This is a genomic window from Pseudomonas parasichuanensis (assembly GCF_021601385.1).
GTDB classification, from domain to species: domain Bacteria; phylum Pseudomonadota; class Gammaproteobacteria; order Pseudomonadales; family Pseudomonadaceae; genus Aquipseudomonas; species Aquipseudomonas parasichuanensis.
In genome coordinates this window covers 1-40,487 of record NZ_BQHO01000043.1, presented here as the reverse complement: position 1 = coordinate 40,487, position 40,487 = coordinate 1, and the positions used below count along the sequence as shown (strand labels likewise).

The window sequence follows — 40,487 nt, the reverse complement described above, 5'->3', positions numbered from 1 at the left end:
TCTGATGCGCTACAACCTCAAGCGGCTCCATAGCTACAACGGCTATGAAACGCCGGTAGCCATGGAGGCAAAGCTCAAAGCGGCGGCATAAACCTTAATCGGTGTCCAAAATTACTTGACCAGATCAGTTCACCCGCGAATGCGTCGGCGGCCTCACCACCGTATTCGCGGGTAAACCCGCTCCCACAGGGTCTTTTGATTGCGCTATGGGTAGCACAGCAAAAAAGGGCACCCGAAGGTGCCCTTTCGTTCATCCCGCCAGCACTCAGTTCAGCGCAGGCTTGTCGCCATTGATCGGGATGCGCTTGGCCTTGGCTTCTTCCGGCACCACGCGCAGCAGCTCGATGCTGAGCAAGCCGTTGGCCAGGCCGGCGCCCTTGACCTCGATGTGGTCGGCCAGGCGGAACGACAGCTTGAAGGCGCGCTGGGCGATGCCCTGATGCAGGAAGGTGACGCCTTCGTTGCCGTTATCGCGTTTGCCACCGGACACGGTCAGGACGCCTTTTTCGACCTGCAGGTCGAGGTCCTGTTCCTGGAAACCGGCGGCGGCAACCACGATGCGATAGTGGTCTTCACCATGCTTTTCCACGTTGTAGGGCGGGTAGCTGCTACCGGCCTCATTGCGTGCTGCAGCTTCGAACAGGTCGTTGAAACGGTCGAAACCGACAGAGTTGCGGAAAAGAGGTGCGAGAGAGAAAGCGGTGGTCATGGTCATAAACTCCTGAGATTCAGCAAGTAAGTCACTACGCGACCCGACTTCGGCATCGCGTACTCAAGAGATAGGGTCGGGCAAAACGCTTTCAAGGGGCCGACAAAAAATTTGCTTGCCATTCATCGCCGGCAAGCCGGCCCCCACAGGCCTTTGGCGTGACGCGGCCCCTGTGGGAGCCGGCTTGCCGGCGATAGGGCCCGATCAGGCGACGCATTCTTCGAACACTTGCGACTCCACGCCCAGCAACCTGCTGATCCGCTGGCAATCATCTTCCCGGCGCAGTTCGGCGAACAACGTCACCGCCTCGGGATAACCCCGGGTCAGCATCGCCAGCCACTGCTTCATGCGCCCCGGCGCATAACGCGGCGACAGCTTGGCCTGGGCCTGACGCCAGAACTCGCGCAACAACGGCAGCAGCTCGTCCCAGCTCATCGGCTGGTAATCACGGCCATCGCGAGCAGCTGCGATCTGCAAGGCCAGGTCCGGGCGCGACACCAGGCCGCGACCGAGCATGATGTCCTCGGCGCCACTCACCTCGCGGCAGCGGCGCCAGTCGTCGACGGTCCAGATCTCACCATTGGCGAACACCGGTACCTTGACCACGTCCTGCACCCGCGCCACCCACTCCCAGTGGGCCGGCGGCTTGTAGCCCTCGACCTTGGTCCGTGCATGCACCACCAGGTGCGCCGAGCCGCCTTCGGCCAATGCCGTGGCGCACTCCAGCGCGCCATCCGGGCTGTCGAAGCCCAGGCGCATCTTCGAGGTCACCGGAATATGCGCCGGTACGGCGCGGCGCACCTCACGCACGATGGCATGCAGCAACTCCGGCTCCTTGAGCAGCACCGCCCCGCCACGCGACTTGTTGACGGTCTTGGCCGGGCAGCCGAAGTTCAGGTCGATCACCGGCGCCCCCAGTTCACAAGCCAGCGCCGCGTTCTCGGCCAGGCACACCGGGTCCGAACCGAGCAGCTGCACACGCATCGGCACGCCGGCCGCGGTGCGCGCTCCCTGGCGCAGCTCTGGGGCCAGTTTGTCGAACGAGGATTCCGGCAACAGGCGGTCGCAGACGCGGATGAACTCGGTGACGCACCAATCGATGCCACCCACCCGGGTCAGGACGTCGCGCAGGATGTTGTCGACCAGCCCCTCCATCGGGGCCAGGGCAATTTGCATGTGAGGGTCTCGGGGCGCAAAAGGCGGCAGTCTAGCAAAAAACCGCCGCGTTTCAGTTGCCGATCAGCGCCGCGCCATAGCCGTCGAGGAACTCCGCCGGCATGCGCCGGGGTTTGCCGCTGGACAGCTCGATGCAGGCGAAGGTGGTGTGTGCACGCAACAGGGTGACGCCGTCGCTCGGGCGCTTGAGCTGGAAACGCCGGGTCATGCGCAGGCGCTGGTCCCAGTCGACGATCCAGGTGGCCAGTTGCAGCTCGTCATCCTCGTAGGCGGCAGCGAGGTAGTCGATCTCGTGGCGCACCACGGCCATGGCCCGGTCCAGGCGACGGTACTCGGCCAGGTCCAGCCCCAGGCGCTGGGAGTGGCGCCAGGCGCAGCGCTCGAGCCAGGTGACGTAGACCGCATTGTTGGCGTGGCCGAGGCCGTCGATGTCTTCATGGCCGACGCGAAGGTCGATGGTGAATGGTGCCGCCAGATCCCAGCTCATGCCCGCTCCTGGTTGTTCGTGAACGGGCAGAGTGTAACGGATGCTCAGGCGCTTTGTCGGGCCCGCTCATTGGTGCGGGCCAGCAGTTCGAGCACCGCCTCGCCCAGCCGCGGGTCGGCCAGCACGCGCACATGGCCGCCCTCTTCGAGCAAAAGCAGGCGGCTGTCGAACCAGGCCTTGTGAATGACCTGCGATTCACCAGCCGGCACCAACAGGTCATCACTGGCATGCACCACCAGGCCCGGCAGTTCCAGTTGATAACCGGTGACATCCAGCCGTGCAATCTGCACGCCGATATCACGCTCGACCTGGCGAATGAAGGCCGCCCTGGCCCGCGCCGGCAAGCCCAGATGCCGGGCGAAACCGCGCATCACCCCCAATAACTGTGCGGGTGCAGCAATGCTCACAGCCGCTTCGGCACGCAACCCCCACTGCAGCGCCAGCATCACGCTGGCGCCACCCATGGAGTGGCCAATCACCGCGCGCAGCGGCGGCAACTCGGCAGCGGCTTCCAGCAATGCGCGGGCGAACAGCACCACATGGGCCTGATGCCCTGGCGAGCGCCCATGGCCCGGCCCCTCCAGCGACACCACGGTGTGACCGGCAGCGACCAGGGTTTCGATCAGTGCGGCGAACTGGGTTGGCCGCCCTTCCCAACCGTGCATCAGCAACACGGTCGGCCCTTGCCCCCAACGCAGCGCCGACAACCCGAAGCGCAGGGTGATGCGCTCGGCGCGAGCCAGCAGCGGCAACTCCCACTCCTTGGGTGGCAGGGTGCGTGGGCTCATGAAGGCGCGGCGCATCTTGCCGGCAACGTGTTCGGGGGCCAGGTGGCCGAGGGTGCCGTTGACGCCACGAATCCAGCTCAGGGTACTCATCGCCATGCTCCAGGAATGAATGTGCTCAGATCACCGCCGATTTGGCGGCACGCAGGACGCGATCGGACAGCTCGCCAGTGCCCAAGGCCCTCGCCACAGCCAGGCCACCCACCATCAGGGCGAAGTCGGCCAGGGCCTTGTCCATGTCCTCGGGGCGGTCAACCATCTGCGCGGTCATCAGCTCGATGTGCTCGACCAGTACTTCACGAAAAGCCTCAGGCAGGCGCTGCATTTCGCTGAGTGCATTGGGCAGCGGGCAAGCCGCCACTTCGGCGTCACGGTGCTTGCGCGAAAGATAGAAAGCGGCGACCAGTGCACGACGGCCAGCGCCGTCCAGGCTCGGATCGACCCCGGCGAGCAATGCCCGGCGCTCGGCCAGCAACTGGCTGAAGGCTTCCAGCATGAGTTCGTCCTTGCTGTCGAAATGGGCGTAGAAGCCGCCCACCGTCAACCCGGCAGCACCCATGACCTGGCTCACGCTGGGCTCGGCCGGCCCGTGCTGGATCAACGCGCCACGCGCCGCTTCGAGGATGCGTTCGCGCGTCTTGCTCTTCTTGTCGCTCATGGCTCACCTCAAAATATTATGATCGACATATTATGCTTATCATATTTTTAGGCAAGCAGAATCTGCGGCGAGTGATGAGCCGGCGGAAAATTCTCAGGGAGCAGAAAAAACAAAAGGCCCATTCAATAATCGAATGAGCCTTATAAGTCCCGCAAAACGCGGGTAAAAAATGGCGTCCCCTAGGGGACTCGAACCCCTGTTACCGCCGTGAAAGGGCGGTGTCCTAGGCCACTAGACGAAGGGGACGTAACCTTCGTGCCGGTCCGTTTTCACGAACCGCGGCGAATTGGTGGAGCTAAGCGGGATCGAACCGCTGACCTCCTGCATGCCATGCAGGCGCTCTCCCAGCTGAGCTATAGCCCCGAGTAAAACAAAAGGCTCATCCATCTGATGATGAGCCTTTCAACTCCCGCAAAACGCGGGTAAAAGTGGCGTCCCCTAGGGGACTCGAACCCCTGTTACCGCCGTGAAAGGGCGGTGTCCTAGGCCACTAGACGAAGGGGACGGAACCTTCGTGCCGATCCGTTTTCACGAACCGCGGCAAAATTGGTGGAGCTAAGCGGGATCGAACCGCTGACCTCCTGCATGCCATGCAGGCGCTCTCCCAGCTGAGCTATAGCCCCGGATTTCTAGCCTCTCGGCCCAGCGACATGGTTACACATCGCTTGTGCAAAACTGGCGTCCCCTAGGGGACTCGAACCCCTGTTACCGCCGTGAAAGGGCGGTGTCCTAGGCCACTAGACGAAGGGGACGAACCTTCTTACCTTCAAGACCCGGTTGCTGGACCCGGTCTTGCTTACCGGCAATGCCGTTAAGCGGAATTTGGTGGAGCTAAGCGGGATCGAACCGCTGACCTCCTGCATGCCATGCAGGCGCTCTCCCAGCTGAGCTATAGCCCCACAATGTCGCTTTGAACCGAAGCGCTGGCTGGGTGCCTGGCGTCTCGTTTTCGTTCATCGCTGTGGACGGGGCGCATATTAAGTTCCGATTGCAGGGCTGTCAAACGAATTTTTGAAATTAATCAAAAATTTTTTCACAGATAACAATCACTTACCGCCCTGCCCTGCTGATTCTTGGTGTTGCGGCCTTGTAGGAGCGGCCTTGTGTCGCGAAAGGGCCGCAAAGCGGCCCCAGCGATTTTGCGTCGAGGCGCAAATTGTGGGACCGCGTTGCGGTCCTTTCGCGGCACGAGGCCGCTCCTACAGGGGGCAGGAAAAGCTATCAGGCGATGTTCGCCAGCAGCTTCTCCCACTCCTTGTTTTCCTTCTTCGACACACCACCCAGCAGGTCGATGGCCTGGCGCAGACGGTAACGGGTCAGGTCAGGGCCGAGGATCTCCATGGCATCGAGCACCGACACCGAGCTGGCCTGGCCAGTGATGGCGGCGAACATCAGTGGCATGGCATCGCGCAACTTAAGCTCCAGCGACTCGACCACGGCCTGGATGCAGCCGGTGATGCGGTCCTTCTCCCACTGGCGCAGGCTTTCCAGCTTCCACAGGATCAGCTGCATCACCTGGCGCACCTGGTCGGCCGACAGTTTCTTGCTCTCGAACAGCTTGGCGTCGAGCTTCAGCGCGCCTTCGAAGAAGAACCCACCCAACGGAGCAACCTGGCTGAAGGTTTCCACCCGGCCCTGCACGTGCGGGGCAATCTTCATCATGTAGTCGCTGTTGAAGGCCCACTTCTGCACGCGCGCGGCAAACTCCTCCACCGGCAGTTCACGCAGCCACTGGCCGTTGAGCCAGGACAGCTTCTCGATGTCGAAGATCGGGCCGCCCAGGGAGATGCGCGACAGGTCGAAGTGCTCGACCATCTCGGCCAGCGAGAACTTCTCGCGCTCGTCCGGCATCGACCAGCCCATGCGGCCCAGGTAGTTGAGCATCGCCTCGGGCATGAAGCCCATGCGCTCGTAGAAGGTGACCGAGGTCGGGTTCTTGCGCTTGGACAGCTTGGACTTGTCCGGGTTGCGCAACAGCGGCATGTAGCACAGCTTGGGCTGCTCCCAGCCGAAGTACTCGTACAGCTTGATCAGCTTGGGCGCCGAGGGCAGCCACTCTTCGCCGCGCAGCACATGGGTGATGCCCATCAGGTGGTCGTCGACCACGTTGGCCAGGAAGTACGTCGGCAGGCCGTCGTTCTTCATCAGCACCTGCATGTCCATGCGGTCCCACGGGATCTCGACATCGCCACGCAGCATGTCCGGCACCACGCAGATGCCTTCGCTCGGTACCTTCATGCGGATCACGTGCGGCTCGCCGGCCGCCAGGCGGCGCTGCACTTCTTCATCGCTCAGCAGCAGGGCGCGGCCGTCGTAGCGCGGGGTCTCGCCGCGGGCCATCTGCTCGGCGCGCATCTGCTCCAGCTCTTCGGCGGTGCAGAAGCAGTAGAAGGCGTGGCCTGCGTCGACCAGCTCCTTGGCATATTTGGCGTAGATCTCGCCACGCTCGCTCTGCCGGTACGGGCCGTGCGGGCCACCGACGTCCGGGCCTTCATTCCATTCGATGCCGAGCCAGCGCAGGGCGTCGAAGATCTGCTGTTCCGACTCGCGGGTGGAGCGCAGTTGGTCGGTGTCTTCGATACGCAGGATGAACTCACCGCCGTGCTGCTTGGCAAAGCAGTAGTTGAACAGGGCGATGTAGGCAGTGCCAACATGGGGGTCGCCAGTGGGCGATGGCGCGATACGCGTGCGAACGGTGGTCATGGAGAGTCTCGAACGAAGATTCAAACAAAGGCGGGATGTTAGCAGGGAGCGGGCACTGGGCTCCAGCAATGGCGCTATCGTCACTTGTGACGGTACCGGTTGCAGCTGTTAAATTTGCTTACACTTCTGGAACCATAGTCCTCATGCCCGCCCAACTCAAACGCCGCTTGCTGATCTTCATCACCCTGGTCGCGCTGATCGCCCTCGCCTTCCTCGCCCACTGGTATTTCAAGGGGCGCTTCTTCGAGAGCACCGACAACGCCTATGTACAGGGCGAGATCACCCGCGTTTCCAGCCAGCTCGGCGCGCGCGTCGACGAAGTGCAGGTGGAAGACAACCAGCACGTCAACAAGGGCGACCTGCTGGTGCGCCTGGAAGTCGCCGACTTCGAACTGGCCGTGGCTCGCGCCCGCGCCACACTGGCCACCCGCGAAGCTGAGCTGGTACAGGCGCAAAGCCGGCTGGCCCAGCAAGGCAGCCTGATTGCCGCAGGCCAGGCCCAGGTGGCCGCCAACCAGGCCACCCTCGACCGCTCGCAGCTCGACCTCAACCGCGCCCAGGCCCTGCGCAAGCCCGGCTTCGTCTCCGAAGAGCGGGTCACCACCCTCTCGGCGGAAAGCCATGTGGCCCGCTCCCAGGTGGACAAGGCCCAGGCCGACCTCAAGGGCCAGCGCCAGCAGGTCGATGCCCTGAGCGCCGAACTCAAGCGCCTCGACGCGCAGATCGCCAATGCTCGCGCCGACCTGGCCCAGGCCGAGATCAACCTGACCCGCTGCGAAATCCACGCGCCGATCAGCGGCACCATTGGCCAGCGCAGCGCGCGCAATGGCCAGGTGGTGCAGGCCGGCGCCTACCTGCTGTCGATCGTCCCCGACCAGGACATCTGGGTGCAGGCCAACTTCAAGGAAACCCAGATTGGCAAGATGCACCCCGGGCAGCGCGCCGAACTGCTGTTCGACAGCTACCCCGACACCCCGATCGAAGGCCGCGTCGACAGCCTGTTCGCCGCCTCCGGCGCACAGTTCAGCCTGCTGCCGCCCGACAACGCCACCGGCAACTTCACCAAGGTGGTGCAGCGCATCCCGGTCAAGCTGACCTTCGCCGCCGACAACCCGCTGCATGGCCGCATTCGTCCGGGCATGTCGGTGACGGCCACCGTCGACCTGCGCAGCGAAGACGACAGCCACGATGGCCGGTGACCAACTGCTGCGGCCCAGCGCAGAGCCCACCCGGCGCGACTGGATCGCGGTGATGAGCGTGATGCTCGGCGCGTTCATGGCGGTGCTGGACATCCAGATCACCAACTCTTCACTCAAGGACATCCAGGGCGCGCTTTCGGCCACGCTCGAGGAAGGTTCGTGGATTTCCACCTCCTACCTGGTGGCCGAGATCATCATGATCCCGCTGACCGCCTGGCTGGTGCAGTTGCTGTCGGCCCGGCGCCTGGCGGTGTGGGTGTCGCTGGGTTTCCTGGCCTCGTCACTGCTGTGCTCGATGGCCTGGAACCTTGAGAGCATGATCGTGTTCCGCGCCCTGCAAGGCTTCACCGGCGGCGCGCTGATCCCACTGGCGTTCACCCTGACCTTGATCAAGCTGCCCGAACACCACCGCGCCAAGGGCATGGCCATGTTCGCCATGACCGCCACCTTCGCCCCATCGATCGGCCCGACCCTGGGCGGCTGGCTGACCGAGAACTGGGGTTGGGAATACATCTTCTACATCAACATCCCGCCAGGGCTGCTGATGATTGCCGGGCTCATGTACGGGCTGGAAAAGAAAGAGGCCCACTGGGAGCTGCTGAAAAGCACCGACTACGCCGGCATCGTCACCCTTGGCCTGGGCCTGGGTTGCCTGCAGGTGTTCCTTGAAGAAGGCCATCGCAAGGACTGGCTGGAGTCCAGCCTGATCGTCGGCCTGGGCAGTGTCGCCCTGGTCAGCCTGATCCTGTTCGTGATCCTGCAACTGTCCCGCCCGCACCCGCTGATCAACCTGCGCATCCTCGGCAACCGCAACTTCGGTTTATCCAGCATCGCCAGCCTGGGCATGGGCGTGGGGCTGTACGGCTCGATCTACCTGCTGCCGTTGTACCTGGCGCAGATCCAGGGCTACAACGCCCTGCAGATCGGCGAAGTGATCATGTGGATGGGGGTGCCGCAGCTGTTCCTGATTCCACTGGTGCCGCTGTTGATGAAGGTGATCTCGCCGAAGGTGCTGTGTGCCCTGGGCTTTTGCCTGTTCGGCGTGGCCAGTTTCAGTTCCGGGGTGCTCAACCCGGATTTCGCCGGGCCGCAGTTCAACCAGATCCAGGTGATCCGCGCCCTTGGCCAGCCGATGATCATGGTGACCATTTCGTTGATCGCCACGGCCTATATCCAGCCGCAGGATGCGGGCTCGGCGTCGAGCCTGTTCAACATCCTGCGCAACCTCGGTGGGGCGATTGGCATCGCCTTGCTGGCGACGCTGCTGGATGCGCGGGCCAAGGTGTACTTCGACTATTTGCGTGAAGCACTGGTGCCGAGCAACCCGCAAGTGGCCAAGCGTCTGGCGCAACTGACGGAGCGGCTAGGTAATGAAACGGCGGCGCTGGGCAAGCTGAGTGAGATCACCCACCAGCAGGCGATGATCATGGCCTACAACGATGCGTTCCACTTTGTCGGGATCGGTTTGGCGGTGAGCATGCTGGCGGTGTTGTTGACGCGCAAGTTGCCCCAGGGGTTGAAGGCTGGAGAGGCGCATTGAGCCAGGCGCACCCCTTGTAGGAGCGGCCTTGTGCCGCGAAAGGGCCGCAAAGCGGCCCCAGGATTTATGAATGTCACAAGATTGTCGGGGCTGCTACGCAGCCCTTTCGCGGCACAAGGCCGCTCCTACAGGGGTAGCGCCCGCAAGGTTTACCCTCAGCTGGCGATCAGGCGCTCGCGTAATTTGCCGATCTCGTCGCGCAACTGCGCCGCAGCCTCGAACTCCAGGTCGCGGGCGAACTGGAACATCTCCTCCTCCAGCTGCTTGATGCGCTTGGTGATCTCGGCCGGGGTCTGCAACTCGACTTCGTAACGCCCGGCCTCCTCTGCCGCCTTGGCCATGCCCTTGCGCTTCTTGCTGCGCGCACCGGGCACGGTGGCCCCTTCCATGATGTCGGTGATGTCCTTGACCACACCCTTGGGCACGATGCCGTTGGCTTCGTTGAACGCCACCTGCTTGGCCCGGCGTCGCTCGGTCTCGTCGATGGCGCGCTGCATGGAGCCGGTGATGTTGTCGGCGTAAAGGATTGCCTTGCCGTTGAGGTTGCGCGCCGCCCGGCCAATGGTCTGGATCAGCGAGCGCTCGGACCGCAGGAAGCCTTCCTTGTCGGCGTCGAGGATGGCCACCAGCGACACTTCCGGCATGTCCAGGCCTTCACGCAGCAGGTTGATGCCCACCAATACGTCGAAAGTGCCCAGGCGCAGGTCGCGGATGATCTCCACCCGCTCGACGGTATCGATGTCCGAGTGCAGGTAGCGCACTCGCACATCGTGATCGGCCAGGTAGTCGGTGAGGTCTTCGGCCATGCGCTTGGTCAGGGTGGTGGCCAGCACCCGCTCGCCCAGGGCGACGCGCTTGCCGATCTCGGACAGCAAGTCGTCGACCTGGGTGAGCGCCGGGCGCACTTCGACCTGCGGGTCGACCAGGCCGGTGGGGCGCACCACCTGCTCGACCACACGCCCGGCATGTTCCGCTTCGTAAGGGCCGGGTGTTGCGGAAACGAAGATGGTCTGCGGGCTGACCGCTTCCCACTCGTCAAAGCGCATGGGCCGGTTGTCCAGTGCCGATGGCATGCGGAAACCGTACTCCACCAGCGTTTCCTTGCGCGAACGGTCACCTTTGTACATGGCGCCGACCTGGGGTACGGAAACGTGGGACTCGTCGATCACCAGCAGCGCATCGGCCGGCAGGTAGTCATACAGCGTGGGTGGCGGCGCACCGGCCGGGCGCCCGGAAAGGTAGCGCGAGTAGTTTTCGATGCCGTTGCAGTAGCCCAGTTCGAGGATCATCTCCAGGTCGAAACGGGTACGCTGCTCCAGGCGCTGGGCCTCGACCAGCTTGTTGTGCTTGTGCAGGTACTCCAGCCGCTCCTTGAGCTCTTCCTTGATACCGTCCACCGCTTCGAGCAGCGTTTCGCGAGGCGTCACGTAGTGCGACTTGGGGTAGAAGGTGAAGCGCGGCAGCTTGCGGATCACCTCGCCGGTCAGCGGGTCGAAGGCGGCGATGTTCTCTACTTCGTCATCGAACAGTTCGATGCGGATGGCCTCCAGGTCCGATTCGGCCGGGAACACGTCGATCACATCACCGCGCACGCGAAAGGTGGCGCGGGCGAAGTCCATTTCGTTGCGGGTGTACTGCAGCTCGGTCAGTCGGCGCAACAGCGCACGCTGGTCGAGCTGGTCGCCACGGTCGACGTGCAGGACCATCTTCAGGTACGCCTCGGGGCTGCCCAGGCCGTAGATGCACGACACGGTGGTGACGATGATCGCGTCGCGCCGCTCCAGCAGCGCCTTGGTCGCCGACAGGCGCATCTGCTCGATGTGGTCGTTGATCGAGGCATCCTTCTCGATGAAGGTGTCCGACGACGGCACGTAGGCTTCGGGCTGGTAGTAGTCGTAGTAGGAGACGAAGTACTCGACGGCGTTGTTCGGGAAGAATGCCTTGAACTCGCCGTAAAGCTGCGCCGCCAGGGTCTTGTTCGGCGCCAGCACCAGGGTCGGGCGCTGCACCTGCTGGATCACGTTGGCGATGCTGAAGGTCTTGCCCGAGCCAGTCACCCCAAGCAGCGTCTGGTGCGAAAGCCCGGCCTCGATGCCCTCGACCATCTGGCGGATGGCTTCGGGCTGGTCGCCGGCCGGCTGAAATCGGGTGACGAGCTGGAATTCGGACATGACGGACCTCATGGATGTCGCGGCAACTGTAAATTTAGCCAGTAGTCTATACGCAAATGCGCCCGCCGGGCGTGGCTTTCAAGCCCAGCCAAGCAGCGCTCATGGCAATGGACTAGGCAATTCGACCAATGGTCGAAAAATATTTGCGCAAACAGCCGCAAAAGCTGCGCCAGACTGTCGCAGTGACCGGGCGGTATCACTATACTGACTCCCCGTTTGTGCACCGCTTCAGTGCATTCGGCTGGAGCGTGGCAACCCCTATCACTCTCCTATCAGAGCCAAGGTAACAATGAGCCTGTTTTCCGCTGTCGAGCTGGCACCCCGCGACCCTATCCTGGGCCTCAACGAAGCATTCAACGCCGACCCACGTACCGACAAGGTCAACCTGGGCGTAGGCGTCTACTGCAATGAGGAAGGCCGCATTCCGCTGCTGCGCGCAGTGATCGAAGCCGAAACCACCCGTGCCGCCCAGCACGCCTCCCGCGGCTACCTGCCGATCGACGGCATCGCCCAATACGACCAGGCCGTGCAGAAACTGATCTTCGGTGCAGACTCGCCGCTGCTGGCCGCTGGCCGCGTGGTTACCGTGCAGGCCGTTGGCGGTACCGGCGCTCTGAAGATCGGTGCCGACTTCCTCAAGCGCCTGGCACCGGGCGCCGTGGTCGCCATCAGCGACCCGAGCTGGGAAAACCACCGCGCGCTGTTCGAAACCGCGGGCTTCCCGGTACAGAACTACCGTTACTACGACGCCGCCAGCCACGACGTCAACCGTGCCGGCATGCTCGAAGACCTGAACAGCCTGCCGTCGGGCTCGATCGTCGTGCTGCACGCCTGCTGCCACAACCCGACCGGCGTCGACCTGTCGCTGGACGACTGGAAGAACGTGCTGGAAGTGGTCAAGGCCAAGGGCCACGTGCCGTTCCTCGACATGGCCTACCAGGGCTTCGGTGACGGCATCGCCGAAGACGCCTTCGCCGTGCGCCTGTTCGCCGAGTCGGGCCTGGAGTTCTTCGTCTCCAGCTCGTTCTCCAAGTCGTTCTCGCTGTACGGCGAGCGTGTCGGTGCACTGTCGATCGTCACCGCCTCGAAAGACGAGAGCACCCGCGTGCTGTCGCAGGTCAAGCGCGTGATCCGCACCACCTACTCCAACCCACCGACCCACGGCGCGACCATCGTCGCTACCGTGCTGAACAGCCCTGAGCTGTGCCAGATGTGGGAAACCGAACTGGCCGAGATGCGAACCCGCATCCATGGCATGCGCAAGCAGATGGTCGACTTGCTGAAAGAGTACGGCGCCAAGCGCGACTTCAGCTTCGTAGGCCGCCAGGCCGGCATGTTCTCCTACTCCGGCCTGACCGTAGAGCAAGTGGCGCGCCTGAAGAACGAGTTCGGTATCTACGCGCTGGACACCGGCCGCATCGCTGTCGCCGCCCTGAACCAGAGCAACATCCACGTGGTCACCAAGGCCATCGTAGAAGTTCTGTAACTCCTTGATTGCCAAGGGGAAGCTTGACTTCCCCCTGGCAATCGGTAAGATACGCCGAGATTCCGCGATAGCTCAGTCGGTAGAGCAAATGACTGTTAATCATTGGGTCCCTGGTTCGAGTCCAGGTCGCGGAGCCAAACACTGAAAAACCTCCAGTTGCGCAAGCACTGGAGGTTTTTTATTGCCTGCGCTTCAGGGTTTGGTCAGCGTTTCGGTCACCGGCTTGCCCTCATCCACCAGGCTCCACACCAGCAGTTTGGCCGGCGCGGTCTTGCTGGCGTTGCTCGAGACGCTGTGCACGGTGCCGGGCGCTTCGTACCAGAACTCACCGGCCTTGTAGGTTTTCTGCGGCTCGTCGTTGAGCCTCGAGACAACCGCACCTTCCAGTACATAAGCCATGACCGCGCCTGGGTGCCGATGGGCAGGCGAGGCCTCGCCCGGTGCGTAGCTGACGGTGAGCATCACCGCTTTCTTGCTCGGGGCATTGCTGGGCAGCTGCTCCTGGAGGATTTTCACCTGGTCGGGATGCTGCGCGTCGCCATGCGCCCAGGCAGGCACATTGGCGCCCAACAAGCCGAGGGCAACAAACAGGCTAAGGGAAAGACGGGGAATGCTCATGAACGGGGATCTCCTGATTGGCTGTGGCCCTCAGGTTATGCCCCGCCTGAAGCAGGGAAAACGGCCAATCCGCGGAAAAAACAGGAGGCCGATCTTCAGTCAGGCATCCCGCCCGATGGGGTAGAACTGGCCGTGACTCCACACGCCGAGCCATTCCTCGCCGTCGACCTGCCGTGGCACTGCCAGCTCCACCAACTGGTAGAACACGTTGCGATGAATCAGCGCTTCGAGGTTGCCACGCATGAGCACATAGGGCGCGGGCTCCTGGGTGATCGGGTCGATCACCACCCGCAGCGGGTTGGCCGGGCCGGCTTCGACTTGGTCATCAACGTTGCTGGTAAAGCGCAGCACCTGCTGCTCTCCACTCCCCTGCACATCCAGCAGCACCGCAACGAAGGGCGCATCATCAACGCGAATACCGACTTTTTCCACCGGCGTGACCAGGAAGTAGTCGTCGCCATCGCGGCGGATGATGGTGGAAAACAGCCGGACCATCGGTTTGCGCCCGATCGGCGTGCCCAGGTAGTACCAGGTGCCGTCACGGGCGATGCGCATGTCGATGTCACCGCAGAAATCCGGGTTCCACAGATGCACCGGGGGCAGCCCCTTGTGCGCTGGGATCTGGCTCAGGAGATCGTTGGCCTTGCCGGAGTCGGTCATATCACGCTCGCTTACTTGCTCATGCCCAGGAGGCTACGAGCGTACTCGCGCATGGGCGCGGCGAGCAAATCCTGCGGGGTATTGTCGTGGAACGTCAACAAACCGCCACGGCTCTTGATGCGGGCTGTATCGATCAGGTAGCGGGTGCTGGTCTCGATCAGCATCATCTGTACTACACCAGTGTCCCAGCCCAGGCGGTCGACGGCCTGTTCGTCATACCATTCATCGCCATTGCCGATACGGTCATCGGTGCGGGCGAAGCGGGTGTACAGCACGTAATCGGCGCCGACCGAACGGGCTTCGGCGATCGCGTCCTCAAGGCCCAGCGGGCCCTGGGCGCGGCGCACCAGCGGAAAGTACTCGATGAAGCTCTTGAAGGCCTCCTCGGCCACGGCGTTCTGGCGCGGCTGCGGCCCCTTGCCCGGCGGCATGAACGCGCCCTGGCCAATGAAGATGAACGAATCGGGCTGCAGGCGGATGGACAGGGTGCGGGTGGTGTTGCTGTGGTCCAGCAGGCCCGCGTCGCTCATCTGGTAACGGACCCCTTCCCCCATGTCGCTGACTTTCATGCAGCCGCCCAACGCCATCAGCGCCAGCAGCAAGACCAGGCTACGCATCTTTCCTCCAAAGGCCGGTGACGAAAAACCGGCGAATAGCCGCCAGATGCAGCTTTTGCGCCAGAGTCAGCCGCCGATCACCTTCATCACCATCACATCGCCGGAGAACGCCTGGTCCTGCTTGTCCGCCAGCGCCTTCACCAGCAAGCGCTGCAACGCTGGCAAGGCCTGGTGGCGCGGCTTGTCCAGCAGATCGCCGACAAAGTGACGGTTGCTTGAGGACAAGCACCCATGCAACCAGCCGGTGGACGACAAGCGCAGCCGCGAGCAGGCGCGGCAAAACGGCACGCTCTCGTTGGCGATCACCCCGAAGTGCCCTTTGCCGGGTATGCGATAACGCAACGCGGTCGCATCCACCGGGCGCTGCGCCTGCTCGAACTCATGGGTTTCGCCGATCACTGCGAGCAGTTGCTCAAGCCCCACGAACTGCTGCAGGAAGGCATTGCTGTCGCGGGCCAGGTGGCCCATGCGCATCAGTTCGATGAAGCGCAGCTCGTAGCCCCGCGCCAGGCAGTAATCGAGCAGTGGCAGTACCTGATCGAGGTTCTGCCCACGCATGGGCACCATGTTGACCTTGATCGCCATCCCTGCGGCGCTGGCCTGGGCCATGCCATCGAGCACGCTGGCCAGGTCGCCGCCACGGGCAATCCGACGGAACGCCAGGGAGTCCAGGGTATCGAGCGAGACATTGAGCCTGCGGATGCCGGCAGCGCGCAGCAGCGGCAGCTTGCGGGCGAGCAGCTGGCCATTGGTGGTGAGGCTGATGTCCTCCAACCCGAGCCCTGCCACCGCCGCCAGGAAACCCTCGAGCCGGGGGCTGACCAGCGGTTCGCCGCCGGTAATGCGCAAGCGCTCGACACCAGCGGCCTCGACCAGATACGCCACGCCGCGCCCCAGCGCCTCGGCACCCAGCTCGTCCTGCGCCGCCACCAGGCGCTTGCCATCGGGCACGCAGTAGGTACAGGCGTAGTTGCAGGCAGCAGTCAGGCTGACGCGCAGGTTGCGAAAGCGCCTGCCTTGACGATCGACGATCATGGGTGACTCCGGCATGGAAGAAACGGACCGGCGAAACCTGACTCATAAATCAGGTTTTTGCAAGTCTTCCTGTCGAAGGCAGAATCGCGCGATGCTCGCCAAACGTCGGCAAGCACCGCTCGGGCCGCTTCAGTTCGCGGTTTCGGGGTCCCGCTTGCGCTTGTTGCCCATGCGCACACCGATGTCCATGAGGAACTGGAAGAAGCCTTCCTGATCTTCCAGCACGTTGCTCCAGAACGGCGAGTGGTACAGCGCCACCGCACCGTGGACCAACGCCCAGGCCGCGCAATAGTGGAAGTACGGCGGCACGTCTTCGAGCTTGCCTTCACTGATGCGGCCCTTGATCAGCTGCGTCAGGCGGTCGAAGTTGGAGGCGCGGATGCTGTGCAGCTGCTCGACCATTTCCGGCACCTGGTTGCCCTTGACCACCTTTTCTTCCAGGCGGTCGAACAGCCGGTAGCGCTGCGGGTCGCGCATGCGGAACTCGAAGTAGGCGCGCGAGAGCGCCTCTTTGTCACGGTCGACGTCAGCGGAATGCAGCAGCTCGTTCAGGTCACGCTCGTAGTCGAGCATCAGGCGCAGATAGATCTCCGCCTTGGACTTGAAGTGCTTGTAGATCGTGCCTTTGCCGATGCCCACGGCGTCGGCGATCATCTCGACGGTGACGCTGTCTTCACCCTGTTCGAGAAACAGCTTGAGCGCCGTGTCGAGGATTTCCTGCTCGCGGCGGCGAAATTCACGGACCTTACGAGGTTCTTTGTGCATAGGTAGGACTAGGATGACAATCGAAGCCGATTATTATGCCTAACTGGCGGTAAATTGCACGGATCTTCCAAGCATGTCTGTGTTTCTTGATGAGTTCGAGCAGGCTCCGGGCCTGTGTTACCTGAACCACGCGGCGATCGCTCCGTGGCCGCGTCGGGCCACTGAGGCCGTGGCACGCTTCGCCCGTGACAACCTGCAGCGAGGCGCCAGCGACTACCCGGCCTGGCTGGCCACCGAACGGCGCCTGCGCGAGCGCCTGGCGCGCCTGCTCAACGCGCCGAGCACAGGCGACATCGCTTTGCTGGGCAACACCTCGCAAGCCTTGTCATTGGTGGCCTTCGGCCTCGACTGGCAACCCGGCGACCAGGTGATCATCAGCGACGAGGAGTTCCCCTCCAACCGCGTGGTCTGGCAGGCACTGGCAGATCAAGGCGTCGATGTGATCGAGACCAGCCTGGCCGGGGATGACCCAGAGGCTGCACTGCTCCAGGCCTGTGGCCCGCGCGCCCGGCTGCTGGCGGTCAGTGCCGTGCAGTTCGCCAGTGGCCTGCGCCTGGACCTTGCCCGGCTGGGCCAGGGCTGTCGCCAACGGGGCGTGCTGTTCTGCGTCGATGCCATCCAGCAGATTGGCGCCCTGCCCTTCGACGTACAGCACTGTCAGTGCGATTTCGCCATGGCCGACGGCCACAAGTGGATGCTCGGCCCCGAGGGCCTGGGGGTGTTCTACTGCCGCAGCACCCTGCGCAGACAGCTGAAACTGCACGCCTTCGGCTGGCACATGCTCGAACAGCTGGGCGATTTCGAGCGCCGTACCTGGCAACCGGCACGCAGCGCGCGGCGCTTCGAGCCGGGCAGCCCGAACATGCTCGGCGCCTGCGCGCTGGAAGCCAGCCTGTCATTGCTGGAGGAAGTCGGCATGCAAGTGGTTGCAGAGCAACTCGGGCGTCGCGTCGAACAGCTGCACCAGGGGCTGGCGGCGATCCCGGGCGTGCAACTGCACAGCCCGGCAGACCCAAGACGCCGTGCAGGCATCGTCAATTTCACCGTAGCCGACCGAGCCAATGCCGACATTTATCGAGTGCTAAGCAGCCATCAAGTGGTCTGCGCCCTGCGTGGACCCGGCGTGCGTTTTTCCCCACACTTCTATACCGATGAGCGCCTGATCGACGAAGCACTGCGGCTGGTCAGGCACATCGCCATGCACTGATCGCCCAAGGGACCGCCGACGTATTCCAAATCTGTTTAAAAAACGATCAGCAAGCGCTGGCAGGGCGCCAATCCTGGCCAATACTTGAATTGTTGGCGCGGCGCATCCCCCCCAAGTGGCGCGCCGATAAAGGTGCCCAGGGACCGCGTACCTTTGTTTTACTCCTAATGGTCTTAACCCGGATTCCCCCCCCAGAACCCGGGTTTTTTTTGCCCGGGTGCCAGCGACGCATTGCGGATCAGGCCACCCGTGCCAGCGGGAACAAGCGCTTGAAGTTGGCGGTGGTCTGCTCGGCCAGCTGCTCATAGCTGGCCCCGCGCAGCGAGGCGACATATTCGGCCACTTCCCGCACGTACTGCGGCAGGTTCGGCTTGCCGCGGTGCGGGATCGGCGCCAGGTACGGCGAATCGGTCTCCACCAGCAGGCGATCGACCGGCACCTGCCGGGCCACCTCGCGCAGGGCATCGGCATTGCGGAAGGTGACGATGCCAGACAGCGAGATGTAATAACCCAGGTCCAGCGCAGCCTTGGCCATCGGCCAATCCTCGGTGAAGCAGTGCAGCACCCCGGCCTGGGGCAGGCTGGCTTCGCGCAGCAGCGCCAGGGTGTCCTCGCGGGCCGCGCGGGTATGCACGATCACCGGCTTGCCGGTCTGCCGCGAAGCCTCCAGGTGCAGGCGGAAGGAAGCCTGCTGCAGTTCGGCAGCTTCGGGCTCGTAGTGATAGTCCAGGCCCGTCTCGCCGATGGCCACCACATGCGGATGGGCCAGCTCGCGCAGCAGCCACTCCAGGGCCGGCGTTTCACCCGGTGCCAGGTCCAGCGGATGCACCCCCACCGAGCAATCGACATCGGCGTACTGCTCGCTGAGCGCCTTGACCGCGCCGGCGTTTTCGGCACTGACGCCGATGCACAGGAAATGCCCGACACCGCGCTCACGGGCGGCCTGCAGGGCAGCATCGAGGGAACCCTGGTGGGCGCTGAGGTCAAGACGGTCGAGGTGGCAATGAGAATCTACGAGCATGGGAACACACACATGATTGGAACGGTAGGGATCAACGCATGCCTGGCAGCTGCACCCAATGGGCGAGCAAGGCTTCGAGCAGCAGCACACGGTTGAGGTTGGCCTTGCCCAGCACTTTCTGGCGCTGCTCGAGGATCCACGCCTGGACCTCCAGCACCTTGGCCTGGCGGCTCTTCTGCGCCAGGTACTGCAGCACCTTGCGCATGTCGGCCAAGCCCAGCCCGTCTTCGTCCTGGGTCAGCTGATAGCGCAGGATCAGGTGCGACCAGTCGCAGAACCAGTCGAACAACAGCAACAACGGCACGTTGTTCCAGGCTTCGGCCAGCTGGCTGGGCGACTGCTGTTGCTTGAGCAGCTTCTTCACGCCCTCGGTGACCAGCGCGCGCTGTTCGCGCACACCTTTTGCCTGCAGGCTCACGGCCATCAACGGCGAGCCGGCGGCCAGGGTCAGCAGTTCCTCACGCTCTTCTTCAGCACTCTCGGCAAGGGCATCGGCCAGCCAGGCACGGCTTTGGGCCAGGCTCGGCTGCGGGCAGGCGACCTGCTGGCAACGGCTCTTGATGGTGGCCAGCAAACGGCTGGGCTGGTGGCTGACCAACAGCAGCACGGTATCGCCGGAAGGCTCTTCAAGGCTCTTGAGCAAGGCGTTGGACGCATTGATGTTCATCGCCTCCACCGGCTCGATCAACACCACCTTGCGCCCGCCTTGCTGGGCCGTCTGCACGATGAACGACACCAGCTCGCGAACCTGGTCTACCTTGATCGGCTTGTCGGCCTCTTCCGGCTCCAGCACGAAATTGTCCGGGTGGCTGCCGGCCTTGAGCAGCAGACACGCCTTGCACAGCCCGCAGGCATCCAGCCCCTGAGGCGCCTGGCACAGCAGCCGCGCCATCAGCCGTTCGGCCAGGGCCCGCTTGCCGATGCCCTGGGGGCCATGCAGCAGGTAGGCGTGGGCATGCTGGCTGCGCCCGGCCAGTTGCTGCCAGAGCGCCTGTTGCCAGGGGTAGGCTTCAGCCACGGCAACGCTCCAGGAGGCCCGGTAGCAGCGCATCGATCGCACGCTGCACCGCCTCCAGCGGCTGGGCGGCATCCAGCAGGCTGTAGCGCTGCGGCTGCTGGGCGGCGCGTTGCAGGTAGGCCTGGCGCACCGCTTCGAAGAAGGCCTGGCCTTCCTGCTCGAAGCGGTCCAGCCGGCCACGGGCAGCAGCACGGGCCAGGCCGACCTCAACGGGCAGGTCGAAGACCAAGGTCAGGTCCGGGCGCAGCTCGCCCTGGACGAAGGATTCAAGAATGGCGATGCGCTCCACCGACAAGCCACGGCCGCCACCCTGGTAGGCGTAGGTGGCATCGGTGAAGCGATCGCAGAGCACCACAGCCCCTCGTAGCAGGGCCGGGCGGATGACTTGCGCCAGGTGCTGGGCACGGGCAGCAAACATCAGCAGCAACTCGGTATCGACCGCCATGGGCTCATCGCTGGGTGCCAGCAGCAGCTCGCGGATGCGCTCGGCCAGTGGCGTGCCACCGGGCTCACGGGTCATCACCACATCGACACCCTGCTCACGCAGGCGCGCCGCCAGGTAGTCGCGGTTGGTGCTCTTGCCCGCGCCTTCGGGGCCTTCCAGGGTGATAAACAAACCGCTCACGGGCGTTCCTTACTGTTTTTCGGGTGCCGGCGCCTCGGCCGGCACGGATTCATCGGTAGGCGCGGCAGCGTCGCTTTCAGGCGGGGCTGCCTCGTCGGGCGCTGCCTGCTCGTCTGCTCCCGGCTGTGCCTGAGGCGCGGGGCTGGAACGATAGTCCGCCCGCCGCTTGAGCTGGAACTCGCGCACAGCACTGTTGTGGTCATCCAGGTCATCGGAGAACACATGGCTGCCATCACCACGGGCAACGAAATACAGGCTGCTGCCGTCGCTTGGGTTGAGCGCGGCATGGATCGCCTCGCGGCCGACCATGGCGATCGGCGTCGGCGGCAGGCCGCTGATGGTGTAGGTGTTGTAGGGCGTCGGCTCGCGCAGGTCAGCCCGGGTGATCTTGCCGTTATAGCGCTCGCCCATGCCGTAGATCACGGTCGGGTCGGTCTGCAACATCATCCCCAGGCGCAGGCGGCGCACGAACACACCAGCGATCTGGTTGCGCTCCTGAGGGATGCCGGTTTCCTTCTCCACCAGCGAGGCCATGATCAGCGCCTGGTAAGGGTCGCGATACGGCAGGTCGGTCGTGCGCTCGGCCCACTCCTTGGCCAGCACTTCGTCCAGGCGCATGTAGGCCTGCTGCAACAGCTCGACATCACTCATGCCACGCACGAAGCGGTAGGTATCAGGGAAGAAGCGGCCTTCGGGGAAGACCCCGGTGTGGCCAAGCTTGTCCATCACCTCGCTGTCGGAGAGGCCGTCGAGCGTGTGCTTGAGCTTTTCATGCCTGGCCACCGCGGCTCGCACCTGGCGGAAGGTCCAGCCCTCGACCAGGGTGAGGTTGTACTGCACCACATCGCCACGCTGCCAGGCATCGAACAACTGCCCCACGGTCATGTCGGGGGTCAGGCGATACTCACCGGTATGCAGCGGGGTGCCGGCCATGTTGAAGCGCCAGTAGAGACGCAGCCACAGCGCATCATCGAGCAGCCCTTCGCCTTCCATGCGGTAGAACATACGGTTGGGCGTGGTGCCGCCAGGCACGTCGAGCAGGCGCTCCTGCGCCACTTGCAGGGGCTGCTCCAGGACCGAGTTGACCTTCCAGGCAGCCCAACCCAATGCCAGGCCGGCGAGGATCAAACCCATTTCCAGCAGCAGCAGGAATTTGCGTCTCACGAATCAGGTATCCAGTAACGTACGGGCAACGGCCTGCAGTTTACGGGTGAGCGGGCCTGCCGGCCAGTTCAGTGCAGCGAATTCACGCACGGGCCAGATGCCATAGACACTGTTGCAGACGAACACCTCGTCGGCCTGCTGCAGGTCCTCCAGCGTCAGGTCACGCACCTCGACGGCAACACTCAACAACGACGCCTGTTCGAGCAATGCGCCACGCATCACGCCAGCCACGCCACAACGGCTCAGGTCGGCGGTCAGCAGCACCTCGCCATGCACCAGGAACAGGTTGCTGTACACCCCTTCGATCACTCGCCCTTGGCTGTCACGCATCAAGCCTTCGGCATACGCGCTGTCCTGCCATTCGGCCCGTGCCAGCACCTGCTCAAGGCGGTTGAGGTGTTTGAGTCCGGCCAGCAACGGTTGTTCCGCCAACCTTGTCTGGCAGGGAAACAGCCGTACACCCTGCTCGGCGTGTTGTGCGGGATAGACGGGCAAGGGGCTGCCCTGAAGAATACGTCGAGCCTGGGCGCCGGGCGCCGAGGTATAACCGCGTTGGCTGTCGCCACGGGTGAGGATCAGCTTGGCGACCCCCTCCCCCAGCAACCGGGCGAATTGCAACAGTTCATTGCGAACCAGCATCAGGTCAACCTCGATCGCCAGGCGCTGGCAACCCAGTGCCAGGCGATCGAGATGCTGGGTTAGCAGGCTGGGCTTGCCGCCATGCACGGCAATGGTCTCGAACAGACCATCACCGTAGGCCAGGCCGCGATTCTGCAGATTGACCGCAGTCGCTTCCTGGCCATCGATCCAGCAGTGCATCAGTCGGCGAACCGGCGGAACACCAGCGAACCGTTGGTCCCGCCGAAGCCGAACGAGTTGGACAGCACCACGTCGATCGGCATGCTGCGCGCCTGGTGCGGTACGAAGTCCAGGTCGCAACCTTCGTCCGGCTCGTCCAGGTTGATGGTCGGCGGCGCCATCTGGCTGTTGATGGCCAGCACGCTGAAGATCGCTTCCACCGCACCCGCGGCACCCAGCAGGTGGCCGGTCATCGACTTGGTCGAGCTGACTGCCAGCTTGTAGGCATGCTCGCCGAACACGCGCTTGATCGCCGCTACCTCGGCGATATCGCCAGCAGGGGTCGAAGTACCGTGGGCATTGATGTAGCTGACCGCTTGCGGCTCGATGCCGGCGTCGCGCAGGGCGTTGGCCATGCAGCGCGCAGCACCTTCACCCGAGTCGGGCGGCGAGGTCATGTGGTAGGCGTCACCGCTCATGCCGAAACCGACCAGCTCGGCATAGATGGTCGCGCCGCGTGCCTTGGCGTGCTCCAGCTCTTCGAGCACCAGGGCACCGGCACCGTCGGACAGTACGAAACCGTCACGGCCCTTGTCCCACGGACGGCTGGCGCGGGCCGGCTCATCGTTGCGGGTCGACAGTGCGCGCGAGGCGCCGAAGCCACCCATGCCCAGGCCACAGGCGGCCATTTCGGCACCGCCGGCAATCATCACGTCCGCTTCGCCGTAGGCGATATTGCGCGCGGCCATGCCGATGCAATGGGTGCCCGTGGTGCAGGCGGTGGCGATCGCGTAGTTCGGCCCCTGCAGTCCCAGGTGGATCGACAGGAAGCCCGAGATCATGTTGATGATCGAGCCTGGCACGAAGAACGGCGAAATGCGGCGCGGGCCCTGCTCGTGCAGGGTGCGGCTGGTTTCTTCGATGTTGGTCAGGCCGCCGATCCCCGAGCCCATGGCCACGCCAATGCGCTCACGGTTGGCGTCGGTGACTTCCAGGCCAGCATTGCGCACCGCCTGGAAACCGGCTGCCAGGCCGTACTGAATGAACAGGTCGAGCTTGCGAGCTTCCTTGGCCGACAGGTACTGCTCGACCTCGAAGCCCTTCACCGAGCCGCCAAAACGGGTGGAGTAGGCAGACAGGTCCGTGTGTTCGATCGGACCAATGCCACTGCGGCCAGCCAGAATGCCCTGCCAGGTGCTCGGTACATCAGTACCCAGTGGCGACAGCATACCCATACCAGTGACCACGACGCGTCTACGCGACACAGTACTCTCCTTTTCCAATAACAGAGTTTCTTGCCATTGCATTCAAGGCAATGGAATGAAATGGCAACAAGCTCTAAAGGCTCGCAACACGACGCGGGTGCCTCGCAAAGAAAAAACCGCACGCCAGCGAAGGCAGTGCGGTTTTCCCCGACAAGAAGCGTCGACTACAGCGTCTTAGCCCTGGTGGCTGTTGACGTAGTCGATGGCAGCTTGAACGGTAGTGATCTTCTCGGCTTCTTCGTCAGGGATTTCGGTCTCGAATTCCTCTTCCAGAGCCATCACCAGCTCAACGGTGTCAAGCGAGTCGGCACCCAGGTCTTCAACGAAGGAAGATTCGTTTTTGACTTCTTCTTCCTTGACGCCCAGTTGCTCGGCGACGATTTTCTTGACGCGTTCTTCGATGGTGCTCATACCTAGTTTTCACTCCTAATGGACATATGTCAGGCAGCTGGCCGGTGACCAAGTTTATAGAAAGACGCCTGCTTTTCAAGCGGAACACGCCTTCAGCTAAGTCACCCAACCCCCTGCCCGGAATCTGGTTGCAGCTTTATAACGGATTTTAAGCTCGGAGTATGACTCTTTTTTGAAGCAATCCGTCACATCGCATTGCGGTTTTTACATGTACATCCCGCCGTTCACCGGCACGGTGGCGCCAGTGACATAGGCTGCACCTTCGGAGGCCAGGAACGAAACCACTTTCGCGATTTCTTCGGCCTGGCCCAGGCGGCCCAGCGGAATTTCTTTCTGCAGGGCTTCGCGCTGCGCTTCCGGCAGTTCACGGGTCATGTCGGTGTCGATGAAGCCCGGGGTGACCGAGTTGACGGTGATACCACGCGAGCCCACTTCACGGGCCAGGGCGCGGCTGAAGCCTTCCAGGCCAGCCTTGGCGGCCGCGTAGTTGGCTTGACCTGCGTTACCCATGGCACCGACCACCGAGCCGATGCTGATGATACGGCCCCAGCGAGCCTTGGTCATGCCACGCAGCACGCCCTTGGACAGACGGTAGAGGCTGTTGAGGTTGGTGTCGATCACGTCGAACCACTCGTCGTCCTTCATGCGCAGCATGAGGTTGTCGCGGGTGATGCCGGCGTTGTTGACCAGGATGGCCGGGGCGCCGAACTGCTCGCCGATTGCGCTCAGTACCGCATTCACGGAGTCTGCGCTGGTCACGTTCAATTCCATGCCAGTACCGGCGACGCCATGCTCCTTGAGCGTGGCGGCGATACGCTCGGCACCGGAGGCCGACGTGGCGGTGCCGATGACGATGGCGCCTTGGCGACCGAGTTCGAGGGCAATGGCCTGGCCGATGCCACGGCTGGCGCCGGTAACCAGTGCAACTTTACCTTGCAGGCTCATGCAAGCGTCTCCAGATTCAGGCCAGCGCCGCGCGGGTGGCGGCGACGGCGTCAGGGGTGTTGAGGTTGTAGGTGGTCACGCCGTCGGCGCAACGCTTGTTCAGGCCCGCCAGCACCTTGCCCGGGCCGCACTCGACCAGGTTCACCGCGCCACGCTCGGCCAGGGCCTGCACGCATTCGACCCAACGCACAGGCTGGTACAGCTGCGCCAGCAGGTCCTGCTTGAGCGCATCGAGGTCGGCGGCGATGGCGGCGGTGACGTTCTGCACCACCGGAATCTGCGGGGCCTTCCACTCGATGGCGTTGACGAACTCGGCGAAGCGCTCGGCAGCGGGCTTCATCAGCGCACAGTGCGACGGCACGCTGACCGCCAGCGGCAGGGCACGCTTGGCGCCGGCCTCTTTGCACAGCGCCATGGCGCGATCCACAGCTGCCTTGTTGCCGGCGATCACGACCTGGCCCGGCGAATTGAAGTTCACCGCGCTGACCACTTCATCTTCAGCAGCCTTGGCGCAGATCTCGACCACCACAGCGTCGTCCAGGCCCAGGATGGCAGCCATGGCGCCATGACCGGCCGGCACGGCTTCCTGCATCAGCTGGCCGCGGCGCTCGACCAGGCGAACGGCGTCCTTGAGCGACAGGCTGCCGGCAGCGACCAGGGCACTGTATTCACCCAGGCTGTGGCCCGAAACGAAGGCCGGCTGCGCGCCGCCCTCGTCCAGCCACAGGCGCCACAGGGCGATGGAGGCGGTCAGGATGGCCGGCTGAGTCTTGTCGGTTTGGTTGAGTTGTTCTTCCGGACCTTCCTGGACCAACTTCCACAGGTCGTAGCCCAGAGCCTCGGAAGCTTCCTTGAAGGTTTCGACGATTACCGGCTTTTCAGCGCCGAGCTCGGCGAGCATGCCCAGCGATTGGGAACCTTGACCGGGAAAGACGAATGCGAGGGATGCAGACATTGAACAAGCCCTTATGATCTTGTCGTCGGATAGGGTGCGCCGGGCCACAGGCCGAGCGCGAAATCTGAAAACTTGGATGGAGCGGCGGACCAAGCGGTCACATTTAAGCACTTCATGGGCGATATGCCCAAAGTCTTTGTTTTTCCCGCACAGCCACTACGGCAACAAATCCTCGAGCCGGCCATGCAGGCGCTGCGGCAAGTTCTCCTGGATCTCGATCAGCGCACGCTGGATGGCGCTCTGGAAACCCTGCACGCCTGCCGAGCCGTGACTCTTGATGACGATACCCTGCAGCCCGAGGAAGCTTGCACCATTGTGCCGCGCCGGCGCCAGGTCGGCCTGCAGGCGCTTGAGCAATGGCATGGCCATGGCGCCGGCAGCGCGCGCCAGCACTCCGCCACGGAACAGCGCCTCGATACGCGCACCGATCATGGTCGCCAGGCCTTCGCTGGACTTGAGCAGGATATTGCCGACAAAACCGTCGCACACCACCACATCCGCCTCGCCGCGGTACAGGCCGTCACCCTCGACAAAACCGATGTAGTTCAGGCCACGTGCGTTCTGCAGCAAACTGGCGGCCAGCTTGACCTGCTGATTGCCCTTGATGTCTTCGGTGCCGATGTTGAGCAGCGCCACCCGCGGGCGATGAACCCCCAGCGCCTGGGCAGCCACCGACCCCATCACCGCGAACTGGTAGAGGTTTTCGGCACTGCAGTCGACATTGGCGCCCAGGTCGAGCAACTGGCAGTAGCCCGCCTGGGTCGGGATCGCCGCCACCATCGCCGGGCGATCGATGCCGGGCAAGGTCTTAAGCACAAAACGCGACAACGCCATGAGCGCGCCGGTATTACCGGCACTGACGCAGGCCTGGGCCTTGCCGTCACGCACCAGTTCGAGGGCGATGCGCATCGACGAGTCGGGCTTGCCGCGCAACGCCTGCGACGGCCGCTCGTCCATGCCCACCACTTCACTGGCCGCAACAATTTGCAGGCGCGCGCGATCCGCAGCCGATTGGCCGCTGACAAGCTCTTCAAGAAGGGAGGGTTGACCGACGAGGGTCAGGTGCAGCGAGGGAGTAGCCGAAAGGCAGGCTAGGCTAGCCTGGACAATGCTGCGGGGACCGAAGTCCCCGCCCATTGCGTCGATCGCGATGATCTGAGCGGACAAGGATTACTCGTCAGCGCCCTTGTCGATCACTTTGCGACCACGGTATACGCCTTCTGGCGAAACGTGGTGACGCAGGTGTACTTCACCGGTGCTCTTCTCTACCGACAGGGCGTTTTCCGACAGGGCGTCGTGCGAACGGCGCATGTCACGGGCAGAGCGGGATTTTTTGTTCTGCTGAACAGCCATAATTGATTAACTCCTAAACGTTTGGGTCACGCTTTAACTGCGCCAATACACTGAACGGGTTGGACCGCGATACCTCGTCCTTGCTCGGCTCGGGCTCATCTGCGCCCGCCGGCTGCTGGCATTCTTCCGGATGATGAGCAGGCACGATCGGCAGGGCGAGCAGAAGCTCTTCCTCGATCAGGGCCTGCAGATCCAAAGGATCTTCGCCCAGTTCCAGCACGTCATAGCCTTTCGGCAACGACTGGGTATTCGCACCCTCCTTCACCACGGCGTAAGTAGATTCGCTGTGGATTGGAAGGGTGACCAGCTCAAGACAACGCTGGCAAACCATTTTGACTTCGACGTCCAGCTCGCTGTGGATAACCACAACTTTCTGTTCGTCTCGTTCAAAATCGAACTTCGCCTGCACCGTACCGACAGTGTCGGAAAGCGGGTCGCAGAGTCTTTCCAAATCAGCGAGTTGCAGCGAACCACTCAGGGTTACGCCTCGATCGGCTAATTTGCGCGGGTCAACGTGAGGTGGAATCGGGTCATTCAACATAGGCGCAGCATTCTAGGGATGCACCCCCTCCCTGTCAAAGGAAATTCGGCACATCTCGCATGTTAGAATCCAGGGGCAATTGACCAGGAGTCTATCATGCTTCCTCTGTTACTGGCTTCCAGCTCCCCCCTACCGGCGCGAACTGCTCACTCGCCTGCGCCTGCCCTTCAGCTGGGCAAGCCCCGACCTAGACGAGCAACGGCTGCCCGACGAGCCCGCCGTCGAGCTGGTTCGCCGCCTGGCCCGGCAAAAAGCCGAAGCGCTCGCAGGGCGCCACCCGGCGCATCTGATCATCGGCTCCGACCAGGTGGCCGTGCTCGGCGAGCAGATCCTCGGCAAACCCCACACCTTCGAACGCGCCTGCGAGCAACTGCTGGAGGCGAGCGGCCAGCAGGTCACTTTCCTCACCGGCCTGGCACTGCTCAACAGCGCCACCGGCCAGTGCCAGGTCGATTGCGTGCCATTCACGGTAACCCTGCGCGAACTGGATCGTGAGCGCGTGGAGCGCTACGTGAAGGCCGAGCAGCCACTGGATTGCGCAGGGAGCTTCAAGGCGGAGGGATTGGGCGTGAGCCTGTTCCAGAGCACCCACGGCTGCGACGCCACCAGCCTGATCGGGCTGCCGCTGATTCGGCTGGTGGACATGCTGCACAAGGAAGGCGTGCAGGTGCCCTGAAAACGCATCGCGGGGCAAGTCGCATCGGCACACCGATGCGACTTGCCCCGCGATAAATGCCACGCTGGCGTCAGATCAACGCAGGGAAGGCCCCTGGAAGCCCATGTACATCGCCAGCCGCTCGGCCACACTGGCACCGATGCGCTTGGAAAAACGATCGAACGGCGACTCCTGTACCGTGAAGTCCACCAGCTCCTTCTCACCGATGACCTCCCGAGCCACATAGCTGGCACTGCCCAACCCATCCACCAACCCCAGCTCCTTGGCCTGCTCGCCGGACCAGATCAAGCCACTGAACAGCTCAGGATGATCCTTGTCCTTCAGGCGCTCGCCCCGCCCCTGCTTGACCATGGCAATGAACTGGCGATGCGTGGTATCCAGCACCCCCTGCCAGAACGCAGTCTCTTCCGGCTTCTGCGGCGAGAACGGATCGAGAAAGGCCTTGTGCTCACCCGCCGTGTAGGTACGGCGCTCGACGCCCAGCTTGTCCATGGTGCCGACGAAGCCATAACCCGCAGCCGTCACACCAATCGAGCCAACCAGGCTGGCCTTGTCGGCATAGATTTCATCGGCGGCGCTGGCAATGTAGTAGGCGCCGGAGGCGCCCAGGTCGGTAATGACCGCATACAGCTTGATGGCCGGGTATTCGGCGCGCAGGCGGCGAATTTCGTCATAGATGTAACCCGACTGCACCGGGCTGCCGCCCGGGCTGTTGATACGCAGGATCACACCCTTGGTTTTCGAATCCTTGAACGCCTCGCGCAACCCCTTGACGATGTTGTCGGCGCCAGCAGGCTCCTGATCGGCGATCACCCCGCGCACCTCGACCAGCGCCGTGTGGCTGGCACTGCGCGTAGCGGCCTTGTCCACATCCAGCAGCGGCGTGAACAGCACCAGCATGCCGAACAGGTAGATAAAGGTCAGCAACTTGAAAAAGATGCCCCAACGCCGCGCCCGGCGCTGCTCCTGGACGCCCGCCAGCAACGTCTTCTCCAGCAGCTTCCAGCTCTTGCGCTCTTCGTTGTCTTCAGACTCGGGGGCTTTCCACTCGTCAGCCATGCTCACCTACCCTGGAAATTGAGTTGCGCGCCACTGGCCAGCCATTCGCGCAATTGAGAGAAATGCTCGATACACACTTGCGGCCCGAACTCGGCCAGGGCCTGCAGCGACATCGCACCATAGCCGACCGCCACCGAGTGCATGCCCGCATTGCTGGCCATCTGCAGGTCGAAGGCCGAATCGCCGATCATCAACGCCCGCCCGGGTTCGACCTGGCAATGGGCGAGGATTTCCTCGAGCATCAACGGGTGCGGCTTGCCACGGGTCTCGTCGGCGCCGCGAGTGATGTCGAAATAATCTTCCCAGCCGTTGGCCTTGAGCACCCGATCCAGCCCGCGACGCGCCTTGCCGGTGGCTACCGCCAAGCGGTAGCCCTCGACGCGGAAGGCCTCGAGGGACTCAACCACACCTTCGAAAAGCGGCGAAGGCTGCTGATCCAGCGCCATGTAGACATCGGCGTAATGCTGACGAAAAGCCTGCACCTGCACGGTATCAAGGTGCGGGTACAACGTGGCGATCGCCTCGTCCAACGCCAGGCCAATAATGCCCTTGATCGCCTCCTCGCTGCAGGGTGCCTCACCGGCGCGTCCGGCCGCCACGTTCATGGCCTCGACGATACGGCCGATGGAATCGGCCAAGGTGCCGTCCCAGTCGAAGATCAGCAGCTCATAACGCTTGTTCATAGGTCAGGTCGCGCTCAGGCGCTCCACGGTCTTGGCCCACACTTCATCCACCGGCGCCTCGAGCTTGAGCTCACCGCCATCAGGCAGCGGCACGGTGAGCTGATAGGCATGCAGGAACAGGCGCTTGCCGCCCAGCTCGCGAATCTCGCGGCTGAAATCTTCATCGCCGTATTTGCTGTCGCCGGCGATCATGTGCCCGGCATGCAGGGTGTGCACACGGATCTGGTGGGTACGCCCGGTAATCGGCCGCGCCTCGACGATGGTGGCGAATTCGCCGAAACGACGCAGCACGCGGAACATCGTCAGCGCCTCCTTGCCTTCGTCGCTCACCTCGACCATGCGCTCGCCCGAGCGCAGGTTGCTCTTCTGCAGCGGTGCATTGACCTGCTTCTTCGAGGTCGGCCAATGGCCGCGCACCAGCGCCATGTAGCGCTTGTCCACGCCATCACCGCGCAAGGCGGCATGCAGGTGGCGCAGCATGCTGCGTTTCTTGGCGATCATCAGCAGGCCCGAGGTGTCGCGGTCCAGGCGATGCACCAGCTCCAGCTCCTTGGCATCAGGGCGCAACTGGCGCAGCGCCTCGATCACCCCGAAACTCAAGCCACTGCCGCCATGCACGGCAATGCCGGACGGCTTGTTCATCACGATCAGCGCCTTGTCTTCATAGACGATGGCGGCTTCCAGGCGCTGCAGCAGCCCCTGGGCCACGGGCGCCGGCTCGTCGCGCTCAGGCAGGCGCACCGGCGGCACGCGAACGATATCGCCAGCCTGCAGCTTGTATTCAGGTTTGATCCGCCCTTTGTTGACCCGCACCTCACCCTTGCGCAGGATGCGGTAGACCAAGGTCTTGGGCACGCCCTTGAGGGCCGTGATGAGGAAATTGTCGATGCGTTGGCCGGCAAGCTCCGGCGCGACTTCGATCAGCTGTACGCCGGAAGTCGGAGGGGTATTGGTCGTCATGGCGGGATCATAACAATTTTTTATGGAATTGAAGCACTTAATCATAACTGCTATAGTCGCGAACGCCGCCAAAAGCGGCAGGCCAGTGATACCAGGCTCTACACCGGTTCCTGACCTTCGCAATTCTCCAGGACGCGAGGCCGTCCTACGGGGTTTTCGCCAGTTTAAACAAATGCCTGGAATCGCCACCAGCGCTGTGTAGAGAAGACCGAAGAAAAACGACAAGCGCGGTGTTCCACCTGCTTACCGAACCTTTTTCGCCGCACCTCTGCCCGCCAGTCGCTTCCACGTAACGCCCGGCGAATGCTTCGGAAATACCTGCCTTGGACATAAATGGCGCCAGCGCGGTATCCGCGCTGGCGAAAAATGCAACCCGTTGCGGATTCAGCGCGCGGCAGCACCCGAATTATCAGGGATACGTGCAGGGTGGAGATGCACAGCCCTCGGACCGTGTAGCACCGCGTCCGGCCACCGCCCCACTGAACGGGCGATGAGCGGATAAGGTCCTGAACAGACGCTCTAGCAGCGTCCACGGCTGACGGTTGATTCCTCCTCCTGTCTGAGTGCACGAGGCCTGTCTGGCTGATTCGGCTATCGATGAACGTCGATACGAACACCTAAGGGGCTCGTTGACACCACAGCGAACAGGACGCGTCGTCGCGACAACGGCAGGCTGGGCAACCGGCTGGTGCCGAACGTTGCTCGACACGGGGGTGGTTCGCCACCCTTTGCGCACCTTGGCACCGACCCAGATACGTCGTGTGTGCCGAACGCCGTTTCCGGCAGCCCGGAAACCGACGGTACAACATGAAAAGAATGCTGATTAACGCAACTCAACCCGAAGAGTTGCGTGTAGCCCTGGTAGACGGCCAACGCCTCTACGACCTGGACATCGAGTCCGGCGCGCGTGAGCAGAAAAAGGCCAACATCTACAAAGGCAAGATCACCCGTATCGAGCCAAGCCTTGAAGCCGCCTTCGTCGACTTCGGCTCCGAACGTCACGGCTTCCTGCCACTCAAGGAAATCTCCCGCGAATACTTCAAGAAGACCCCCGAAGGCCGGGTCAACATCAAGGAAGTACTGAGCGAAGGCCAGGAAGTCATCGTCCAGGTCGAGAAGGAAGAGCGCGGCAACAAAGGCGCCGCCCTGACCACCTTCATCAGCCTGGCTGGCCGCTACCTGGTGCTGATGCCCAACAACCCCCGTGCCGGCGGCATCTCCCGCCGCATCGAAGGCGAAGAGCGCAACGAACTGCGTGAAGCCCTGAACGGCCTGACCGTTCCCGGCGACATGGGCCTGATCGTGCGCACCGCAGGCCTTGGCCGCAGCAGCGAAGAAATGCAGTGGGACCTCGACTACCTGCTGCAGCTGTGGACCGCCATCAAGGAAGCCTCGCTGGACCGCAGCGCGCCGTTCCTGATCTACCAGGAAAGCAACGTCATCATCCGTGCGATCCGCGACTACCTGCGCCAGGACATCGGCGAAGTGCTGATCGACAGCATCGACGCCCAGGAAGAAGCCCTGACCTTCATCCGCCAGGTGATGCCGCAGTACGCCAGCAAGGTCAAGCTGTACGAAGACAGCGTGCCGCTGTTCAACCGCTTCCAGATCGAAAGCCAGATCGAGACCGCCTTCCAGCGCGTCGTCGACCTGCCGTCCGGCGGCTCGATCGTCATCGACCCGACCGAGGCCCTGGTGTCCATCGACATCAACTCGGCGCGCGCCACCAAAGGCAGCGACATCGAAGAAACCGCCCTGCAGACCAACCTGGAAGCGGCCGAAGAAATCGCCCGCCAACTGCGCCTGCGTGACATCGGCGGCCTGATCGTCATCGATTTCATCGACATGACCCCAGCCAAAAACCAGCGCGCCGTCGAAGAGCGCGTGCGTGAATGCCTGGAAGCCGACCGCGCCCGCGTGCAGGTTGGCCGCATCTCGCGTTTCGGCCTGCTGGAAATGTCCCGTCAGCGCCTGCGCCCATCGCTGGGTGAAAGCAGCGGCATCGTCTGCCCGCGCTGCTCGGGCACCGGCATCATCCGTGACGTCGAATCGCTGTCGCTGGCCATCCTGCGCCTGATCGAAGAAGAAGCCCTGAAAGACCGCACCGCCGAGGTCCGCGCCCAGGTGCCAATCCCGGTCGCCGCCTTCCTGCTCAACGAGAAACGCAACTCGATCACCAAGATCGAACTGCGCACTCGCGCACGCATCATCATCCTGCCGAACGATCACCTGGAAACGCCGCACTTCGAAGTCCAGCGCCTGCGCGACGACAACCCGGAAGTGCTGAACAACCAGTCCAGCTACGAGATCGCCGCTTCCGAAACCGAAGAAGCGCCGCAGCCGACCGCCACCCGCACCCTGGTTCGCCAGGAGGCCGCGGTCAAGACCGCTCCGGCCCGTGCCAACGCCCCCGTGCCAAGCACCGAAGAAGCGCAGCCTGCCGCAGCCCCGGCCGCCGCAGCCGCCCCTAGCGTGCCAGAGCCAAGCCTGTTCAAAGGCCTGGTGAAATCGCTGGTCAGCCTGTTCGCCGGCAAGGAAGAACCTGTCGCCGCCCCGGTTGCCACCACCGAGAAGCCTGCCACCGAGCGCACCCCACGCAACGAGGAGCGCCGCAACGGTCGCCAGCAGAGCCGCAATCGCAATGGCCGCCGCGACGAAGAGCGCAAGCCGCGTGAAGAACGCGCCGAGCGTGCCCCGCGCGAAGAGCGCCAGCCACGTGAAGAGCGTGCCCCCCGCGAGGAACGCGCCCCGCGTGAAGAGCGTGCGCCGCGTGAAGAACGCGCACCACGCCAGCCACGTGAAGACCGCCGCGGCAACCGTGAAGAGCGCGTACGCGAACTGCGCGAGCCGCTGGACGCACCGGTAGCCCGCGAAGAGCGCCAGCCGCGCGAAGAACGTGCACCGCGTGAAGAACGCGTAGCCCGTGAAGAGCGTGCGCCACGCGAAGAACGCGCCCCACGCGAAGAACGCGCCCCACGTGAAGAGCGTGCACCGCGCGAAGAACGTGCCCCACGCGAAGAGCGTGCACCGCGTGAAGAACGTGCCCCACGCGAAGAGCGTGCACCACGTGAAGAACGTGCCCCTCGCCCGCCGCGTGAAGAGCGCCAGCCGCGCCCTGACGAGCAGGTTGCCGAACAAGCCGCCGAGCTCAACGAGGAGCAACTGCCGAACGAAGAACTGCTGCAAGACGAGCAGGAAGGCGCCGATGGCGAGCGTCCGCGCCGTCGCTCCCGCGGCCAGCGCCGTCGCAGCAACCGTCGTGAACGCCAGCGCAATGCCGATGGCGAGCTGATCGAAGGCGGCGACGACGAAGCCGGCGAAGAGCAGCAGCCACAACAGCACCAGGCCACAGCGCTGGGTGCCGAACTGGCTGCCGGCATCGCTGTCACCGCCGCCGTTGCCACCAGCAACATCAGCGCCGACGCCGAAGCCCAGGCCAACCAGCAGGCCGAACGCGCCAGCGCCGTTGTCGCCGAAGCCCAGGTTGAAAGCAGCGAAGTGGTCCAGGTTGCCGAGCAAGCCGAAGCCATCGCGATCGCTCCGGTGGTCGAGCAGCCGGTCAGCGAACCAGTAGTTGCCGCCGAGCCGAGCTTCGAGCCCGCTGTTGAAGTGGCACCACAGCCCGTGATCGAAGAATCGGTTGCCGAGCAGGTGGCTGTCGTGGTCGAAGCTGCACCGGTCGTGGAAGCGCCAGCAGTGGCAGCCGCCGAGGCCAAACCAGCGCCGGTCGCCGAAGTGGCTGAAGTTCAGGCTCCGGTTGCCTTCGAAGCGGCTCCGGCCGTCGAGGCCGAGGTTGTTGAAGTACAAGCTGAAGTAGTCGAAGCGCCAGCTGCCGAACCTGCTCCAGTGGTTGCCGAACCAGCACCTGCCGAAGCAGTAGTCGAGCCGGCCCCGGTCATGCTGTCGAACGGCCGCGCGCCGAACGACCCGCGTGAAGTGCGCCGCCGCAAGCGTGAAGCCGAAGCAGCCGCTGCTGCCCTGGCTGCCGCCCAGGCCGCCCCAGCCCTGGAAACCACCGAAGACGAGCACAAGCCTCATCACGGTTGATTCCGGTCGCTGAATGAAAAAGCCCCGCCAGTGCGAACTGGCGGGGCTTTTTCTTTGCATCCTGTATCGCCTGATCTGGCCTCATCGCCGGCAAGCCGGCTCCCACAGGGGGCGCGCGTCTCTCACATGATTGCGCATCGCTTGCGGCCAGCGCGGTCAGGGTGGGAGCTGGCTTGCCAGCGATCAGGCCAGCAGATACCTGCACAATCAGTACAGGTTCGGCTCCATCTCCAGTTCCACCCCGAACCGCTCGAGGATATCCGCCTGGATCTTCTGCGCCAGCGCATGCAACTGCGCCCCGCTCGCCTGGCCATAGTTCACCAGCACCAGCGACTGCAAGCGATGCACACCGGCATCGCCATCACGATGGCCCTTCCACCCGGCCTGCTCGATCAACCAACCCGCCGCCAGCTTCACCCGGCCATCGGCCTGCGGATAAGCCACCACAGTCGGGTAGCCTGTACGAATCTGCTCAGCCAGGGCCGCCGACACCACCGGGTTCTTGAAGAAGCTCCCGGCATTGCCCAGCTCGGCCGGGTCTGGCAGTTTCTCCTGGCGAATGCTGCAGATCGCATCGCTGATGGCCTGCGCAGTCGGCTGCCCGACGCCCTGCTCCGTCAAACGCTGACGCACCGGGCCGTAATCCAGGTGGGCCCGCAACGTCCGGTCAAGGGTAAAACGTACGCGCAGGATCAACCAACGCCCGGGGTTGCGCTTGAACAGGCTGTCACGGTAGCCGAAGGCACACTCTTGCAGGGTGAATTCACGCAGCTCGCCAGTCTCCCGGTCGAGCGCGGTCAGGCCGGCGAAGACATCCTTGATCTCGACCCCATAGGCACCGACGTTCTGCATCGGCGCGGCCCCCACGGTGCCCGGGATCAGGCTGAGGTTCTCCAGCCCGCTCAGGCCCTGGGCCAGGGTCCACTGCACGAAGGGATGCCAGGGCTCACCGGCCTCGGCCTCCACCACCACCCGCTCGCCGTCATCGCTGAGCAGGCGCCGGCCACGGCTGGCCATGTGCAGCACCAGGGCGTCGATGTCGCGGGTCAGCAGCAGGTTGCTGCCACCGCCGATCACCAGCACCGGCACCTGCCGCTCGGCGGCCTGAGCCAGGGCCTGACGGGCTTCGTCATCGTCATGGGCCTGGGTGAAATAGCGCGCACGCACATCGATGCCGAAGGTGTTGTAGGGCTTGAGCGATACCTGTTGCTGCCACGCCACCGTCATAACCGCCCCTTGATTTCCACCACCAGCTCACGGCAGGCCGCCTCGATCAAGTCCAGGACCTGCTCGAAACCTTCGGCGCCGCCGTAGTAAGGATCGGGCACCTCATCCAGCGCCGCGCCGTAGCGGCGCAGGAACAGGTCGAGCTCGCCCTTGGCGTTGTGCGGGCGCAGTGCCTTGAGGTTGGCCAGGTTGCTGTTGTCCATGGCCAGGACCAGGTCGTATTCACCGAAGTGCGCCGCCTTGACCTGCTGCGCACGCTGGCGCGACAGGTCGTAGCCACGCGCCAGCGCGGCCTTGCAGGTACGGCTGTCGGGGGCCTTGCCCACATGCCAGTCACCGGTGCCGGCAGACGCGACCTGCACCTGGTCAGCCAGGCCTGCGGCCTCCAGCTGATGGCGCAACACGCCTTCGGCAGTGGGCGAACGGCAGATATTGCCCAGGCAGACGAACAGAACGCGCATCAGGCCTCCAGCAAGCGCCGCACGCGCTCCAGGTCTTCAGGGGTGTCGACGCCCACGGCCGGCGCTTCGATGGCGTCGGCGACGTGGATACGCACGCCATGCCACAGCGCACGCAGCTGCTCCAGCGCCTCGGTCTGCTCAAGCCAGCACGGGCCCCAGCCGACGAAGTCCTGCAGGAAGCCCACGCGGTAGGCGTACATGCCGATATGACGGCGGTACGGCACACCCTCGGGCAGCACGTCACGCGCCTTGGCAAAGGCGTCACGCGCCCAAGGCAAAGGTGCACGGCTGAAGGTCAGGGCCAGGCCGTTCTTGTCGCGGGTGACCTTGACCGCGTTGGGGTTGAACACGGCTTCCGGCTCGTGGATCGGCTCGGCCAGCGTCGCGATGCCAGCCTCGGGGTGCGCGGCGAGGTTGGCCGCCACCTGGTCGATGATCACCGGCGGGATCAGCGGCTCGTCGCCTTGCACGTTGACCACGATGGCATCGGCCGCCAGCCCGAGCTGGGCGGCGACTTCGGCCAGGCGATCGGTGCCCGACTCATGGTCGGCGCGGGTCAGCAGCACCTCGGCGCCAAACGCCTGGCAAGCCTCGACGATGCTGGCATCGTCGGTGGCGATGACCACACGCTTGGCGCCGCTCTTGCGCGCCTGCTCCCACACGTGCTGGACCATAGGCTTGCCGGCGATCGCCAGCAGCGGCTTGCCCGGCAGGCGCGTGGAGCGCAGCCGGGCGGGGATCACCACGGTGAAATCCAGGCTCATTTGTCCAGGCGCTCTTCATCGGTCAGGGTGCGCGCTTCGCTTTCCAGCATCACCGGGATGCCGTCGCGGATCGGGTAGGCCAGGCCCGCGCCCTTGCTGATCAGCTCGGTCTTGTCGGCGCTGAGCTTGAGCGGGCCCTTGGTGATCGGGCAGGCCAGGATATCGAGCAGTTTGGTGTCCATGGGGTTTCCTTGAGGCCAGTGGCCGGAAAATGAAAAAGGCTCAGGGGCGGCCGGGCAGCAGGCGGTCCAGCTGCGCGTCGAACCAGGCGGCGAAGGCCGGCGAAGGCCGCGCATCGACCGCCAGGTACCACCAGTCGTCGGCAGCGAAGGGCCGGCACTTCACCGCATCCTTCTCGGTCATTACCAGCGGCAGCGGCGGGCTGAACGACAACAGCTCACGGCTGTACGGCGCATGGTCGGCGAACGGGTGCGGCAGCGGCTGCCAGTTTAGCCCCTGCAGGGTATTGAAGAAACGTTGCGGGTTGCCGATGCCGGCCACGGCGTGCAGCGGCTGGCCAGCGGGAAACAGGTCAAGGTCGCGGCGCTCGCCGCTGCGCAGGTTGATCAGTGCGGTGGGCTGCAGGCAGAACCCGAAACCCTCGTCGCGGTCAGCAGCGGCGCCGTTGAACAACACGGCGTCGGCGTCGTGCAGGCGCTCGGCCGGCTCGCGCAGCGGCCCGGCGGGCAGGCAGCGGCGGTTGCCCAGGCCACGGGCGGCGTCGATCAGCACCAGCTCCAGGTCGCGGGCCAGGCGATAGTGCTGCATGCCGTCATCGCAGAGGATCAGGTCGGGCGCATCGCTGGCCAGCAGCGCCTGCACGGCGCGGGAGCGGTCGGGGTCGATCATCAGCGGCACGCCGGTGCGCTGGACGATCAATAACGGCTCGTCGCCGGCCTGTTCGGCGCGCTGGTCGGCGGCGACGCGCCAGGGGTACTCGGGCGGCTTGGCGCCATAACCACGGCTGACCACGCCGACCTTCAGCCCACGCTGGCGGCAGTGCTCGATCAGCCAGAGGATCATCGGCGTTTTGCCCGTGCCGCCCACGGTGATGTTGCCCACCACGATGACCGGCACCGGGGCCCGGTAGCTGGCGCTTTCGCCACTGATAAAACGCGCGCGTTTGCGCATCACCACCCGGCGGTACAGGGCTTCCAGCGGGCGCAGCAGGGCCAGGGCCGGGTGGCCGTCGTACCAGGCAGCGAGCAGGCGGTCGGCGAAGGCCATCAGGGCTTGCCCTGCGCAGCCTCGACGGTGGTCATGCGCAACTTGCTGAAGCCGAGCTTGCCGGCCGCGTCCATTGCGGTGATCACAGCCTGGTGCGGGGTCTTGCCGTCGGCGCTGATCGCCAGCGGCAGGGTGATGTCACCGCCGGATTCCTTCTCGATTGCCTCGGTCAGGGTGTCCAGGTCGCTTTTGGGCAGCAGGTGGTTGTTCACCGAATACACACCCTCGGCGCTGATGGAGATCTCCACCAGCTTGCCCTGGTCGGCCGGCGCCTGCTCGGCACTGGCGGCCTCGGGCAGCTCGACGCGCAGTTGCGTCTCGCGGGTGAAGGTGGTGGTGACCACGAAGAACAGCAGCAGCACGAACACCACGTCGATCAACGACGCCAGGTTGATGTCGACGTTCTCGCGCTGACGGTTGCGCCGGAACTTCACGCCTTGCCTCCGGCCACTTCCACTTCACGGTCGCCCTGCAGCACTTCCACCAGTTTGATCGCTTCCTGCTCCATGCCCACCACCAGCTCGTCGATGCGGCGCAGCAGGAAGCGGTGGAAGAACACCGCCGGAATACCGACCATCAGGCCGGCGGCCGTGGTCACCAGGGCCTTGGAGATACCGCCGGCCAGCACTGCGGCGTTGGCGGTCATCTGCGACCCCATGAAGGCGCTGAAAATGTCGATCATGCCCAGCACCGTGCCCAGCAGGCCGAGCAACGGGGCCATGGCGGCGATGGTGCCCAGGGTGCTGATGTAGCGCTCCAGCTCGTGGATGACCCGCGAGGCGGCCTCTTCGATGCACTCTTTCATGATTTCGCGGCCATGGCGCGAGTTGGCCAGGCCCGCGGCGAGGATCTCGCCCAACGGCGAATCGGCGCGCAGGGCCTTGAGCTTGTCACTGGTGAGTTGCTTGTCCTTGATCCACATCCACACCTGGCCCAGCAGGTGCGGCGGGGTGACACGGCTGGCGCGCAGGGTCCACAGGCGCTCGACGACGATTGCCATGGCAACGACGGAACTCAGGATGATCGGCAGCATCATCCAGCCACCGGACTTGACCAATTCCCACACAGTAAGCATCCCCTCGGAAAAAGGCCGCCACTCTACCATACGCACGCAGGGGGCTCATCTGCCGGAGGTCAGGGAAATCGAAGGGTTCGCCTTGGGCTTTGTGGTGGGGCACAGATCGAGCGCCGCCCGCGCGGCGCATCGCTGGCAAGCCAGCTCCCACATCTGTTTCTGGCCAATTATTCCTGTGAAGGTACCGTTGCCCGCCTTGGTGCATGTCTCAAGTCAGGCGCAGTGTCATCAGTGCCCACCTCGAAATCGAGTCGGACCAACAAGGCGAACAGCGATGAAGCCACAGGAGTGACTGGCCCGAAACAAATGTGGGAGCTGGCTTGCCAGCGATGCGCCGCGCGGGCGGCGCTCGATCTTCGCCTCACCACAACCCCCAAGGCATGCACTCCCAACACC

Annotated in this window: 39 protein-coding genes, 7 tRNA genes and 1 pseudogene; 7 read left to right on the top strand and 40 right to left on the bottom strand. The window is 63.9% G+C overall.

Annotation, left to right across the window (positions count from 1 at the left end; all coding sequences use genetic code 11):
- Positions 1-265: 265 nt before the first annotated feature.
- The 12 genes from L6D77_RS24575 to gltX all read right to left on the bottom strand — a co-directional run bounded on the left by L6D77_RS24575 (position 266) and on the right by gltX (position 6,518).
- Positions 266-709, bottom strand: a complete 444-nt coding sequence (locus L6D77_RS24575; RefSeq protein ID WP_110996452.1) for an Hsp20 family protein — start codon at positions 707-709, stop codon at positions 266-268.
- A 204-nt stretch (positions 710-913) separates the two neighbouring features.
- Positions 914-1,885, bottom strand: coding sequence for a tRNA dihydrouridine synthase (locus L6D77_RS24570; RefSeq protein ID WP_232885646.1), 972 nt, complete (start codon positions 1,883-1,885; stop codon positions 914-916).
- 52 nt (positions 1,886-1,937) lie between these two features.
- Entirely contained in the window at positions 1,938-2,372 is a 435-nt protein-coding gene (locus tag L6D77_RS24565) for an acyl-CoA thioesterase (protein WP_232885645.1), read from the bottom strand.
- Between the two features lie 44 nt (positions 2,373-2,416).
- Positions 2,417-3,250 (bottom strand): alpha/beta fold hydrolase, encoded by an 834-nt coding sequence (locus L6D77_RS24560; RefSeq protein ID WP_232885644.1) that lies wholly within the window; start codon positions 3,248-3,250, stop codon positions 2,417-2,419.
- A gap of 25 nt (positions 3,251-3,275) precedes the next feature.
- Complete coding sequence (locus tag L6D77_RS24555) at positions 3,276-3,815, bottom strand: TetR/AcrR family transcriptional regulator (RefSeq protein WP_232885643.1); 540 nt, start codon at positions 3,813-3,815, stop codon at positions 3,276-3,278.
- A 170-nt stretch (positions 3,816-3,985) separates the two neighbouring features.
- A tRNA-Glu gene (locus tag L6D77_RS24550) sits at positions 3,986-4,061 on the bottom strand.
- Between the two features lie 41 nt (positions 4,062-4,102).
- Positions 4,103-4,178 (bottom strand) — tRNA-Ala (locus L6D77_RS24545).
- Positions 4,179-4,244: 66 nt separating this feature from the next.
- A tRNA-Glu gene (locus tag L6D77_RS24540) sits at positions 4,245-4,320 on the bottom strand.
- Between the two features lie 42 nt (positions 4,321-4,362).
- Positions 4,363-4,438 (bottom strand) — tRNA-Ala (locus L6D77_RS24535).
- 53 nt (positions 4,439-4,491) lie between these two features.
- A tRNA-Glu gene (locus tag L6D77_RS24530) sits at positions 4,492-4,567 on the bottom strand.
- Positions 4,568-4,638: 71 nt separating this feature from the next.
- A tRNA-Ala gene (locus L6D77_RS24525) sits at positions 4,639-4,714 on the bottom strand.
- 322 nt (positions 4,715-5,036) lie between these two features.
- Positions 5,037-6,518, bottom strand: a complete 1,482-nt coding sequence (gene gltX / locus L6D77_RS24520) for a glutamate--tRNA ligase (RefSeq protein WP_213660175.1) — start codon at positions 6,516-6,518, stop codon at positions 5,037-5,039.
- Positions 6,519-6,661: 143 nt separating this feature from the next.
- Between gltX and L6D77_RS24515 the strand changes: the two genes are divergently transcribed.
- Positions 6,662-7,717 carry an HlyD family secretion protein gene (locus L6D77_RS24515; protein WP_232885232.1) on the top strand — a complete coding sequence of 352 codons (1,056 nt, stop codon included), beginning with the start codon at positions 6,662-6,664 and terminating at the stop codon, positions 7,715-7,717.
- Positions 7,707-9,257: an MDR family MFS transporter gene (locus L6D77_RS24510; RefSeq protein WP_269807705.1), complete on the top strand. Its 1,551-nt coding sequence runs from the start codon at positions 7,707-7,709 to the stop codon at positions 9,255-9,257. Before L6D77_RS24515 ends, L6D77_RS24510 begins: the two co-directional genes overlap by 11 nt.
- 155 nt (positions 9,258-9,412) lie before the next feature.
- Here L6D77_RS24510 and uvrB read toward each other — a convergent pair whose 3' ends face one another.
- Complete coding sequence (gene uvrB / locus L6D77_RS24505; RefSeq protein ID WP_232885231.1) at positions 9,413-11,428, bottom strand: excinuclease ABC subunit UvrB; 2,016 nt, start codon at positions 11,426-11,428, stop codon at positions 9,413-9,415.
- A 289-nt stretch (positions 11,429-11,717) separates the two neighbouring features.
- On the opposite strand from uvrB, the gene L6D77_RS24500 reads away from it, so the two are divergent.
- The gene (locus L6D77_RS24500) at positions 11,718-12,914 is read left to right on the top strand and encodes an amino acid aminotransferase (protein WP_232885230.1); all 1,197 of its coding nucleotides are present in this window, start codon (positions 11,718-11,720) and stop codon (positions 12,912-12,914) included.
- Positions 12,915-12,975: 61 nt separating this feature from the next.
- Positions 12,976-13,051, top strand: a tRNA-Asn gene (locus tag L6D77_RS24495).
- Positions 13,052-13,106: 55 nt separating this feature from the next.
- On the opposite strand, the gene L6D77_RS24490 is transcribed toward L6D77_RS24495, so the two are convergent.
- From L6D77_RS24490 to L6D77_RS24470, 5 genes are all read right to left on the bottom strand, one after another.
- Complete coding sequence (locus L6D77_RS24490) at positions 13,107-13,532, bottom strand: cupin domain-containing protein (protein ID WP_232885229.1); 426 nt, start codon at positions 13,530-13,532, stop codon at positions 13,107-13,109.
- A gap of 99 nt (positions 13,533-13,631) precedes the next feature.
- On the bottom strand, positions 13,632-14,192 hold the full coding sequence (locus L6D77_RS24485) for a DUF1285 domain-containing protein (RefSeq protein WP_232885228.1): 561 nt from the start codon (positions 14,190-14,192) through the stop codon (positions 13,632-13,634).
- Between the two features lie 11 nt (positions 14,193-14,203).
- Positions 14,204-14,809, bottom strand: a complete 606-nt coding sequence (locus tag L6D77_RS24480) for a DUF4823 domain-containing protein (protein WP_232885227.1) — start codon at positions 14,807-14,809, stop codon at positions 14,204-14,206.
- A gap of 66 nt (positions 14,810-14,875) precedes the next feature.
- The gene (locus L6D77_RS24475) at positions 14,876-15,844 is read right to left on the bottom strand and encodes a GTP 3',8-cyclase MoaA (RefSeq protein ID WP_232885226.1); all 969 of its coding nucleotides are present in this window, start codon (positions 15,842-15,844) and stop codon (positions 14,876-14,878) included.
- A 129-nt stretch (positions 15,845-15,973) separates the two neighbouring features.
- Positions 15,974-16,609, bottom strand: a complete 636-nt coding sequence (locus tag L6D77_RS24470; protein ID WP_110995672.1) for a TetR/AcrR family transcriptional regulator — start codon at positions 16,607-16,609, stop codon at positions 15,974-15,976.
- A 73-nt stretch (positions 16,610-16,682) separates the two neighbouring features.
- Between L6D77_RS24470 and L6D77_RS24465 the strand changes: the two genes are divergently transcribed.
- Positions 16,683-17,816: an aminotransferase class V-fold PLP-dependent enzyme gene (locus L6D77_RS24465; RefSeq protein WP_232885225.1), complete on the top strand. Its 1,134-nt coding sequence runs from the start codon at positions 16,683-16,685 to the stop codon at positions 17,814-17,816.
- 238 nt (positions 17,817-18,054) lie between these two features.
- Here the strand turns inward: L6D77_RS24465 and L6D77_RS24460 are convergent, their stop codons facing one another.
- The 12 genes from L6D77_RS24460 to L6D77_RS24405 form a co-directional block, all read right to left on the bottom strand.
- Positions 18,055-18,837 carry a TatD family hydrolase gene (locus L6D77_RS24460; RefSeq protein ID WP_153787902.1) on the bottom strand — a complete coding sequence of 261 codons (783 nt, stop codon included), beginning with the start codon at positions 18,835-18,837 and terminating at the stop codon, positions 18,055-18,057.
- Positions 18,838-18,868: 31 nt separating this feature from the next.
- Entirely contained in the window at positions 18,869-19,855 is a 987-nt protein-coding gene (locus L6D77_RS24455) for a DNA polymerase III subunit delta' (RefSeq protein WP_232885224.1), read from the bottom strand.
- The gene (gene tmk / locus L6D77_RS24450) at positions 19,848-20,480 is read right to left on the bottom strand and encodes a dTMP kinase (RefSeq protein ID WP_232885223.1); all 633 of its coding nucleotides are present in this window, start codon (positions 20,478-20,480) and stop codon (positions 19,848-19,850) included. The genes L6D77_RS24455 and tmk overlap by 8 nt, the downstream gene beginning before the upstream one ends.
- 9 nt (positions 20,481-20,489) lie before the next feature.
- Entirely contained in the window at positions 20,490-21,644 is a 1,155-nt protein-coding gene (mltG, locus tag L6D77_RS24445) for an endolytic transglycosylase MltG (RefSeq protein WP_232885222.1), read from the bottom strand.
- Between the two features lie 3 nt (positions 21,645-21,647).
- Complete coding sequence (gene pabC / locus L6D77_RS24440; RefSeq protein ID WP_232885221.1) at positions 21,648-22,463, bottom strand: aminodeoxychorismate lyase; 816 nt, start codon at positions 22,461-22,463, stop codon at positions 21,648-21,650.
- The gene (gene fabF / locus L6D77_RS24435; protein ID WP_232885220.1) at positions 22,463-23,707 is read right to left on the bottom strand and encodes a beta-ketoacyl-ACP synthase II; all 1,245 of its coding nucleotides are present in this window, start codon (positions 23,705-23,707) and stop codon (positions 22,463-22,465) included. Before fabF ends, pabC begins: the two co-directional genes overlap by 1 nt.
- 174 nt (positions 23,708-23,881) lie before the next feature.
- Positions 23,882-24,118 carry an acyl carrier protein gene (acpP, locus tag L6D77_RS24430; RefSeq protein ID WP_217866736.1) on the bottom strand — a complete coding sequence of 79 codons (237 nt, stop codon included), beginning with the start codon at positions 24,116-24,118 and terminating at the stop codon, positions 23,882-23,884.
- A 204-nt stretch (positions 24,119-24,322) separates the two neighbouring features.
- On the bottom strand, positions 24,323-25,063 hold the full coding sequence (gene fabG / locus L6D77_RS24425; protein WP_232885219.1) for a 3-oxoacyl-ACP reductase FabG: 741 nt from the start codon (positions 25,061-25,063) through the stop codon (positions 24,323-24,325).
- A gap of 16 nt (positions 25,064-25,079) precedes the next feature.
- On the bottom strand, positions 25,080-26,018 hold the full coding sequence (gene fabD, locus L6D77_RS24420; protein ID WP_232885218.1) for an ACP S-malonyltransferase: 939 nt from the start codon (positions 26,016-26,018) through the stop codon (positions 25,080-25,082).
- Between the two features lie 156 nt (positions 26,019-26,174).
- The gene (gene plsX, locus L6D77_RS24415) at positions 26,175-27,185 is read right to left on the bottom strand and encodes a phosphate acyltransferase PlsX (RefSeq protein WP_269807702.1); all 1,011 of its coding nucleotides are present in this window, start codon (positions 27,183-27,185) and stop codon (positions 26,175-26,177) included.
- A gap of 3 nt (positions 27,186-27,188) precedes the next feature.
- A complete protein-coding gene (gene rpmF, locus L6D77_RS24410) occupies positions 27,189-27,371 on the bottom strand; it encodes a 50S ribosomal protein L32 (RefSeq protein WP_008096416.1) in 183 nt (60 codons plus the stop codon).
- A gap of 13 nt (positions 27,372-27,384) precedes the next feature.
- Positions 27,385-27,912: a YceD family protein gene (locus L6D77_RS24405; protein WP_232885217.1), complete on the bottom strand. Its 528-nt coding sequence runs from the start codon at positions 27,910-27,912 to the stop codon at positions 27,385-27,387.
- Between the two features lie 96 nt (positions 27,913-28,008).
- On the opposite strand from L6D77_RS24405, the pseudogene L6D77_RS24400 reads away from it, so the two are divergent.
- Positions 28,009-28,588: pseudogene (locus L6D77_RS24400) on the top strand (Maf family protein).
- A gap of 75 nt (positions 28,589-28,663) precedes the next feature.
- On the opposite strand, the gene L6D77_RS24395 reads toward L6D77_RS24400, so the two are convergent.
- Genes L6D77_RS24395 through rluC form a run of 3 tightly spaced genes read right to left on the bottom strand, consistent with a single transcriptional unit; the run spans position 28,664 to position 31,290 of the window.
- The gene (locus tag L6D77_RS24395; protein ID WP_232885215.1) at positions 28,664-29,647 is read right to left on the bottom strand and encodes a S49 family peptidase; all 984 of its coding nucleotides are present in this window, start codon (positions 29,645-29,647) and stop codon (positions 28,664-28,666) included.
- Between the two features lie 2 nt (positions 29,648-29,649).
- Positions 29,650-30,330 carry an HAD family hydrolase gene (locus tag L6D77_RS24390; protein WP_232885214.1) on the bottom strand — a complete coding sequence of 227 codons (681 nt, stop codon included), beginning with the start codon at positions 30,328-30,330 and terminating at the stop codon, positions 29,650-29,652.
- Positions 30,331-30,333: 3 nt separating this feature from the next.
- A complete protein-coding gene (gene rluC / locus L6D77_RS24385; protein WP_232885213.1) occupies positions 30,334-31,290 on the bottom strand; it encodes a 23S rRNA pseudouridine(955/2504/2580) synthase RluC in 957 nt (318 codons plus the stop codon).
- A gap of 807 nt (positions 31,291-32,097) precedes the next feature.
- Here rluC and rne point away from each other — a divergent pair.
- A complete protein-coding gene (rne, locus tag L6D77_RS24380) occupies positions 32,098-35,337 on the top strand; it encodes a ribonuclease E (protein WP_232885212.1) in 3,240 nt (1,079 codons plus the stop codon).
- A gap of 207 nt (positions 35,338-35,544) precedes the next feature.
- On the opposite strand, the gene murB is transcribed toward rne, so the two are convergent.
- From murB to L6D77_RS24345, 7 genes are read right to left on the bottom strand one after another with little or no spacing between them, the layout of a single operon-like run.
- A complete protein-coding gene (gene murB, locus L6D77_RS24375; protein ID WP_232885211.1) occupies positions 35,545-36,564 on the bottom strand; it encodes a UDP-N-acetylmuramate dehydrogenase in 1,020 nt (339 codons plus the stop codon).
- Positions 36,561-37,025: a low molecular weight protein-tyrosine-phosphatase gene (locus L6D77_RS24370; protein WP_232885210.1), complete on the bottom strand. Its 465-nt coding sequence runs from the start codon at positions 37,023-37,025 to the stop codon at positions 36,561-36,563. The genes murB and L6D77_RS24370 overlap by 4 nt, the downstream gene beginning before the upstream one ends.
- Complete coding sequence (kdsB, locus tag L6D77_RS24365) at positions 37,025-37,789, bottom strand: 3-deoxy-manno-octulosonate cytidylyltransferase (protein ID WP_232885209.1); 765 nt, start codon at positions 37,787-37,789, stop codon at positions 37,025-37,027. Before kdsB ends, L6D77_RS24370 begins: the two co-directional genes overlap by 1 nt.
- Positions 37,786-37,971, bottom strand: a complete 186-nt coding sequence (locus tag L6D77_RS24360) for a Trm112 family protein (RefSeq protein WP_011532874.1) — start codon at positions 37,969-37,971, stop codon at positions 37,786-37,788. Before L6D77_RS24360 ends, kdsB begins: the two co-directional genes overlap by 4 nt.
- 40 nt (positions 37,972-38,011) lie before the next feature.
- Positions 38,012-39,016 carry a tetraacyldisaccharide 4'-kinase gene (gene lpxK / locus L6D77_RS24355; RefSeq protein WP_232885208.1) on the bottom strand — a complete coding sequence of 335 codons (1,005 nt, stop codon included), beginning with the start codon at positions 39,014-39,016 and terminating at the stop codon, positions 38,012-38,014.
- Positions 39,016-39,450 (bottom strand): ExbD/TolR family protein, encoded by a 435-nt coding sequence (locus tag L6D77_RS24350; protein WP_125463217.1) that lies wholly within the window; start codon positions 39,448-39,450, stop codon positions 39,016-39,018. Before L6D77_RS24350 ends, lpxK begins: the two co-directional genes overlap by 1 nt.
- Positions 39,447-40,082, bottom strand: a complete 636-nt coding sequence (locus L6D77_RS24345; protein ID WP_114170330.1) for a MotA/TolQ/ExbB proton channel family protein — start codon at positions 40,080-40,082, stop codon at positions 39,447-39,449. The genes L6D77_RS24350 and L6D77_RS24345 overlap by 4 nt, the downstream gene beginning before the upstream one ends.
- Positions 40,083-40,487 lie beyond the last annotated feature (405 nt).

Bases quoted from the DNA above. Each gene is read 5' to 3' on its own strand.
- rpmF (WP_008096416.1), bottom strand. From the start codon at position 27,371: ATGGCTGTTCAGCAGAACAAAAAATCCCGCTCTGCCCGTGACATGCGC.
- gltX (WP_213660175.1), bottom strand. From the start codon at position 6,518: ATGACCACCGTTCGCACGCGTATCGCGCCATCGCCCACTGGCGACCCC.
- lpxK (WP_232885208.1), bottom strand. From the start codon at position 39,016: ATGGCCTTCGCCGACCGCCTGCTCGCTGCCTGGTACGACGGCCACCCG.
- pabC (WP_232885221.1), bottom strand. From the start codon at position 22,463: ATGCACTGCTGGATCGATGGCCAGGAAGCGACTGCGGTCAATCTGCAG.
- L6D77_RS24490 (WP_232885229.1), bottom strand. From the start codon at position 13,532: ATGAGCATTCCCCGTCTTTCCCTTAGCCTGTTTGTTGCCCTCGGCTTG.
- L6D77_RS24555 (WP_232885643.1), bottom strand. From the start codon at position 3,815: ATGAGCGACAAGAAGAGCAAGACGCGCGAACGCATCCTCGAAGCGGCG.
- L6D77_RS24575 (WP_110996452.1), bottom strand. From the start codon at position 709: ATGACCACCGCTTTCTCTCTCGCACCTCTTTTCCGCAACTCTGTCGGT.
- L6D77_RS24515 (WP_232885232.1), top strand. From the start codon at position 6,662: ATGCCCGCCCAACTCAAACGCCGCTTGCTGATCTTCATCACCCTGGTC.
- murB (WP_232885211.1), bottom strand. From the start codon at position 36,564: ATGACGGTGGCGTGGCAGCAACAGGTATCGCTCAAGCCCTACAACACC.
- L6D77_RS24370 (WP_232885210.1), bottom strand. From the start codon at position 37,025: ATGCGCGTTCTGTTCGTCTGCCTGGGCAATATCTGCCGTTCGCCCACT.
- L6D77_RS24510 (WP_269807705.1), top strand. From the start codon at position 7,707: ATGGCCGGTGACCAACTGCTGCGGCCCAGCGCAGAGCCCACCCGGCGC.
- rluC (WP_232885213.1), bottom strand. From the start codon at position 31,290: ATGACGACCAATACCCCTCCGACTTCCGGCGTACAGCTGATCGAAGTC.
- L6D77_RS24460 (WP_153787902.1), bottom strand. From the start codon at position 18,837: ATGCTCGTAGATTCTCATTGCCACCTCGACCGTCTTGACCTCAGCGCC.
- fabD (WP_232885218.1), bottom strand. From the start codon at position 26,018: ATGTCTGCATCCCTCGCATTCGTCTTTCCCGGTCAAGGTTCCCAATCG.
- L6D77_RS24465 (WP_232885225.1), top strand. From the start codon at position 16,683: ATGTCTGTGTTTCTTGATGAGTTCGAGCAGGCTCCGGGCCTGTGTTAC.
- uvrB (WP_232885231.1), bottom strand. From the start codon at position 11,428: ATGTCCGAATTCCAGCTCGTCACCCGATTTCAGCCGGCCGGCGACCAG.
- acpP (WP_217866736.1), bottom strand. From the start codon at position 24,118: ATGAGCACCATCGAAGAACGCGTCAAGAAAATCGTCGCCGAGCAACTG.
- kdsB (WP_232885209.1), bottom strand. From the start codon at position 37,789: ATGAGCCTGGATTTCACCGTGGTGATCCCCGCCCGGCTGCGCTCCACG.
- L6D77_RS24405 (WP_232885217.1), bottom strand. From the start codon at position 27,912: ATGTTGAATGACCCGATTCCACCTCACGTTGACCCGCGCAAATTAGCC.
- L6D77_RS24395 (WP_232885215.1), bottom strand. From the start codon at position 29,647: ATGGCTGACGAGTGGAAAGCCCCCGAGTCTGAAGACAACGAAGAGCGC.
- fabG (WP_232885219.1), bottom strand. From the start codon at position 25,063: ATGAGCCTGCAAGGTAAAGTTGCACTGGTTACCGGCGCCAGCCGTGGC.
- L6D77_RS24560 (WP_232885644.1), bottom strand. From the start codon at position 3,250: ATGAGTACCCTGAGCTGGATTCGTGGCGTCAACGGCACCCTCGGCCAC.
- L6D77_RS24570 (WP_232885646.1), bottom strand. From the start codon at position 1,885: ATGCAAATTGCCCTGGCCCCGATGGAGGGGCTGGTCGACAACATCCTG.
- L6D77_RS24475 (WP_232885226.1), bottom strand. From the start codon at position 15,844: ATGATCGTCGATCGTCAAGGCAGGCGCTTTCGCAACCTGCGCGTCAGC.
- L6D77_RS24480 (WP_232885227.1), bottom strand. From the start codon at position 14,809: ATGCGTAGCCTGGTCTTGCTGCTGGCGCTGATGGCGTTGGGCGGCTGC.
- L6D77_RS24470 (WP_110995672.1), bottom strand. From the start codon at position 16,609: ATGCACAAAGAACCTCGTAAGGTCCGTGAATTTCGCCGCCGCGAGCAG.
- rne (WP_232885212.1), top strand. From the start codon at position 32,098: ATGAAAAGAATGCTGATTAACGCAACTCAACCCGAAGAGTTGCGTGTA.
- L6D77_RS24565 (WP_232885645.1), bottom strand. From the start codon at position 2,372: ATGAGCTGGGATCTGGCGGCACCATTCACCATCGACCTTCGCGTCGGC.
- L6D77_RS24485 (WP_232885228.1), bottom strand. From the start codon at position 14,192: ATGACCGACTCCGGCAAGGCCAACGATCTCCTGAGCCAGATCCCAGCG.
- L6D77_RS24500 (WP_232885230.1), top strand. From the start codon at position 11,718: ATGAGCCTGTTTTCCGCTGTCGAGCTGGCACCCCGCGACCCTATCCTG.
- L6D77_RS24390 (WP_232885214.1), bottom strand. From the start codon at position 30,330: ATGAACAAGCGTTATGAGCTGCTGATCTTCGACTGGGACGGCACCTTG.
- L6D77_RS24360 (WP_011532874.1), bottom strand. From the start codon at position 37,971: ATGGACACCAAACTGCTCGATATCCTGGCCTGCCCGATCACCAAGGGC.